This window comes from Sulfurovum sp. MH2-6 (genome assembly GCF_058374785.1).
Map to the genome: position 1 here is coordinate 2,147,844 of NZ_CM178170.1, position 57,671 is coordinate 2,205,514.

Sequence of the window (57,671 nt, forward strand, 5' to 3'; positions counted from 1 at the left end):
TCTTTCATTGTCTCCTAGACAAAAAATTACCCTCATTTCATCACTCTTGAGAATACAAACAAGCGGCAGATGATCACCTCCGATATCTGTAGGTCGGGGATACCCTTATCCCGACACCTACCTTTTATGAAGGCACTATCAATGGTGTCGGGGTGAGGGCACCCCGACCTACACACTTCTTCTGTTTTACTCAAACAACACCTCGTTTCACGTGCTAACGAAGAAAAAACCGTTACCAACACGAGTGAAATTCAATCCATTATAAACGCTACAAAAAAAGAGATCATCAGGGGATCCACTCTTCCAGAAAAAAGACGTAATGAAAAAAAGAAAAAATAATTTTAAAACACTACTTTAGTGAAGTCACCACTTACAGCGTGAGTGGTTCCAACTTTGTTTCAATCTTTATAGACCTGCTTCATCATATCTTTTTGCAGCGCATTAGATACCAGTAATGACTTGAGCAACATTTCGTCTTGATTTTGCATCGCAAATAAATGAATACGTTCACTGTTTTCTAATACGAGGTTCAACTCAAAATTATAAAACTTCTCTCCCCTTTCATCATATGTCAAATACTGTATCGTTCTTATCTCATCAAAGGGGATACTCTTTAAAATCTCTACTTCTCCGGAAGCTGATATATCTTGATGATAAAAATATTTATTTTTATCATCAAATATTAATCTTTCATGGTTATTCCAGCTGTTTATAAACTTAAATAATATCACTATACCTATCACGGTTATCATCAATGCTTCTATTCTCATAGGTTCCGGGGTTAAAAGTTTTTGACTTTTGATCTCATGAAATATTGTAGAAATTGACGGGCTGAGTATTTTGTTATCCCGTGTTGTATCAACTTTTGCAAACCCGATAAATTTAAGAGAGAGGCTCAATCCTAAAAATAACACCATCATAGCCCACCAAAAATAACTATTCTCTTTTTCAAATATCAAACTATTGGATTTGTCACTCTCAATTACTGTATGATAACCTGAATAATCACTATATGAGTTACTTAACGGTGTTGTATCGATGAAGGTATCATCAATGACCAAAGAATCTGCAGTAAGCATCAGTGTCACGAGTAAAATAAGATTAAAAAGTTTAATGAACAAACGCTTCCCCTCTTTTTTTGTCTATCTTTGTGAGCAAGAGTCACCCAAAAAATTATTTACTAAAGTGCTGATAATCCTTCACTCCGCTCCAGTCACCGCCCCACTTCCAACCGTACTTTTTAAAGATCCTTACCGCTTTGTCTGTAGGCAGCAGTACGGCTCTGTCGGCAGCACTCTTCTCTTTATGCACCCTTTTTCTATAGAGTAACGATGCTTTATGGCTGATGCGTCCGTTTCTGGAGATATAGGGGTTTTCTATCGGGTTGATATCGATCGCCTTGCCGTAGCTGTGTTTTGACCACTTCTTACTTCCCGTGGCCCTGCGGCAGTTAAACCCTGAGGTGTTATCTGCTTCGATGGAGTGCCAGTCGCTGCCCTTATAGTCACTCACCAGTCTCATCTGGTAGATGGGATAGTCAGCCTCATAGAGCGCTTCAAATATCATCATAACCTCATCTGCCACCTCTTTATGAACGATCAGCTCACCCCACTCCTCTTTGCCGGTAAAGTTTTTATGTTTGATACGCAGATACCGGAGATCATCCAAGCCTACGGGACACACTCTTCTATAAGAGTTTCCCTTGATCATACGCTGTTTGATCTCCGGCGTGATCGTCGAGATGCTTCCTTGATAGTCAGCCCATACACCTATCGTTAAAATGGTAAAAAATAAAATGATCTTCTGCATACGTTAATTATAGCAAAATGGATAAGCGGTTGATTGATTGTATTATTTTTTGTCAGTAAGAAGGTTAAGGCCGTTGGCCTTAAACACCTTAGTGCAGAGGGAGATAGGCATACCCCTCGTTTTGTGCATCGATCAGTGCAAGGCTTGCATTGGGGACCACGGTGACAAAGGGATAGAGACTTTGCTCTGAGATATCTCTTTTTTTCATACCCACTTTGCAGATCTCAAACTCCACGCCATAACTCTCATGCAGGGTTTTCAGTTTTTTCCCCAGCTCTGTCATCTGACTCTCTTTCTGGAAAAACTTGTAGCTGTCGCCATGTATCACCACTTTGACCTTAAGCTCCTGGAGCTTGTTTTGATAATAGACACTGTTTCTCATCACTCCTGAGACGAGTACACGCTCAAGTGTCTCTATATCTCCGGTTTTCAGATCATAGACAACCTTCTTTTCCATACCATTCTCTTCAGCCTGAAGGACAGAAGAGAAACCGAGCGTCATCACGATCAGGATAAAGTGTGCGATAGATCTAAACATCTCTTACTCCATCAGTCCGGAGAGGATCTTTTCCATTCTTTTCTGTGCATCGTTCAGCTCTTCAAGAGATGCCTTGTCATCGATCCCCATCGCACTGATCCAGTTATAGACAGAAGGGTAAGCGATATGCATCTTCTCTTCACCTTTTTTCATATAGAGATAGAGTGAACATGGTGCAAACGCTCCTGCCTCAGGTCTCGTTTTTGCCACCGTATAGATCACAGGCAGTTTACAGATCGAGTAGACATCATAAAAGTTGAATCCTTCGTAACCCTTCTCTTCAAAATCGTAGTTCAGATCACTGAACCCTGCCATGACAAATCCATTCGGTGCCAGTTCACCCTCAAAGAGCATCTGAAACTCATCTTTAACGTCTTCCCACTCATCCGGGTCTATCTCCATCTCAAAACGGGTCACACGCTCGCCTTTCAGTGGTTTCACTTCGTACGGCAGTTTCACGAACTTACCGTTCGGCATTGCAGTTTTCAATGCTTTTTTCAGCATCTCTCCTATTTTGATAAGTGTCTTATCCTCTTTTGGAATCTCAAGAATCGTTGCCAGAGCTTCTGTCGTAAGTGTAGAGACAGAGATGGTTTTTTCACCTTTTTTTGTATAGATTGACATACTGAGCGGTGCAAAAAGGCCGATCTGAGGATACTCTTTTGCCAATGTCAATGTATCTGGTTTGCTGTAGAAGGTAAAGAGATTATAGACATCAAAAGAGGTCTCTTTAAACTGTATCTTAAACGGAAAGTTCATATCCCTGTTTTCAGCTACAAAGAAACCTGCTTTTTTAAATGCCTCTTCTATCGTTTTAGGTGTAATTTTCCCGTCGCTGTTATCAGCCGTAAAGACCTGAATATCCTGGGCAAACCCCACTGTTCCTGCCATCACCATGATGGCCATCAATTTTTTCAATAAATTTTTCATATCTATCCTTTGCATTAAAATAAAATTATGGACGTATATAGATCCATCCGCCTATCTGACGCTCTATCAGTTCAACGATCCCAGCTGTGACCACATCTACGCCGTCCAAGAGCTCTTTTTTGTCGATGTTGTAGGTTTTCATCGTATTGCCGCAGGCAATAAACTCAACATCATAGGTCATCAGAGACTTCAACCGTTTCTGAAGTGTCTTGTCAAAAAAGTTTGCCTCCTTCATCACCGCTTTGATCCCTTTTGAGTAACAGACGATCGCCACTTCACACTTCTCCGGACCGTAAAACTTCATGACATTGCTGGCCGATGAGAGTACATGTGATATCTCATACTCATCATCACTGGTAATGGGGAAGACAAACTGTCTTGGATTTTCAATACTGGGTTTCGGGTCTGCAAACTCCGTATCTGAGATCAAAAAACTGACTGCCACAAGCAGTATCATCCAGATCTTTTTCATTACTCTGCTCCTTTCTTTAGCGTTTGGCTATACTTCTCTTTTGCTTCTCTGAGTATCTCCAGGAAATCCTCTTTTACCCAGGAACCGGGTACCCGGTAGAGCTGTTTTTGCTCCGGAGACAAAAAGAGGAAGGTCGGTGTCATCGTAGGCGTAAAATCCAGAGGATTCTTCTCCCTCTCCACATCTATCTTCACAGAGACGAACTCTTTTTCAAGTGCAGCGATAACATCACTGTCACTCAATACTTCTCTCTCCATCTTCTTGCAGTAACGGCAATGCGCTGCGGTGTAGAAGATCATGATCATTTTATCCTCGGCTAAAGCCTTGATGGAAGCCTCTTCAAATGCATCATAGTGAAGTACTTTTTCCTGATACGCTTTCGGGTCATAGTCATAGAGAAAGGAGACGATCGCTTCAAACTCCTCTTCACTTAACTGACCTTTCATACTCGGCATCGTCTCAAAATAGGTTAAAATATCGGGAAGACAGACACTTTTTTCTCTATCAGGGGTGTTAAAATACTCCGCTAAAAAACTCTCTATCTCCATACGGTGCATATCCTCATCACCGCTAGGATCCCCGATACGGGACTTGAGCCTATAGACGATTTGATTCATTGTCGGTGCTTTCAGCTGCAGCAGCCTGTTATCCATCTCCATAAAGTTTTTTTCCAATGTGCTCATCGGGATATAGAGTGCATGACAGGAAGCACACTTTTGTTCATAGACATGCTTCCCCTCAACCGCATATATCCATGACGACAGAAGAAGAAAAAAACTTATCACATTTTTCATGCTACTCATCCTCCTCTTCATACATTTCAAGTTCCGAGTAGGCATCAAGTACATTTCGTTTATGCAGTGCTTTATACATCGCGTCATTCTTGTACTTTTCCATCGGAACCGTTTCTGTGATCCTCTCCATCCCTACTCCTTCATCGATCGCTTCAAGCACTTTCTCTTTCATTTCACGCTGATACGCTTTCTGATGTACTGTCGCATCTCTGTCCGTACGTCTGCCGTGTCCCGTGATGATCGTATCCGCATCCAGTGCTTCAAGGATCTCTATCGCTTTGAGATTACCGATAATAGAGCCGTCCCTCATCGAGGTCAACCTGTCATTAAAGACCAGGTCTCCTGTAAAAACTGCTCTCTTTTGCGGCAAAAAGACGATCAGGTCGCTTGTGGTATGTGCTTTTGGTACCAGCTGTTTGATCTCGAAATCAACGCCGCCCTCTTTAAACTTGTAGAGGCTCTGCCCCACCAACTGATCAAGTGGCACAATCTCGGTACCTTTAAAAGCATCTTTGGAGACGATCTGTGAAATACGGGTCTGCTCAGGTTTCATACTGTAGGCTTTTCCAGCGATACTCTGCTCATACTCCCTTGGGCCTATGAGTAAAGCACCTTGTTGTTTATAAAAGCTGTTTCCCAGCCAGTGGTCATCATGTGTATGTGTCGTGATCACATATTTTACAGGCAGTGAAGCGATTTTCTGCATCGCTTCATATGCCTGCTTGGCATACTCATGGGTTGGACCGCTATCGACAACCACATAGCTCTCTTCTGTTTTTACAAAACAGGAGTTCACCATGTTCCCGCCATTCTCTTTGGTGATCATTTCAGGTTTACCAAAAAAGCAGTAGATATCTTCCGTTACTTTTTGGGGAATCAAGTGATAATCAAATGCCTCCAGAGAAACCAACGTCAATAAAAACAGTCCAAATCCTCTCATCTTATGCTCCTAGAATAGATAGTTAAACTCTAAACGGTACTCGTTGTACGATACGTCAGATTTACCCGAATCAGTATCGGCATCTACCAGACCGACACGCGTTTTCATATAGAAGTTCGGTGTGAACTTGTAGACGGTATCCAGGTGCCAAATAGTGCTGTCAGCCTGTACACCTGACTTATCATCATCAAAGTCCTGAACGGCATATCTCAAACTTGCGTTGAATTTCGGTGTGAAATTATAGGCTGCTCTGGCCATGTATGTTTTGGTATTTGCATACCAGTTATACTGTGCCATCGCTCTGGTAAACCCGCCGGTAGGGAATCCTCTCCATGGCGCCAGGATATCTGCTTCATCAGCGATCTGTGAATATCCGAGTCTGAAGAAACCTTTTTTCTCCGGCATCAACATATCAACTCTTGCGGCAAAAAGACTACTATCCAATGAGGTTTTGGCACCATCCGAGTATCCGTCCATCGATTTACCTGCAAGGTTGTAAGGTTCCGGATTCTCCAGGTTAACCGCACCTGCACCGTCATCCATCTGATAGAAGTATCTGAATCCCGGTCTCACCGCCCATCCGTTATCCATCGGTACGGTATAGTGTGCCTCTGCTACGATATCCTTCACCACACCCGGTACACTCAGGACAGAGAGCGTTGCATCCAGGTTAGGGATGATCTTTGTTTTGAGATCAGCAACGATCAGTTCATGATCCGGATCTTCACCTGCAGCGATAAATGCATCATAATTCAATCCTTTATGAATCGCGGAATCATCGTTGTTGTTCCATTTATCACCTTCTGCGGTATTAAACGTCACTACATCATGTGATGAAGTATGGTCTCTGAGTTTTTGTTTTGCGAAGTATGCAACTCTAGCCGTTGTTTTATCTGCAACTTTGGCTGCGACAGTTACACCGTCAAAGGTATTGGGGATCATTTTCGTATCGTTTGATGCGGTAAATACCGATTCGAAGAGCTGACGACCCGCTTTGATATCAAACATACTGTTTTTATACTCCAGATAGGCTTGCCCCAGTACATGCATACCGCCACCATAGCTTCCTGTTTTGGACACATTATATCGGCTAAAAGTATCTTTACCTGATTTTGCATACCCGACTTCATCTTCATCCATTCTCCAGAATCCAGGGTTCAATGAACCGTAGTACCCTGCAGTGAAGCTGAAACCGTTCAATACGGCTGATTTGAAGATCAAGCTTCCGCCGACCCCCATGTTTTTATTATCTTTTCTCTTACCGCCGGTATCATAATCTTCATCATCCCAGTCCCAGTAAAATGAGTTGGATCTTAGACGGCCATAGAAGATACCGTCCTGGAACATACCTGTGAGACTCTCCGTGCTTCCCGGCAATACATTGTATTCAACAACCATATTCCCTTTGAGCTTTCTTTTGACAACTTCACCCTTCTTCGCGCTTACCTCAGCCTTAGCCGGTTCTATATCCCCTCCGGCCATTGCCATAGTAGACGCCAATGCAGTTGCTGCTAAAATACTCATCCCGATTTTTTTCATTACTTTTCCTCGTGTTTTATGTAATAGCCTGTTCCCTCATCTGCTATACTACGATTTGTAATCTTTTGATTACACCTTTAGTGTGCCCCGGCTCTTCATTGTTTTTTGGACAGAAGAGACAACATGAATAGAGACGAGGCACGGGTTTTGTTTCACTCTAGCACTTGGCACCTTTTTGCGGACATCCGCATGCATAATCCAACACTTTCACATTGGACTCCATACTGATATCAATCACTTTTTGCTTTCTGATATAATCGCTCACCACGTCATATACAGCCGGTGTCTCTTTCGCGAGGTTCTCCCCTGCATTCTGCAGGTTTCCGCCCCATGAAGAGACACGGTAGGTTTTATTCAGATCAATCGGTTTACCGCCGATCATAAAGTCCGAAATCCTTTTCCCTGACTTTTCAGAGATCTTGATGGAGTAGCTTGCACCGGTCAAACGACTCATATCCCCACCCTGCTGCAGGAGCGGATTTGCATTGAAAACATTGTCAGCGATATCTTCCATCAGTTTTGCAATGACAGAACCTTTCAGGTCAAAGGTATAGACCTCCGGATAGGTGATCGCCGTCATCTCATAGACATTATCTTTCAGGATCTTGTCACCGGGGATCAGTGTGGTACCCCAACGGTATCCCGGAGTAAAGACGATATCACTTTTCATCTTCTCCTGGATCGCCTGACCGATCAATGCATCAAAGGTCGAGTAGAAGGTATCTCTCTTATAGAGTAGTCCTTTCGTCGTACCAAGCACTTCATTGAGTTCAGCTTCATACGGCTTATACCACTTCTCTACGAGTGCTTCACCCGCTTTGTCTGCCGGGATGATATTGGAAGCGACAGGGATCAACTTGAAGTTGTAGTCCACCACTTTTTTATCTTTTACCTCTATATCCAAACGTCCGACATATTTACCATGGCTACCTGCGATCAGGATCACCGTATCATTGATAATGATCGGTTCGGGACTAGGATCGTGAGTGTGTCCGCTCAGGATAAAGTCCACGCCGTTTACCTTCTTCGCCAGCTCCTGGTCCACAGAGAATCCGTCATGGCTGAGTACGACTACCGCATCTACTTTCTTCTCATTTTTCAGTTCATTCACGTACTCCTGGAGCGTCTCATGACGCAGCGCGAAACTCCACCCTTCGGTGAAACGTTTCGGATTCGCCGTTGATGTGAACGGGAATGACTGCCCGATGATACCGATCTTTGCTCCGCCGATCTCTTTGATCGTATAGGGAGGGAAGATCAGCTCTTCAAAGTTTTCGGAGAAAGGATCGTTATCGATCACGTTTTGAGAGATGAAATCAGCCTTGAGCATCTCGATCAGTTCCGCCACTCGCTCTTTACCGTACGTAAACTCCCAGTGACCTACCATCACATCAACACCCAGATAGTTCTGTGCATCAACGATCGCTTCACCGCCTGTCTTCAGTGCTACTGCCGTTCCCTGCCAGGTATCACCGCTGTCAAGCAGAAGTACATTCTCGTTACCTCTCTCTTTTCTCACATGGTCTATCACCGTTTTCATATGGGCGATACCACCCATCTTTCCGAATTTCTTAGCCAATGCTTCAAAGTTGCTGTGCGTATCAAAATACTGATCCAGTGTTCCGGGCTCAATACCGTAATACTTCTCAAATGACTCACCGCAGATGAAACCCGGTGTTCCCACAAGATTGTCCGCAGAGATCAGTGTAGATGGTTCTCTCCAGTAGAGCGGCTTGAGATGGGCATGCATATCACAGATATGCAGCAGTGTCGCCTTTCCTTTCGGCTCAAAAGAGACAATGTCCGAAAAGGTCATATTTTTAATACGCTCTTTCCCTGCTTCACCTGCAAAGAGGTTTGTCCCGCCGGCTGCTCCCAGGAGTCCCAGTGCAGCAGCAATTTGAAGAAAATCTCGTCTATTAATATCCATTACAACTGCTCCTTTATCGTTTTAGCCCTGGAATGGCAATGGCTTTTTGCTTATCTTGAGCCAGTTTAGAAATATATAGTTCCAATCCGACCATCTCCTTAGAACCGATCGGAAGCACAGCCAGAAGTGCATTCTTCATACATCCCTGAAATCTTCTCTGCAGTGTTCTAAGACTCGATTTTGTCATACGGTATGCCGGCCATGTTGCACCTGCTCCCGCTTCTCCAAGATCAGGGAGAGGCTGTGTTCTAAGCACCATACCTACGATATCTTTACTGTGACAGCTGTTACATGAGAGTCCTCTGCCGCCTCTTGCGGTCATAAAGGTCTTCTCACCAAGTGCATAAGAGGCTTTCATATGCGCATTGGCATTGATATCTATGTTGAACTGCTCATCGTTAGCCAAAGATTTCACATACGCAAGCAGAGAGAACATCTTCGCATCTTTCAGTTTGATCTTCTCTTTGCCTTGCTCTACCATCATCGCCTGCAGAACCTGGTCTACTCCGACAACATTTCCCAGCTTCTCTATATATCTTGGAAAACCTGCAATATATTTCGGCAATTCATTCTCTTTGATTCCAAGGAACTTTGCCAGTGCCGCTTCACCGCCAAGCTCCTCTTCAAAGATCTCTCCACCCTCTTCTACAAAGATATCAGCGGGATTGTTTTCAAGCATCTCCTCGTACATTGCCCTGTCTGCATCACTCATCGCAAACTGCTCGCCGGCAGTTGCCATCGTCAATGCAAGCGCTACGGATACTACTACTCTTTTCATCTCTTATCCTTTCGGCTTAAGTTTTTTACTCTTACTGCCTTTTTCACCTGTATTGTCTGTATATTCGACTGTGAGATTTCCTTTACCCGGTACTTTCAGATTTACAGAGAAGTAAGGGTTGGTTGAAACCGTTTCCCATACTTTCATTGTTGTGAAAGGTTTTCCATCCAGAAGGAAGGTAACATTGTCGATATATTTTTCAGGCTTGATCTTTCCTGTTTTTTTATCTTTCTGCATCCCTGTATCCATCGGGTGAATGATGATGAAGTCCACTTTGATGGTGTCTCCGACTTTATACTTTTTTGGTTTCATTTTAATCATTGATCTTCTTGTTTCTTCTGCCATTTTTTATCCTTTCTTTTTATACTATTTATCTGATGTTTTGTCTATTTTGTCGGGATCAACCACATCCGCCGATCGTTACTTTTACACTTTTGGCTGCACTGATGAAACTACCGTCACTCAACTCTACAAGTGCCACTACTTCCTGTGTTTTTGCCAGTTTAACACGTGTTGCGAAATATCCTTTTCCATTGAGAGGTGTAAGCATCACGTCTGCACATCTTGAGTTACCGTTCTCTTTCGCCAATACATGGATCGCTTTGACATAGTTGTTCTCTTCCATCGGGTGATCTACATTTACTTTGACAGGAACAACCGCACCGTTTTCAGCGATCTCCGGCACTACCAGGTCCACCTTTGCGCTCTCTGTTACCTTCTTACCTGAGGTGATCGCTTCAACCGCCATCGCATAGCTGAGTGCATTTGGACCTTGCGGTGTCGCATTTGCCCCCTCTTTGGCACTCAATAGTGCAGGGGTAATCGTTGCTGCTGCAGATACAGCACACAAACCTTTTAAAAAACTTCTTCTTTTCATCTTCTTTTATTCCTTTCTTGGTAATTTAATACGCTTTCAAAGCAAGCTCTCGCGACTAGTCGCTCTTAACTTATTTTATTTTTCAGACATCACATAGGCTGTAAGATCACAGATCTCTTGTTCATTGAAAAGATCTGTAGTCAGATTGACTGTCATGTGGGTCGTTGGATTATCGATTCTTGGATCTGCGATCTTCTGGTAGACAAATTGTGCATCTCTGATCTTTGTATCGATAAAGTAAGCCTTATAGTGGGAAAGATCCGGACCGATATTACCACCGCCTACAGCACCTTCGATGTTATGACATGCGACACAGTTTCCATACTGTTTAGGCGCTTTCTTTCCATTCTTCTCTATAGTCTTGGAAAGACCTTTTGGAGGTGTACCTTTGGCTTTGTCTCCGTTAAGGTTATGAAAGATATATTTCCCTCTTGCAATCGACTCCATATCATTAAGATTGCATGATTTAGGCAGGGTATAAGTTGTTGCAGGTTTTAAAAGATCTTTTTCAATGATCTTTGTTGCATCAGGCATCTCATACGCCTTTGTCAAATCCGATGCATTTGCAGCTGTGAATGCTGTCATCAACAGTGCAGTGCATGTTAAATATTTGACTTTTCTTTGCATTGATACTCCTTTAAATTTCTGGTTTCAAAAGGCATCTTAACAAAGAAGTGTAAAAAAAATATAAATATTTGTAAATAAAATAAATTTATTTTTTATTTGTAGAATTTATAAAGAAAGGTGGCACCTTGATTGAGCTCAGAAGAGACCTTAAGCGTGATACCTTCTTCGTCAATAATCTGTTTTACGATATTGAGTCCGATGCCGAATCCGCCTTTGGCTTCATTCTCTCTATAGTAGCGTGAGAAGATCTTATCGATATTTTCAATCCCTACCCCGTGATCCGTTACCGTAAAGACAATCACTGCATCGTTTTCGTTGACACTGATCTTTACTTCACTGTTATCATGACTGTATTTAATGGCATTGGAAATTGTATTATCTACAATACGTTGCAGCTTTGTAGCTGAGAAGTGATAGAGTATACCGGGAGAGATCTCTGTCTCTATTTTTATATTTTTCATATTGGCCACTTCCTGGAAATAATCCACCCTGTTTTGCACAAACTCACCAATATTAATCTCTTTGATCTTATGTTTCACTCTCCCCTGTTTGACAAGATAGTCCATATCGCTATAGATCGTTGCAAGTGTTTTGGAGGCTGCCTTGATACGCCACAGATATTTATTTTCACCATATTTTGCCCCAAACAGATCGGCATTGAGATTGATAATACTCAAAGGGGTATTGATCTCATGCATCGAATCTTTGATAAAGTTATCCAGATGCGTATTCATCGCTTCAAACGGCGCTGAAAAGTTTCGCAGTAAAAGGAGCGAGAAGATAAAGAGGACAACGATAATGGCGCTCAAAACACTAAAAGCCAGGAAATAGATATCGTTAGAGGTATGTTTTTTTGCTACAAGAAGATAGCTCGAACCAAAGTAGTAGTCATCTGCAAAGGGATAGATATAATAGTAGTTGTTCTTCTGACGGTGAAACCCTTCTGTAAAGCTTAGAGGCTCAAACTCCAGGGTACTGAACAGACTCTTGAAGTTTTCATCATAAAGTGCTGCACTATACTCCTGATAACGCGGGAAGTGGTAGACCTGATCACTGTTTTTATAGCGCTGCATAGAAACAATGATCTTTTTTGCCTGCTTTTCCAAAGAGAGCTCCACTTTTGCAGAATCGATCTGCAGAAGCAGCACAATATAGGTGATCAAAGGCACAATCAGCACTGCTGCGATCATTGCGGTATAGATCAAGGCATATTTACGGGAAAACTTTCTGGAATCAAAGATCAATGCTATATCCTACACCACGAATATTTTTGATCAGATCATGATCGAGTCTTTTTCTCAGGTTTCCTACCTGAACACGGATATTGGACGGATCGACCCATTCGCCCCATATCTCTTCCCAGAACATCTGATAAGTGACCACGCTTCCCCTGTATTTGACCAGAAGCTCCATGATCTTGGCTTCTGTTTTAGCCAACTGGATCGTCTTTCCTTCCCGTTCGAGCTTCATCTTTTTCAGATCATAACTGTATTCATAGGGAAGTATGATCTTCTCTTCCTCTGAGGTAAAACAGTGTAGTTTTATGACCTGTTCGATACGGAGTTTCAGCTCAAGAAGATCAAACGGCTTGCGTATATAATCACAGCAACCGCACTCATACCCGTAGGTAAGATCATCGATATCCGTTAACGAGGTGATGAAGATAGCGGGGATTTTAATATCCTCTTTGCGAAGTCCCTGAAGCATCTCAAAACCGTTTCTTTCTCCAAGTACCTTGACATCCAGCAACAGGAGATCGAACGTTTTTTCAAACACTGCATCATAGGCATCTTCAGAGCTGGAGTAGTGCTCCACTTCATATCCGGAATCCTCCAAAAACTCTTTGATACTCATAGCCAAGATCTTTTCATCTTCCAAAATTAATATTCTCACTGCACGACTCCTCTCTTCTTCTCTTGATGCTTATTGTCAAGAATAACATCGATTAACTCGTTTTTTTCATAAAGGTTCAAGATCTCTCTTGCTTCTTGTTCCAATTCACGCTTGTCCTCTTCATGCAGCTTGGGAAGCAACCCTACAAGATCACGGTCATATCCGCTTTTAAAACTGCCGTAGTTTTGCCCTTTCAGTTCCAGCGCCCGTTTGATATCTTCCTGGGAAAACTGCCTGAAACGTAAAAGATTCCGTGAATCTGTTTCAAAATTGTTGAGTGACTCTTTAGAGAGGACGAGCAGATATCCACCTATCTTATCCCCTTCCCCGTTGTACATCGGTTCCCACAGGAAAAGTCTCTCATCTTTCAGTAAAAACTGTTTTTCAAAAAGCTTATGCGTATCAACCTTTTCAATATGGCGTTTCAATGAGATGTTATAATTTTGATTTGCGATCACTTTACCAAAGAGTCTTGGAAAATCTCTCATCAGTGATGCATGTTCCAGATAGACCTCATCCATCAGGGCATAGAGTTCTATCCCTCTGCTTCGCAGTTTGACCGAAAACTCGTCAATAAGCCTGATCACCTCCAGATACCCCAAAAGCGTTTTTTGACTTCTTATGGGGATAGTGGATTTAAACGTAAGCAGACGCCCGGTCTCCATACCTACTTTGGGCTGTTTGTTGTTTTTGAGTGTTTCGAGATCTTCTCTGAACCACCAGAGAGGCATCCCTGAAAAACCTTCATCCCAGCTTCTTGCAAAGATAAAAAAGTCAGGGGTAAGCACCTGCAGACGGAGAGACTTCATATGGGTATGTTTTTTAAAACGTTCGATGATATTACGAAGGATGATATATCCTTCAGTCTCATCATCTTTTTTTAATGCATCTTTCAGATCACCATTCTCTGCTAAGGCGAGAGAGAAGGAGAGGAGCTCTGCCATTTCACTTGAAAGTGCTGAACGAAACTCATGGATGATCGTGTCACTCAACTCTGCCACCCTGTCATTTTGTGAGCGGTTAAAAAAGAAAAGGCTTGAAGACAAGAGTATCAACAAGAGAAAAAACATTACGATAAGTATGGTTTTGTCGTATTTTTTCATACTATGCATTTTCCTGTTTTCATTTTTTGTATTTCTATAAATTATAAAAACTATTAATATAATTAATGATACTTTTATTTATCTGAAGAAATAATATCACACTATACTAAATTAATATATAGAGAGTAGAAAAAACTGTTTGAATAGAAAAGAAGATTTACTATCGATTTACTCTTATCTTATATTATAATGATAAAAACAATCACTATATACTAAAGGAACAGACAATCAATGGAACAGTTTAAAACCTACGCTCTGATGGTAGGGCTTACCTTACTCTTTATCTGGTTTGGCGGAATGATCGGCGGAAGGGCCGGAATGATCATCGCTTTCCTGATCGCAGCAGGGATGAACTTCTATGCCTACTACTACAGTGACACACAGGTACTCAAACACTACCATGCCATCCCGGTAGATCAGAACAATGCACCGGGACTCCATGAGATCGTCAGCAGGCTGACAAATCGTGCAGGACTTCCTATGCCTGCGCTCTATATCATACCGGATCAGCAGCCCAACGCCTTTGCCACCGGACGTAACTATGAAAATGCCGCCGTGGCTGTGACCGAGGGACTGCTCAACCTGCTCGATGAAAACGAAGTGGAAGCGGTGATCGCCCATGAGCTGAGCCACATCAAACACTACGATATGCTTATCGGTACGGTGGCTGCGACCATCGCCGGTGCGATCGGTATGCTGGCAAACTTCGGGATGTTCTTCGGCGGAGACCGTGACAGACCTGCCAATCCTCTCATTATGATCGCACTGATGATCCTTATGCCTCTGGCTGCGACAATCATACAGATGACGGTAAGCAGAAGCAGGGAGTTTATGGCCGATGAGGGCGCAGCAAGAATGACCGGGCACCCCGAATGGCTTCAAAGCGGTCTGGCAAAACTGGACAACTACGCCAGAGGGATTGCAATGCATGATGCGGATCCTCAGACAGCCCATATGTTTATCATCAACCCTTTTACGGGGAAAGACTTCTCCCTGCAAAACCTTTTCCGTACCCACCCGACGACACAAGAGAGGATAAACAGACTGGAGCAGTTGAAGTATTAAAACCGTCGGTCGGGGTGCCCTCACCCCGACTTAATAGTGTTAGAAGATCAAAAGAGTGTCGGGATAAGGGTATCCCGACCTACCGGATTCACCATTATAAGCTTCCAAAATTGTGTTATAATCATCTCAATAAAAAATCACCAAAAATATCACCATAGAAAGAAAAACATGACCCCATTTGCCATACAACTTATCAACGGTTGCCTTGAATCCGACATCGAGCAGGAGAACCAAAATGCTTTTCAAGCCCTGCAGAAGGCAGGAGCGATCGAAGAAATAGAGGGTTTGTGGAAACTGGGCTCCCTCTACCGTGCCGGACGTCTCTATATGGGCAAAGACGGACGCGGATATGTAGAGGCTGAGTTCAAAGAGCAGCGTGATCTGCTGGTAGAACCTGATTTTCTGGGTGATGCAAGACATGGCGACACCGTCGTGGTCAAACGTATCATCGCCAGACGCGGGCGAGCCAGCGGCAAGGTACTGATGGTCATCGACAAGGCCCACCTCTTTACTGTCGCCTATACGCACAGAGACGAGTCAGGCAACTTTATGATCCTGGATATCCGTACCAATGAACCGACCTATGCAAAAATGGAAGGGATGGATCTCAAAGCATTCAAGCTGGGTACGGTACTTAAAGTCGATATCGATACAGATAAAGTACTGGAGGTATTCGGTACACTGGATGATCCAAAGGTCGATGAGAAGATCTCACTGGCACTGTACGAGCGTGAAGATGCCTTCCCTGAAGTGTGTGTTACCGAAGCGATCGAAGTGGAGAGCGAAGTGACCAGGAGTGAACATCCTGAGCGTGTTGATCTCACACATCTTGACTTTTGTACCATTGACCCTGTCACTGCAAAAGACTTCGATGATGCGATCTACTTTGATCTCAAAAACTATACGCTCTATGTTGCAATCGCAGATGTAAGCCACTACGTCCCTTACTTTAGCGAGATTGACAAAGAGGCGAAAAAGCGCGGTTTTACCACCTATCTGCCGCACAAATCCTTCCCGATGCTTCCGCGTGAACTAAGTGAAAATATCTGTTCGCTAAAACCAAAGGTTGACCGTCTGGCTTTTGTCTCTAAGATCGAACTGGACAGAAACACGCTCAAACCTCTCAATGAGGAGTTCTTTGAAGCGATCATCCACTCCAAGCACCGTTTTAACTACGATCAGGTTGATGAGATCATCGCTACAGAGGGTCGTGAGGCAGAGGGGGTGGTAGAGAGACTGCTTACCTGGCTTCTTCCTTTGCAGAAGATCACGATGCGGTTGCGTAAAACCAGACTGCAAAACGGGTTTGACTTCAGAACCGATGAGACCAAACTCACGATCGATGCCAACCATCTTCTGGCAGGGACGCAGATAGAGACGGGAACACCTTCACACTCCCTCATCGAAGAGTGTATGCTTCAAGCCAACCAGGCGGCAGCAAAAAGGTTTTCCGGAGAGGGGGAGGAGGACCAGCCCGGTATCTTCCGTATCCATGAACCGCCGCAACTCTCCAAACTTGAAGAGCTGTTGGTACAGCTTGCCTCCATCGGTCTTTATGTAGAAGAGTACGAAGACTCCCCCTCACTGATCCGCGAGATACAGAAAGAGGCTGAAAAGATGGGACTGGCTGCCGAAGTGGATGCGATGCTGATCAAATCTCTGCGGCAGGCAAGCTACGCGGCACACAATGTCGGCCACTTCGGTCTGGGCTACAGGTACTACAGCCACTTTACTTCGCCGATCCGCCGTTATAGCGATCTGATCCTGCACAGACTCATCAAAGCCCAGCTGAGCAATGATGAACAGGAGACCGAGTACCTGCTGCGAAATATCGAGCCGCTTTGTGCCAGAGTGAGCGAACTGGAGCGTAAAGCCACCAAAGCAGAGTGGGACTTCAGGGACCGTAAATTCGCCAGATGGGCCGAGACGCAGGTGGGAGAGGTATTCGGTGCCGAAGTCGTAGAGATAGGGGAGAGCGGTGATGCCAAAGCGGTACTCCATGCCGATGTACAGGGAGTCACCGTACACCTCAGGGCCGACCAGGTGATGCTCTTTGACCGTATCAGGGTACGTATCAGCGAGGTCAGCATCCCGCAGGCCTTTATCCAGTGTGAATTTGTAGAAAAACTGAGCCGTGATGAAACGGAGCTGGCCTAATGTATCAAAAAGAGTTCAATCAGCGCCTCCAAAGCACACTCCCAAAAGCCCTGCTTCTATATGGAGAGAACGACTATCTGGTTGATTATTACATTCACTACTACATCAAAAAGCTTGATGCCAAGGAGAGTATGCTTTCTCTCTATCACGATGAGTGGAATTTTGAGCAGGCCAAAGCATTTCTGTCACAAAGTTCGCTCTTTGGAGGTACGAACCTGGTAGTCACGAAAAGAGACAAAAAGATACCCAAAAAAGAACTCGATCAGCTGGTGGAGCTTGCCAATAAAAATGAGGATAACTACTTTATCTACGGCTATGGCGGCGCAGCGAAAGATGCCAAAAGCATGCAGGCCTCTTTCAGTGATAAAAAGGGCGGGGTCTGGGTAAGATTCTTTGAACCCAATATCAGGGAGGGAGTAGCCACACTTCAGCAAAAAGCACAGCAGATAGGACTGGATATCGATCACTATGCCCTGCAGCACCTGATGCTGGTACTCAATAACAACCTTGCACTCTGCGCCAATGAGTTGGATAAACTTGCCATCCTGGATACAAAAGTCACCAGCAAGGATATCGACAGACTGGTCTACTCTACTGCACCTCTGGCGATCGAACAGCTCCTTATCGAACTGTTTCAAAAAAAGCCGATCACCGATACGATCACCAGACTCCTGGAGCTTGGAGAAGATGAGGCATCGATCCTGCGTGCAACACAGTACTTTGTCAACCAGATCTTTCTTTTCCATGCCTATATCAAACTCTATGGCCAGGTAGATTCAGCTGCCATCCTCGGATATAAACTGCCCAAAAATATTGAAGAGCAAAAAGCCTCTTTGGCTTTACGCGTCAAATCAGCTGCGCTGCTCAAGATCTTTGAACACCTGCTTGAAAGCGAGATAGAGATGAAAAAGGCTCCCGCGACACAAAGAGAAGTACTGCTCTACAGTATGCTGATCAAGATACAGGGATACCTTTAGGAGTTAGGAGTTAGGAGTTAGGAGTTAGGAGTTAGGAGTTAGGAGTTAGGAGTTAGGAGTTAGGAACTTTTCCCTGTTTCTCTCCAGATTTCAACTATTTTCTGTAAAAAATTGAGATTTTATCTCACTGTTTCCTATCGTTACACCCTCTCCCTCTACTCTAAACTCTTTATAAGATTTTTATAGTAAAATATTGCTTCCAAAATTCCTGCTCATTTTTTGGACAGATACTTTGTAACCAGGCTATTGAGATAGCGTATCTGAATATATGGGCTATAAAACCAAAAGGAAACACATGAATTGTTATGAAACACTCTTCGTAGTAAAACCTACACTAACAGAAGAAGAGACAGCAGCACAAGTTGCTAAGATCAAAGATGTACTCACTAAAGAAGGTGCAGAGATTGTTGCAACTGATGATATGGGTATGAGAAAACTTGCTTACCAAGTTCAGAAAAATGACAGAGGATACTACACTGTAGTTTACTTCAAAGCTGAAGGTTCTGTGATCACTGAGCTAGAGAGAAACCTTAGAATCAACGAAGACGTGATCAAGTTCCTCACAGTAAAATACACAAACAGCAAAGAGATGGCACAGTTCAACAAACTTGTTGAAGCAGCGAACAAAAGCGAAGCTAAAGAAGCATAAGCCTCACGCATATAACTAGGAGCAACCCTATGTACAACAAAGTCATTTTGGCAGGAAACCTGGCTAGAGATATTGAGATCCGTTATACACAAGGCGGAAGTGCTATTGGAAAAACTGCGATCGCGACCAATAGAAAATTCAAGTCTCAGACAGGGGAGCAGAAAGAAGAAGTGATGTTCATCGACCTTACATTCTTTGGAAGAACTGCTGAGATAGCAAACCAGTACTTACGCAAGGGAAGCAAAGTTTTAGTAGATGGTAGACTGACACTGGATCAGTGGACAGCACAAGACGGCAGCAAAAGAAGCAAACACTCTATCACCGTAGAGAATTTGCAGATGCTTGGAAGCAGAGATGAGATGGGTGCAGAGGGTTCTTACCAGAACAATACGATGCCTTCAGACAACTATAGACAGCCTGAACCATCATACAATGCCCCTTCCCAGCCGCAGAGTGCGCCACAGCAAAAACAGCAGTCAAATCATACCATCCCGGAAATAGACATCAGTGAAGATGAAATACCGTTTTAGGAGAACATAAACTATGGCAGAAAGAAGAAAATTCAAAAAAAGATATTGTAAATACTGTGAAGCAAAAGTAGACTTCATCGACTATAAAGACTTGGCACAACTTAAATTCTCACTCTCTGAGAGATTTAAGATCATGCCAAGAAGATTGACTGGTAACTGTAAAAGACACCAAGAGATGGTAACAGTTGCAATCAAAAGAGCAAGACAAACAGCTCTTATCCCATACATCGTTGACAGAAAGAACGTTGTAGAATCTCCATTTGAGATGATCAAATAGTTCTATTTTGAACTAAATGGTTCCCATTATACTAATGGGAACCAACCCTATATAATTCTTATCTTTATTTTCAAGTTCATAATTTAAATTATAAAAATACTAATATTATTCTCTCCAAAATGTAAATTGGTATACACGAATATCTCCAATTATATACTGCAAAAACCGTATTACCCTTTTATCAACTTATATCCAATTATGCTATAATTTATGACAAAATAAAATGGATACGCATGGTAATATTAGGCATTGGAAATGTACTTCAAAAAGATGATGGATTAGGAGTTTACGCTGCTACTTATTTGAATGAGAACTATATATTTTCAAAAGAAATTCAAATAATTAATGGTGGTGTAGAAGGTATTCATTTGGTCAATATTTTCATAGAAAATGATCATGTACTTATTTTGGATAGTATTAAATTAGAGGATGAGCCAGCCTCAATATATGCTATACCAGCTGAAGAGCTAAGTGGCTATGGACTAAATAGCGGTGGTGCACATGAGATAGGTGTATTGCAATGTTTAGATATGTTAGAACTTCAAGGAAAACCTATACCAAAAGCCCTGCTATTAGGGATTATCCCTTTTGAAGTGACATTTGACATTACATTAAGTGATACTATTGAAAAAGCTTTCATGGATTATATTGGTGTGGCGTTACGATATCTTGTAAAACATGGTATTACATATCAAGAAAAAGAAACAATCACTACGTTAGATGAAATCATAAACCGTGCAAAAGACCCATCAGGTGCTATGATTTAACCACACTTGTCTCCCAACCATCATAACTTGCTCCATGCTCTTCTAACAAGTCTATAAGATATAAAGTAAGTTCATCTATATCATGGTAGAAAGGTTTATCTATACGGTAGAATTTCAACCCTTTTATGCCTTCTTCACTCTCTATCTCTGGTTGAACTTTAAAACCTTGTGCCTCTAGCCTGGATATCAGTTCATCTTGTTTTTCATCTCCATTTGAGAAAAATAATTTATGTTCTATTGCACGTGCAAGATGCAAATTATCCTCTTTTGTTTTAAGGACATCACATACCTTGTGATTTTGGATAAGTTGCCATTCCTTTGGTGTGGGATACAATAGTTTTTTAAAATAGTTCCATTCACCATCATCCTGATATCCATTAGTTATTTCATAACTTTCAAATTCATCTAATGCAAATGCCAAAAAGTCTTGCCAATTGTAGGTAAATTGTAGATAATATAAAAAAGTAACAAATCCATTACTTATTATCCGACCTACATATTTTCCAATACGAAATTTTATCAGCGAGGCTTCCAACTTATCTTCCATAAAAAGGATCTCAGGCTCTTCATCTTTAGTAAGCATACCAAATTCACTTGGCTCTTTCAATTTTACTTTTACAAATGCTACAATAGGATAGATATATTTAAACTCTTCTATATCCATAGAAATACCTGCATTAAATTGTATAGAGGCAGGATGGCCCTCTAAATTTTTCATATACAATTCCCAATACTCTTGCATTAATACTCCTTCATGTTTAATATATAATGCTGGTGTCACCAAGTCAAACCAAACATCTCTTCAATAATAAATTTTTATCACCAATTAGTTCAGATATCTATCTCTTTTTTAATCCATCTCAAGACTCATAAGATACATATCTTCACCATCGAGCACCTTGACTTTCATACTCTGGCAATGAATACAATAATATCTCACCTCATCTATCTCAAATTCTTCCTGACACTCTTTACACTTCAGTTTTAGCTTTTGTGTATGGATAATAAACTCTGCACCATCACAAATGGTCCCTTCCTTAAAGGTATCGAACGCTGTTTGTAAAAGATGCGTTTCTATACCACTCATCACACCTATTTTGGTAATTACCTTTGTAACTCTTGTTGCATTGTTTTGCTCTGCTATCTCTTCGCACTGGTTTAAAAGTGCTTGTACGACACTGTATTCATGCATAGACGCTTTCCTTATTTGATCTTAATTTTAATCTTTCCGGTGTTTCCCTTGGACAAACTTTATAGACAAATTTATGGCGTAATGTATGAAAATCACTTGTTGCACTCCAAAACTCTGTATGCATAATTTCGAGTTCCTGTTCCTTAAAGGCTTCTATGTGTTCTTTGTATTTCTCGAGATAATCTTGTTTTTCCCAGATAAAGTCATCACTATACGTATTTTGAGCAAAGTTATGTAACGCCTCATCGTAGCTCTTTTCCTCATATATTTCATCTATCATGCCTAATACTTTAGCTTTTTCTACAGACAAAGGTAAACACTCATCCAGTAAAGTATCTGCTATCTCTTTACCTACACGTTTTGGTAAACTATATGTATGGTATTCACTCCCACTGAGACCCATTGTTTTATAATGAGGGTTTAATACTACCCCCTCTTTCCCTACCACATAATCACACGCCAGCCCCATAAAGACACCACCAGCTCCTGCATTACATCCAAAAGAGGCTATAGTGACCACTTCATCTGCATAGAGTATAGAATGGACTAAATCATTCATCGCATTAATATTTGCCCATCCGTCTTCACCTTGTTTCGCACTATCTTCCAATAGGTTTAAATGTATCCCGTTAGAGAAGAAATCTCTCCCCCCGAGCAATACCAATACTTCACACTCACTCTTCAAGTACTCTATTGCATACTTCAGTCGAATACATTGTTCCGCACTCATCGCACCATTATGAAAGTTAAAATAAAGATACGCTACATTATCCCGTTTTGCTACACTTACTTCATAAAAGGTTTCATAACTCTTATCAAATAAAAGAGGTAAACGATCTTCCTTAATACCTATCAACTTATCTTTTAAAACATAAGTTGCCGGAAGTTTAAAACCTCCTACTTCCTTAAGATGTGATATCCACACAGCACTATCTATCGTTCCTAAACAGATAGCTCCATTACGTTTGGCAAGAATCTCTTTGGGAGATCCTCTTAGTTTATCTTCTTTATGTACACCAAAAAGATAACATGATACACCCATTATTTCATCCAAAACACCAGGAAAACTATCTGAAATATGTATTTTTCTTATAATGGTATCCGTGTCATCTTTTAACCAGTCAATCGATCTTTTTAACTGATTAAAATGTTCATGTATAGGATTTAAAATCTGTGGTGTTACTTCATTGTTTTTTAAATTCGTAAAAAATGCTTCAAGTGCTTGTAATGTTGTTCTAACTATTTCTTGACGATAAAGTGATGCCTTGGATGTTTCTCGTACCTTAAAATTTTTCTGTGCATAGATATCTCCACCATCATAAAGTTTATTTGCTTTAACTATCACAACTCCCCACTCTTTCGTATGATTTTGAAGTGCATACTCCAAAGCATTGGGGCCTCTATCACCGATGGGGCCAGGATGGACAATGAAAGTAGGGTAATTATCATAAATACTCTCAGGTAAATAACGTTTTAAAAACGGGCACAGAATAAACTCTGGTTCGAAATCTTCTATCTCTGTCAACATCTGTACTTCACTTATTGCATAGGCTACTGAAACTTGATGCCCTTTATCTATTAACACTGTATAAACTGCCTGTGTCAGGGAATTAAACACACTACACATTAGAAGTATTTTCATCTATATACCTTAACAAATACGAGGCAATAACTCACCCGTTGGTACATCTAAAAACCTTTGTGTTCCCCATGAAGAGTTAAGTAATACTTTGCCGTTATGCAATGTAGTGACAGTACCGATAATCGCTGAAGTTCTATGCGTTTTTTGTAACACATCTAATGCCCGTAACTCGTCCTTTTTATCTACTGCTAAGACAAAAGTTCCTTCATTAGCAAGGTCGATCGCTTCAAAGCCAAGCATTTCACATATGCCTTTTACCTCTTCTTGTACAGGGATATTCTCCTCTTTTATTTCTATACAGACATCTGAACTTTGTGCCCATTCATTAAGTACAGCAGAAACACCTCCACGTGTAGCATCTCTTAATGCTATAATTTTTATATTCGCATCCATTAAAGCTCTTACTTGAGGGTATAGTGAAGCACAGTCGGTGTTTAACGAACTTTCAAGTTCAATTCCTTCACGCGCTGCAAATATCGTTGCCCCATGTGTTCCAACATCACGGCTTACTAAAATACTCATGCCCTCTTTTAAAGCCGAGGCAGAGATATTGTGATGTTCTATTTCTCCGATGCCTGTGGTATTAATGAAAAGCTTATCTACACTGCCTCTTGGAACAACCTTTGTATCACCACTTACAACAATGGCTCCATTAATCTCAAGCTCATTTTTCATACTCTTAACTATTTTTTCAAGATCACGTGTAGAAAAACCTTCTTCGATAATAACAGAACAAGTAATGTATTTAGGCTTGGCACCCATCATAGCCAGATCATTACATGTACCACATACAGCCAATTTTCCTATATCACCACCGGAGAAAAATAAAGGACTAACTGTAAAACTATCTGTAGTAAAAGCAAGTCTTCCATCTTCTATAACTGCTGCGTCTTCACTCTTAGACAAAATATCATTTGCAAAGTGTTTATAAAATATTTTTTGAATAAGTTCATTATTCTCAGCTCCACCGTTTCCTTGGGCAATAGTAATAGTTTTTGTCATAGTAAATTTCCATATTTATAATAAGCCGCACATGCACCTTCACTACTAACCATACAGCTTCCAATAGGTGTCGTAGGTTTACAAACAGTTCCAAATATTGTACATTCAGGCGGTTTTGCCATACCCCTCAGTATATCACCACAAATACAAAGTTTGTGGTCTTCTATTTCTGCAAGAGGAAGTACATTTTTATATACTACCTCGGCATCATAAGAGGCAAACGCGTCTTTAAGTTTGAGTCCACTTTCAGGTACATTTCCAAGTCCCCTCCACCTAAATAGATCTATTTTTTCAAAATAGGTATCTATAAGTTTTTGTGCATTTAAATTTCCCTCATGATTCACTACTCGTTTGTATTGAATTTCTAATTCACAGCGCTTTTCTATGAACTGTTTGACTATCATACTAATACCTTGCATTACATCAACGGGTTCAAACCCGGAGACTACCACAGGACGACCATAATCTTTTGGAAATTTATCGTATATTTTTGAGCCACTGATCACACTGACATGACTCGGGCCCAAAAATGCATCTATTCTATTGTTATAACTATCAACATGTACATCACGACTGTCTATGAGCTCTACCATTACTTCAGGTACGGTTACATGGTTGATATGAAATAAAATATTGGGGATTTTTTGCTTAATTACCTGCTCTACCAGTACCGCCGTCATCGGTGTAGTTGTTTCAAAACCTATGGCAAAGAAAATCACTTTTTTATCAAGATTTTCTTGTGCTATTTTAATACACTCCATAGGAGAATAAACAAATCGCACATCTGCGCCTTTGGCCCTTGCATCTTGTAGGCTTCCGTTGCTGCCAGGTACTTTTATCATATCACCAAGCGTAACTAAAATAACGTCAGGTTGCATAGCTAAAACGTAGGCATGGTCAATTCGTTCTTTAGGCATAATACATACAGGACAACCCGGGCCATGTATAAAGTTAATATTATCTGGCATGAGTTGGGGCAATCCATACTTCATGATAGTGTGAGTATGTCCACCACACACTTCCATAATATTAATCGGGTTTTTCAATTTTTTAGCATCTTTAGCAATTAGTTCAGCATAAGCTTTTATCGTCTCACCATCACGAAAATCATCATATAAATTTTTAAGTTCCAGTGCCATTATTCACCCCTATTAGGACATTCATCATCCTCGAGTATCGCTTTTCGCCTATCATCCTCATCCATGATCTCAAGAATCTCCTTGTACGTATCCAAAGAAGCCATTGCTTCTTTTTCATCAATCTTATTCATTACAAAACCAATGTGAAGAAGTACATAGTCACCCACTTGTACCTCATCATCACCCATCATCATAAGATTAGCATCACGTTGTACACCCATCGTATCTACAGTACACATCGTTCGATCATCTGAAATTTTGACTACTTTACTTGGTATGGACAAACACATGTCAAGCCCTCATTTTGCGTTTAAATTCTATCCAGTCTGAAACTGCTCTGACTGAATCTATATCGTTCACATTGACTTCCAGTATATCAACATTAGGTTTGATACGTCTAGCTTCTGCCTTTTCTGCTTCAATATCATATTTAAAATAAGGAAGTAAGTCTGTTTTTGTGATAAGAATAAGGTCAGCTTGACGAAACATTACAGGGTACTTGGCAATCTTATCCTCGCCTTCCGGGACAGAAACCAATACTATATTTAAGTGTGTACCTACATCGTATGAGGCGGGGCATACTAAATTTCCTACATTTTCCACAAAACAGACATCGATATCATCTAAAGGTATATCATGTAAGCCTTTATGCACCATAAAGGCATCAAGGTGACAAGCACTTCCAGTTTGAATTTGAGATGCAGGAATACCTTTAGCTTTTAATCTGTCGGCATCTCTATTAGTCTCAAGGTCACCTTCAACCACACCAAATTTAAAATCAGCGACATCGGCCATATATTCTAATAAAGTGGTTTTACCGCTACCTGGACTACTCATAAGGTTAATCCCTAAAATCCCTTTATTATTAAAGTGATCTCTATTATGCTCTGCTTCTTGATCATTTTTATCTAAAATTTTTTGAATAACAGATATCGTCTTTTTATCATTGAGCTGTGGATTATGATGCAAATGTTCATGAGCCTTTTGATGTTCATGAGAGTGTTCCTCATGTCCATGATGTTCATGTACGTGCTCCACTGTTATACTACATCCGCAATCTTTACACATATATTTCTCCTATAAAGTTTAATTCGTTTATCCAAATAATATATTGGTTCCTACAACCAGTGAAACTACACCGGCTATGGTAAAGGTTCTTCTTATATTTTGAAGACTACCTAAAAAGTTCTGGTTAAAATAAAGTATAAGCATCCCAAAGGATACAAAAACAAGTATGACTCCTAATGTAAATGCACCTACCATACTAAAATCTACGACTCCACCTTTTACCGCACCGAGTGTAACGAGCATCCCTCTTACTCCACCGATACCCATAAGTAAACCTAGGGTAAAAGATGATGTACTATCCGTATTTGTATGCTGGTGTGATTTACCAAACCAGATGTGCGTATGCTCTTGCCCCTCGTGCATATGTTTACGTAACTGTATACGGTTCGTAGCGACCATAAATAGTAAATAAAGCCCCATAGTTATGATAACTGTGGCAGAGATGATATCCCCGTACGCTAAAATTTCCTCGGAAATAGCCACTGATTGTAATACTTTTGCAAATATGAAAAGGCTCAATCCATGTCCTATAGCAAAAAGCAAAGTAATACGTAAAGTTTTACGTTTACTTTTTCCTATAGAAAAGTCAGCTATTGCAGTCAGATGATCAGGACCAAATGCATGAAGCAAACCATACCAAAAAACCACAAATAATGATAACTCCATTAGATATCCTTTTATATAAATGAATGACTATTCATTATAATAGTATTTAATTATTAAAGCTATATTAAAGATATACACTCTACTCTATTTTAAGGACTAAAAAGTATACTGATATATGAAATGTATCTATTGTGATCATCCTTATACCTATCTACTTAAAGATAATCAACGTAAATGTGGTAAGTGTAAACGAAAGTTCAGTCCACAAAAACTCGCAAGAGAACAAAAATTACGTTCACTCTTTATAGAAGGATATAATGCGAGAGAAACATCCAAAAAGACAGGAATGCACTTTGCAACCATACTAAAATATTATGAAAACTTCAGAATATCCATTGCGCTTCATGCAGATACACAATACCAACTACATACTAAAAACATTACAGGATATGATGAGTACCTCTATCTACCCAAAAGTCTGAAAATAGAAGATAATATAGACAAGCTTAAACACTTCCTCACCCTTTCATATGACAATAAGGTCTATAATCTTATGATGCCTTCCCTCCAGCGGTTCAACTTAGATAAAAATGACACGCAAGAACAAAAACTTCTCCTAAAATACCTACGTTTCAATAAAATTGCAAAACTTAGTAAAGCACAAAATACCATTACTCAGTTCTGGGAATTTTTTGAAGAATTTATATTGCAATACAAAGGAGTAAGTGATGAACAGTTTATTTTTTATTTAAAAGAAGCAGAGTGGAGGTTTAATTATTCAAGGAGTGAATTGATTCGCTCTTTAGAATTGTCCTAACAGATTTAAAATCGCAATGTTACTAAATATTAACTATTTTGAAGCCCAATTTTATCAGCGCTTCTACTTTTATATTCATCTATTTATTCGTACAAAATATTGAAGATAATAATAAACCTTACAACCTACACAATAATCAAAAGCAGCTTCAAGAAAAGCACAAATTATCAGGGCAATCAGTAATGCTATAGTCGCAACCAAAGTATATCCAAAGCTCAGAAAGAAAGTTAAAAAACCTACAATTCCCAAGCCTAAAAAGAGTGAAAAACGCTTAGATGCCTCATCACAAAACTTGGGTTGCATATCTAAACAGCGGATAATAAATTTTGCTATATTAGCAAAAGGACTTAATTTATTTATTTTTAAAGTACGCACTGCAAAATCAAATAGTAATAAAAAAGAAAAAAAGAGATACTCTGTTATGAAGAGAAGCAACCCAATAATTAAAACTTCGAATGCAACAAAACGTACAAAGTGTGTATCAATTCGATGAATTGAAATAGGAGATGATTTTGACATAATAAATCCTTTCATATTTATTTAGTGAATCAAATATTTTTCTAACTCTTGCAAAAAATCAACAACCTTACCAAAAACAATAATTGCTGGCCTTTTTGCCTTCAAAGAAAGTACATTTATATTATCAAGTGTTCCCACCTGAACCGATTGATTTTTTCTACTGGCATTTGAGATAATCGCACAAAGAGTATCCATATCAATATCTAGTTTCTTCGCTTGTCTAATAATATCAGGGATACGTGTCAGCCCCATAAGAACAATCACTGTATGGTTTTTGTTCTCTAACATTGGAACCCATTCAAGGTTTATAGAATTATCTTTTAAGTGTGCGGAAACAACAGTAAAAACATTACTATAATCTCTTGCCGTAATGGGAATATTTGCCATCAGTGGCCCAGAGACCGCTGAAGAAATACCTGGTATTACTTCTGTTGATATACCTTGTTTCGTTAAGGAAATTAACTCCTCGGCCCCAAGGCTATCAACCGCGAAGATAAATTCGGCAGTTTTTCGTAAAGTAACCTCAAACACCGTGCATAAATCCTATTTATTTTTTCGTTTTTTAGGCTCAAACGTATAAAGATCCGAGTCATTCATAGCTTCCTCCTTTTTCTCTTTTAATCTGTAAGAATCCCCAAGGATATTGATGACATGATAGTGGTGCAGTAGTCTGTCCAGTATAGCAGTGGTAACGACTTTGTCATTAGCAAATATTCCACTCCATTGCGAGAAGACAAGATTGGAAGTGACGATCACCGATCCTCTCTCATAGTATCTTGAAACCACTTGAAAGAAGTGATGGGCATCCTCTTTGCTCATGGGAAAGTAGTTGATCACAAGGAGTGCCGAAGCCATCACCGCTTGACGGATAAAAGCATCATAACGCCTCTCTTTCTTTGCCTGGCTCATCTGCATGATAAGATCAGCAGCAGTAAACCTGGCCTTTATACGGTGCTGTACCACTTGATAAGCAATAGCAATAGCAAGGTGTGTTTTGCCTAAACCTGACTGCCCCAGAAGAATGATGTTCTCTTTCTTCTTGACAAACTCCATAGTAGAGAGCTCCTCGATCTGTATTCTATTCACTCCTACGGTAAAATCAAAGCCAAACGCATCAAGGGTTTTGATGGTAGGGAAGCCTGCCATCTTGGTAAGGGTGCCTTGGATCTTTGTGCCTTGCCTTCTGATCCACTTTTAAAGGCTTCATAGAGATACTCACTATATTTACACCCTTCTTTTGCTGCTGTATTACTAAGTTCATGGTGTGTTATCAGTGTATCTACTTTCTCATCGGTCACATACTCGACATAGGAAGTCCTTGAATAGCCTATGGTGGCTACAAAGGCTGAGCACCCGTCTTTGGGGAACTCTACCCAGTCCACCTGCATATGGGCTCCAGGTTCGGTTTCAAACCCTACCAACGGTTCTTCATTCTCTACGCGTTCCCTTAGAGAATGACGCTGTATGATCTCCTGCATCCATCGAAGAGAGCATCTTCTTTATCTTTTCAAAGATTGGCATTGGATGGTATCTGCGCATCCAAATGGTGTGCTTTTTCAAGCATTCTGGCAATATGCAGAAGATAGGCATCTACAGTAGTTCAAGGAGGTTCTCTCTTGATTACAGGAACATATCCTTCCGGAAGTTTGGTATACTTGGCAACCGTATCTCTGCTGATCCCAATATTTCTGGCTATCGCACTTTTACTCAGCCCCCTCTTTGATCATCTTGTGTATCATTTTTACTTCACCCTTTTTAAGCATCGTCCTCCTTTAAATATCCATTTAAAAGAAAACTTTATCAAAATCGGTTCTACCTTTACGTGTAACCAATTTCTAGAGCTTAAGGTTGTAAAAACTACTCTCTTAGCAGTCTTTGATACTGCCAATTTTAGCACCGTGGTTGACAAGAAGTTTATCATTGTTGTTCAAAACAAATACAAACTGACTATTCTATGATGATTCACGAAAAAAAATTTGGAACCTAACAATAGGTTCCTGCAATTTGCCCTAACGCAATACCCCCATCATTGGGTGGGATATGATGAGAGATGATAGCTTCAGGTATTTTCTCTAAAACCAAGCCTAAAAGTATCCTGTTTTGAAATACTCCCCCACTTAAAACAAGCGGTAAATTATACTTTTGATATATTGTAAAGATGATCTCAACCAAAGTATGAAAAAATTTTGAGACTGATATGTTGATATGCTGCTCTGACAACATAGATTTAATTACGGGAAGTATGTCTATCTCTCCATCACTATATCCAAACGGGTAATATCCTTCTACCCTTTCATCATACAATTCTTCAAGCAACATTCCACTTTCACCTTCGTAACTTATAACTTGACATACATCAAGCAGAGATGCCACGGCATCAAAAAGTCTACCTACCGAAGAGCTTAATGGAGAATTTAAATTTTTTTTCCAAGCTTGAAAATATGTTTTCAACTCTAATGCTGAAAAAGCATCTATAGTAGGATTTTTCAGTGTTAAAGCTTCTTTGCCATAAAGATCAAATAAAAGACTAAGGGCAACCCGTTTCGGCTCTTTAATGGCTTTCGATCCACCTAAGAGCTTGAAATAGTTTAGATACGCCACTCTTTTATAACTTTTAAAATCACAGACAAAAAATTCTCCACCCCAAAGCTTACCATCATCTCCATAGCCTGTACCGTCAAAAGCTACACCAAGAACTTTACCTGTAAGCTGTTTTTCTGCCATAACCCCTAAAATATGTGCATAGTGATGTTGCACATCGCATACAGTTAGTAAGGAATTGTGTGAAATAAGTGATTTAGCATGTTTTGTCGACTCATAATTTGGGTGTTTATCATGAACTATCATATCAGGCTTAAAATGATAAATTCGTTCTAAGGTTTCAATGTTCTTTTTATAGTATTCGACTGAAGAGATACTATCAAGATCACCAATATGGGGAGAGAGTATGACCTCTTTTCCAAATCCTATGGCAATGGTACTTTTTTGATTTGCACCCAAAGCCAATGTATTTTTAGGAAGGTCAAAAGGAAGTTTTATGCTTACAGGTGCATATCCCCTAGCGCGTCTAAGTATCACTTGATCTCCTCTCACTACCATTACTACAGAGTCATCACAGCCATTGACTATGTCACGGTTATGATCTAAAACATAGTCATAGACACCATGTAATTTTTTTAAGTCTTTTAACTCTGTACAAATAGGCTCATCCGTTACATTGGCAGAAGTAGCAACTAAAGGACGATTAAATTTTTGTAGAAGTAACAAATGTAACGGTGTATAAGGTAAGAAAAGTCCTATCCTGGTTAGACAAGGGGCGATATGAGAGCTTAATGGGAGTATGCAAGCATTACTAGTAGATGATTTTAATAATACAATAGGCCGCTCTTTTGAAAGTAAAAGTTCTTTTTCCTCTGCATTGATCTGAGCAAACTCGTTAGCCGTTTCAATATCTTTTACCATAACAGCAAAAGGCTTACTTGGTCGTTGTTTCCTTTTTCTAAGAGTACACACAGCTGCATCATTGGTTGCATCACAAATGAGATGGTAGCCCCCGACTCCTTTCATTGCTATAATCATTCCGTCTTCTAAAAGTCGTACTACCTTATTTATCATATTTTTTTGAATTGTTTGTATAGGGTTATTACTCTTATCATACAAAGATAATGTAGGTCCACAATCCCAGCACCCTATGGGCTGAGCATGATAACGTCTATCCAGTGGGTTGTTGTACTCTTCTTCACATGCTTTACACATATCAAAAAATTTCATTGAAGTATATTTACGGTCATAGGGTAAATCATAAATAATAGAATAACGTACCCCACAATGTGTACAAGTAATGAATGGATATTCATATCGACGATTAGTAGGATCAAAAAGTTCTTCTTCACATGTTTTACAGATACTCACATCAGGTGGAATACCCACAGTGACACTACCTTGTTCATCTGTTGCAATAATTTGAAAGTCTGTAAAGCTCTGTGTATTTATGGGCATTGTTATCATCTTCTCAATAGAAGCCAATGATGGTAGTTCATCTTTTATAGCTTGAAGAAATATTTGTACAGTTTCAGGAGAAGCGTTAACAACGATTTCAACTCCCTGTGTACTATTAGAAACGGTTCCCAATAAAGCATATCGATTTGCAAGCGTATAAATAAACGGACGAAATCCTACACCTTGTACTGTACCATGAATAATAATCTTATATGTTTTGCACTGCATTAGTTTTCTTTACTTTGATAAAACATCTATAAAAAATTATATCATACTCAAAAAGTTCTATCATACTTTCTCCTTACATCTACAAACATTAATGATCATTTCTTTTGCGTGAAAAGAGTTTTCTTGTCATAAAAGACCCAACTCTGAAAACTCCGACTGTATCATCAAACGTTTCTATATATTCATCATACGTCACACCTCTAAAATTTAAATATTCGTTTAAATATTTTTCAGATGCTTCAATGCCACCTTTTTCTTCTTCCCGTAAAGAACCATACAAATTATCAATATGATATTTGGCTCTCATTGATACTAAAACCTTGATAAGAAAAATACTTGCATGTACCATTTGGCTCATTTGAATGGAGATAAGCTTTATTACTTAACCAACAATAATCACCACTCTTTGATTGATGTTTAATAAAACCTATAAATGTTTCACCATTGTTTAACTTATCCCACATTATTTTAAATATTATTTTTGGCATATCTAGGCGCCATACAATGTTATGTTGTTTATTCATCAACTCTTCTGTTGAATAGCCTAACAGGTTTGCAAATGCACTAGATGCTTTCGTAATAATACCAGTTTGGTCTACACATAATGAATAATTACTTCGTTTATCTAACTTTAATTCTTTTTTCATACATTACCTTATTATATTTTTACAGATATAATGCCCCATATACCGCATTCTCTTGACCTATATGAAGAGTCTTATTCATAAGTGGATTGTATTGTCCAAGTGTTCTTTTTATACGTCCATATAGTGACTGATTTGCAAAAGTTTCTCCTGTAAGCGTGATAATTTTTGCATTAGATTTATCGATAAGTTGAGGAACAATCTCACCAATATAATCTCCAAAAGACTCGTAAATACTGTAACACATGAAGTTATTCTCTACACCGCCCAGTTGATAACTCATAATACTCGTTAAAAACGCATAGTTATCAAAACGATTATCCTTGACTCTGGTGTCTATTTGTAGACCACCTTTTCCTAAAAAGCTTAATGCTTGTTCCGATATCCCTTCTAAACTTTCATTTTCAAGCCCTAGTACTATAGCGGTTACTTTGAAGACATCCATGTCTCCTGCAAGATTATCCAAACGTTCAAATACTTCAGGATAGGCTGTTTTGTAGTTTATGACTAACCTATCTGACCCCTCTCTAAGTGTAGAGATTTTATTCCAAAGGTTATCTGACTCAAAAGGTATGGAAGGAACGACATTTATAACTTCTTTACCGTTGTAGTAGAGAAAATTCAACGTACTATCGAAATGCACGCCTATAGCTTTTTGACCTACTTTGTCATGCTCTGCAATGACTGACATCATAGAAGCTTTCCACTGAGGAAAGCGATATCCATTACTGTAATTACCTTCAAATTGTTCATTCTCAAGTATATGTAATGCATCTGTTTGTATCGGCACAAAGAGATCTAAAGAATCTATGATACTCAAGTTATCAGACTTCACACAGGCTAAGCCATGTGCGACAGAAACTACATTTTGACTATTTTCTACCTCTGTAGGAAATACTATACGTTCACCAGAAACAAAAAGCTTTTCATCTTGGTTAATAAACAACTTCGTATCTTTTTGTTTATTGATAGGCAGATCAAAATCCACTAGAAAATCTGCTTCTGCATCTGCATCACATTCGATATATGCAATATATTGTAAGCCTGCATTCATTATCTCACGTGCTAGTAATATAGTCATACCATCATCTGGATACTTTACCTCTACAGATGATCCATAAATGGCTTTTAATTCATCACTTTTCGTTGCGATGCGAAGCAAGGGTCTTTCAATGCTTAAAAGCGCATTGAACTCTTGTGTTACCATCATAAGATGAGTATTGAATCCATTTGAATCTGCCATTAATAAAATACTTTCTGATGGAGCATACTCAACTGCTGGTCTAAAAAATTTTCTATAGCCATGTGCCGTTTTCATTAACACACTCTTTCCTGCTGCAATGGCTCTTCCTGATACTTCAAAAAGCTTTCTGTAGTCTCCCTTATTTAGCGCCAGATGTTCGCTCTTCTTGTCCAGCATTCGTATAGCAACGCCACACTCAATACATGAAATAAGAGGATAATCTAAACGCAAAATATTACTCTTGGCCTCTTCTTGACAATGGCTACATGGTATAAGAAACTTCATCATTGTATGGGCACGATCATAAGGATACCTATCTAAAAATGGATGTTGTGTACCACAGTGATTGCAAGATGTAAATGGGTAATAATAACGACGACTACTTACATCAAACATCTCTTTTTGACATGTAGGACAAGGTGCCAGGTTAACTGGTAAGTTTACTTTTTTAATAGGTAATAAGGATGGTTTTTCCTTTGAAAAATAATGTTTACCCTCACCTAAAAAGAGTGATGCAGGCAACACATCTTTCATCCCGTTTAAAAATCCTTCAATCTGTTCATCTTCCTGATCAAAAACCATTACTATTTTATCATTACCTTGTATGACGTCAATTTTCATTTGTTCTTGTTTAGCATAAGCACGTATCAGATTAGAAAGATAACTTTTATTAGAAAAAAATTCTATTTCATAAATAAAGTACATGTAAACTCCTAACGATTATTTACTACACAGCCAGATAAAAATAAGAAAAGAGCCATATACCAAGGATGACAAACGACTCTATATTTTAGGACAAGGTCAGGGATACAAACTCTGGTTCTTCCTGTCTTATCTGGCTGTGTACTAAACAATATTATTTTAAAAATAATACAACTATCATATCAATTTATGCACTACTCAACTGGTTCAGCATGAGTAATAGTTTACTGGGAGTTAAGGAAGTTATCTAAACATGGTTACCTGTAGAAAACCGGAAGATAAAATTTTTCTTATCCGGCTGAGTACTACATAATTTTATAATCATGTCATATTGTTATAATCTTCCATTTTTGGGTTCGCATACGCATCTATTATGCTCTCAAAAGAAACTCTTTTGTCAACAGTTCTTTTTAAACTAATACCGGAATCTTTCAACTCTTTCAATGTAGCATCTACAAGTTTAGGCATATTCCCCAGCACCGATGAAGTAAGTCCATTACATACATCGATAATGTCTTCTGGTACCATCGTTATAAGTTGTACCTCACCCATATCTTCATGAAAAGAACAAATCTCTAGCATCATAGTAATTTCTACCTCATTTGCTGTATTACGTATTATTGAACTATTATTTAGCACTTCTTCACTAGATTCAGAAAATATAGTTCCAACTGGGGCATTTTTCGATGCTGTACCAACAATAATAACTTTGTCATATTCTTGATAATAAGTCATTAGTGTAAAGCCTAATGTTCCCCCTTCAACAATAGTCAAGTTTTCTGGTATATGGTAATTTTCCTCTATATACTTTACAGCATAAGCTCCAAGACCTTCATCATGAAACATAATATTACCTATACCGATCAAAGCTATCTTTTCATATGCCAAGTTGTATCCTTTAAACAAAGAAGTACTAGACTTCTTTGTCACCCTCTTTTATTTTTACATATTTACCGCCACCCACAACGATATTAATGTCACCTTCTTTCCAGAAAATGCTACGCCATACTTGATAATAAATATGAAAAACTACCCATGCAATGATCCACCACATGGCATAATGATGCATAATTCTTACATCCATAATAGAAGCCGTAGGTCCAGCACCAATGATCCAACCACTTACTGGAACAGTCCAATCAGTCACAAAGTGCAACATCCATGGCCACCACTCCCCAATTGAGCTAAGACCTGAGCCTAGTCCATGTACATATAGCTGAAGCCCACTCAAAAGCATCCACAGAAGTAATAAGTGGAATATCGTGAAATAAACCGAATTAAAGCTATCTAAATAACTTGAGTCAAAATTTTTACGTCTATTCAGTGTCACAAGATTTAAAAATACCTCAATGAACTGTTTTACATTACTCTGGTTTGGAATATCTTTTTTATACGGCTTAACTTTTAGAAAACGTGTTGAAAATGCAAGATAAAAGATAACAATCGATGTAACATCAAAGATAATTGCAACTATAAAATGTCCCCAACGATTCCATGCCATGACATATTTATCCACTGCAGGATCTGCAATAAATGTTTGATAATAAGGATGAGCGATATAAAGCCCCGTTGCTATAGCAACAATCATCGAAAAGACATTGGTCCAGTGGATGATACGCGTAGTTGCGTTCATCCGTTCAATTTTTTTATATCCAGGTTTCATCATATACTCCTTAGAAGGCACAGGTAGGGTCAACTTTATATACGGCTAGCTCCTTACCTTTCGTGTCCACTACATGCACCGCACAAGCAATACAAGGGTCAAAACTGTGGACTGTTCTAATAATTTCTAACGGCTCCTCAGGATTAGCTACTTTTGTGCCTATCAGACTCGCTTCGTAAGCACCCAATTCACCATTTGGCCCTCTAGGTCCGGCATTCCATGTTGAAGGAACAACGGCTTGATAATTTTCAACTTTTCCATCTTTGATTTTTACCCAGTGTCCTAAAGATCCCCTTGGTGCTTCTGCAAGTCCTACACCTTTTGTATCAACACTTACGTTTTCAAAATCAAATTCCGTCCAAGTACGAAGGTCACCCATAGCTGCATTTTTTGCTAATTCATCAGCCCACTCCATCATAACATCACACATTAGTTCTGTCTCTATAGCACGTGCTGCTGTTCTACCAACAGTGGAAAAAAGAACTTCTACAGGCAACTTCGATCTTTTTAAGAAGTTTCCTACATATTTGGTGATTCTTTCATCCCCTTTGACATACCCAACTACCATACGTGCAAGAGGTCCAACTTCCACTTTTTTACCATCATATAACGGAGACTTGATCCAAGAGTATTTTTCATCTGTTTTCAAGTATGAATATCCATCATCTTTTTTCTCAAGTCCTGTATATTTAGGTATAGTTGATCCCTCATATGGATGTTCTGGAGCACCTGTTCCTTCATACCAGGAGTGTGTTACATCTTCAGTGATTTTCCTTTGATCAACTTCATATACCTTACTGATATCACCTTCAAGGACAAGTCCTTTCGGGAAAAGAGTTGCTGCATTATAGAATCCAGTATCATCTAGTCTAAAATCACCATAAGACATATAACTTAAGATACCACCACCTGTTCCACCTACACCTTTATAAGTGGCGTCCACATCAGTCGCCTCTTCAGCATACATTGTTCCCGCCATATAGATATCAGGAAGATAAGCTCTTTTTACAAAGTCTGTACCCTCTTTGAGTAACTGTTTAAAGAGTGCGATTCTTGCAGGGTTTTGAATGTCTTGAACACAGGTCACCCCACCAACAACAATAGATTGAGGATGCGGGTTTTTACCACCAAATATAGCTTGCATTTTAGCCAATTCTCTTTGGATGTCCAGTGCCTTAAGATAGTGTGCTACTGCAATAAGGTTTTGCTCTGGCGTAAGTTCATAGTGCTCATTACCCCAGTATCCATTACCGAAGATACCGAGTCTTCCCTCTTTAACAAATTTGATAATACGATCTTGTATGACCTTAAACTCTGAAGCATCAGAAAGGTAGGCAGAAACACCGGCCACATTGGCCCATTTAGCTGCTTCTTCAGCTGTTTGATAAGGGTCAGCTTTTGTTGCGGATACAACATCAACGAAATCAAGTGCATGTAGATGATAGAAATGTACAAGGTGATCATGCACGTATAGTGCACCTTGAATTAGGTTTCTAACCAATCGTGCATTTTTAGGAATAGTAATATCAAATGCATCTTCTACTGCTTCAATACTTCTTTGGTAATGTGTACCCGTACAGACACCACAAATACGCATTGCCATCAATCCACAATCTCTAGGGTCTCTTCCTTGAAGAATTGTTTCAATCCCTCTAAACATTGTTGATGAACTAAATGCATCTACAATTTGATTATTCTCATCTATTACTGCTTCAATACGAAGATGTCCTTCAATTCTTGTAATAGGATCTACGATTATATGTTTCTTTGACATTAGTCTTCTCCTTCTTCTACTCTTTTACCGGCAATTGCACTCGCAGCTGCATGAATACCTATTCCAATACCCGCAGCTGTAAGTAATCCCAAACCAAACTCATCAACCGTTTTTTCAACACCACCTGTAGGAGCTTTAATTTTTGCATCTGACATTGGCCTTTCGTATGCATACTTATCCCAAAAATCTGGTTCAGAACAACCAATACATCCACGACCAACACCGATAGGCCAGTTTACACCTTCGTTATATCTTATAATTGAACAGTTATTGAAAGTCATTGGGCCTTTACACCCAACTTTATAAAGACAGAAATTATTTTTTGCACCTTCATCACCCCACTCTTCTACATACTCACCAGCATCAAAGTGTGCACGTCTTTCACAGTTATCATGGATACGATATCCAAATGCAAACTTTGGTCTGAGTAGAGAGTCGAGTTCAGGAATAGAACCAGTCAATACATAGTGTAAAATCACCCCTACCATATTTGAAGGGTTAGCAGGACATGCCGGTATATTTATGATTGGCTTGCCTTTTACCACATCCATTACACCGACTGCATCTGTAGGGTTTGGTGCAGCAGCAGGAATTCCTCCATAAGTGGCACATGAACCAACTGCTACAACAGCAGCGGCATCTGCTGAAACACGAAGTAAATGATCATAGAATGTTTCTGCTGTTGCGCCGATCGTACCATATTGACCATTCATACCCATAGGTATGGAACCTTCAACAAAGAGCAAGTATTTTCCTTTGAAGTGTTCTACAGCTTCTTCCATTTGCTTTTCAGCTTGATGTCCTGATGCAGCCTGTAATGTTTCATGAAATTCTAAAGAGATAATATTCAGAATTATTTCATCAATTTTCGGTCCATCACTTCTCAGTAATGCTTCAGAGTTACCTGCACAATCCTGCAATTCCAACCATATAACAGGTACACGGTTCATCATCACCGCTGCTTCAGCAACCAATGGTGTAAAGGATGCTGGTAACATTAACATCGCAGTTGTAGCAGAAGCCCATTTAAGAAAATCTCTTCTCCCAATGCCTTCTTCTTCAATACTTTCTCTAAAATCTAATCTATTGTTAAGGGGTTTCAACTTTTTTAACTCATCAAGTCTTGCTTGACATTTTAGATACAACTCATCGTAATATGCATCACCCTTATTTGTGTCAACTTTTGCACTTTGAGCAGTAAAAAGTTTTTTAACGGATTCTAGTCTATCCATACCCATTTTTTCTCCTTTTTTTGATGATTAACTGAATATTCATTTATTAATTCTCAATAATAAACAAATTAAACTTAAAAAAAAATGAATGATTATTCATTTTATGTAAAAAATAAAATATTTTTACATAAATTATTATTTTTTGAAAAAATAACTTTTACTTCTATATTTTATCATTCCATTCATTTATATGATACGCTTTCCCTTTAAGAGGAAGTATCCATATTTGATACATTGATGTTCCCCACATTATTGCAAAAGCCATCATATAACCAAAACCACCTATGATTGTGAATCATGCAATTCCAGGAAAAATAGATTTAATCCACCATGAAGGTATATCTATGATTAAAAAAGCAAATGGAATCGCAATGATCAAAGCCTTAAGTTTTTCATTAAACCCTACTGCCATAACAAGTAAATATCCTGTAAACAATGTTCTTACCGCAATACCTAATGAGGGAAGGTTCATTTGACTCATTATTTTATTACCCATCATATTTCTTTCTATAACTTGATTTTTTATACTATTATTTAAAAATGAATATTTATTCATTATAGTTTTAAGGGGTTTATGATTGTGAAGTGTTTTGGAATAAATATATGTTATTGTGTAGTACAAACAGAGCAGACATCAAATGTACGAAAAATAAACGTTGCTTCTTCTATACTTGATGAACCAATCATGCCTTCGATCGCTATGCCCTGTTCACCGTTTGTAGAATTACCAAGATTCCACTGAGTTGGTGTAATAATGGCATACTTTGTGATGATGCCATCGCGAACCGTTGTTTTATGTATGAGTGAACCTCTTGCAGCTTCTACGATACCTACACCATCAAAATCATGGACTCGAACATCTGCATTCAATACACAAGATACCTCATCTAGTTGTAAGTTATTGAGCAAACTTTTAGAGTAATCCAACAAAAGTGCTACTTCATGTATACGTGAAAATACCCGAGACAATACAGAATCTTTAAAGCGTTTATGTAAACTTCTAACCAGTGGTGTTTTAGCAACCATTCCTCTTGCTAACGGCCCTACTTCATAAAATTTATCTTTATAGGTTACAGCCTTTGCAACAGTACCTTCTTGTTCACTTTCTAGCACACGGGAGATATCAACATTTGTAACATTTGTAATCACAGACCTTCCCGGTTTAGAAAGGATGCAATCACCAAATACAATAAATCTGTCATGACTGTATCCTTTATCACCCATATGATTAGCTAACATAAGGTGTAATAGTTTGCCAAGATCACCTTGTATTTGATCGAGATTAGAGATTGATTCTATTGATAGATAGTCATCTAGAGAAAGTCCAACCACTACTTCTTCAAAAAATTTTATGCTTTCATCTACAAGGGTTTGTGCTTGCATCACATCAAGATGTGTTGGATCACAGGTCACTCCGCCAGGAATAGCATAAGAAGAATGTGGCCACTGCCCTGCAAAAACAGCTAATGCCTTAGTAATAGTAGAGGCAAGATATGTAGCCTTAATCGCATAATTTTCTTCACTAACAGCTCCTGCATGCTTTTCAAGCTGTGGGAGTATAGTCATATAAAGCCATTTAATATGGTTTTGTATGAGTTCACATGACAAGGTAAATTCTCGTATGGCTTTTGCTTTGGAAGTAAGATCTATCTTTAAGCCCGCATTTTCATATCCGTTTTCTATTGCACTCACCGCAGCTATGAGGTGTGCATGGTTACAAATACCACAAACTCTTGGTGTTATCACTAAAGCATCCCAAGCGTCGTGACCTCTAAGTATTTCTTCTATACCTCGGTAAAACCCAAAGTTTATCTTTACATCCTCTATTTTACCTTGGTTAAATGTGAAATCCAGTTCAGCTTCACCTTCTATCTTCTCTATAAGTGTTTTGACGGTTACATTAGTCATTAGTCATATTCCATAAGTCGTTCCGTGAAACGTTTAATTGTAAAACTCTTGGCAACACCGGTAAGCGTCAAATATGCTCGTTTAGATACACCTAGTGGAATCTTGTCGGGTATTCCCATGTTAGTTTTTGTTTTAAAAAGTGACTCTTGCGGATAGTTAGGTTCCGTGCAACCAAAGCAAGGGGTTCCTGCACGTGTTTTAGAATTGATATCATTCCATAGTATCTTGTTGCAACTTCCCCTAGTATAAGGCCCCCGGCATCCAGTCTCATAAAAAAGACAACCTTCCTTAAGTCCAAAAGTTTTGGTATCTATCTTCCATTCAAAATACTCGTTACGTGTACACCCCATATGTACTGTATATCCATAAAGTTCTACTGGACGATGTAAGTTGTCAATAGGAACTTTGTTCTTTCCTGATATCATCAAAAGGACATAAGAGAGCCACTTAGGGTGTATTGGACAACCCGGTAGTGATATAAGTTTGGAAGCGTACGTACTATAACGCTCCGTCTTCTCTTCCGCATTGAAACAAAATCCTGAAATTGTCTCAGGGTTTTTTTGTTTAAATATCCCTCCAAAAGTTGCACAGGTCCCAACAGATATAATATGTTGGGCTTTATTTGCATAATGTTTTATAATGGATGACACCTCCACACCACTTTTCAAAAACCCTTCTTTTTGAAAAGAACCTTCAAGTATGAGTATATCACAGGGGACAATCCCTGCTATTACATCTTCCATACTGTATGAACTATCAAGTACTGGATGATGTACAACTTCAAAATGTGAAAGTATAAAAAAGAGGTCTGGATGATTTAGAAAGGAATGTGTGTTCCCATTACAAGTGATAGACTGCAGCCAAAGCAATTTAGGTTTGTTTTGGCATCTCATATATTATGCCTTTAACGCATTATATATGTTAAAGGAAATATCATCTATATATTCATTAATAGGTTTAGGTAAAACCTCTTCTCCATTGAGAAAAACCATTCCACCCAAGTACCCCATGAACAATCCAAAAGCAGAAAAGAAGTCTTGATTTCGCAACTCTCCAGAAGAAACAGAATCGTCAAAGAAAATCATGATTTCAGTGATAAACCCGGAAACACAAACCATCCCTTCACAACCTTGATGAAAGACTTCACGGTTAGAAAGATATACACGTAAAAAATACTCAATCATCTCCGGCTTATCCTGCGCCATCATAAAATAAATTTCAACAATCTTCTCAATCTTTTCTTTAGCACTGACATCCATCATATTAACTTTATGTATCTCTTCTCCCAATGCTTTAGAAGTATACTTGATAATTTCCTGCGCCAAGATATCTTTAGATGAAAAGTAATTATAGACATTCCCCGCACTCATTTGAAGCTTTGCAGCAATATCGGGAATAGTGGTTTTATGAAAACCATTTACAGAAAAAAGTTGCAAAGCGGCTTTTATAATAGATTCTCGTTTTAATGCTTTCTTCTCGGCTTTCACGAATATCCTTTTTTTTTCATTGAATGTATTTTAACATAAATTATTATATACTATTGACTCTCACCCTTCATATACTTATCAAAAATTTCATTTTAAACCTGCCTGTACAATCCTATAAAGCCTCCTTCTAATAGAGTATACTAAGATTCTACAAAGATTTGGCACAACTTAAATTCTCACTCTGGGAGAGATCCTGAATCATACCAAGAGATGGTAACAGTTGCAATCAAAAGAGCAAGACAAACAGCTCTTATCCCATACATCGTTGACAGAAAGAACGTTGTAGAATCTCCATTTGAGATGATCAAGTAAGATCGCCTCTCATCTACTCCGCCGCTTCGGTGGAGTGATTACCTCCCCAAATTTATTCTATTATTCCTCAAAAATCATACAGAAGAGTTATTTTCCGCATAAGAAATCTATAGAAAGATATCTGTGTCAAAAGGTATGGATAGAACCGGTTCAGCTTCTTCCAGAGTGATTATTTTTGAAGTAAAATCAACCGCTTAAATGCTACAGAGCACGACGCTCCGGAAGGTGCATCAGACTTCAGTCTCACTGTGAAGGTTGTGACATTCTCATCTCCTCGGTTAACCCCAGCTCAACATTCAGTTTTGATGATGATTCCAGTTTCCCAAGCATCGTATCCCCTTCCTTAGCAACCACACTCAAATCAGAGGTGCTTGAGTGCACATTGAGACTATCAGACGCTATCGTATAGTGCAAAGAGACAAATCCATCATACGACCAACCATCAACACCGCTTGGAATCATATCTTCCAGTATACTTGACTGGGTGATAACATCTATAAAAAACTGGTTTTCTACACTTTCTCTCATTTCACATTGATTGAAAGTAAGCACGAAGGATCCTTTGCTTTTCTCCTTTTCTATCTCTGCCGAGTAGGTCCCGTTTATATCACATGGGATTATCTCACCCGTAACAATAGGCAGTTCACTTCCTGCCATAGCTACTTTTATCTTCCCTGTATCCTCTTCTAATGCATTGACCTTTTGTGCAATAGTGATCTCCAGTACATCATTCTCCGAATGAAATGCTTCTTCTGCTGTCGTTGAGTCTCCTCTGAGCACATAGGTTGTAAGCTCTGTAGCACTTCCGGCCTGCTTCACCTTATTTTCAGCTAAAGAAAGCGGACTTTTTATTTCTGCTATATCTGCAACGCTGCGCTTCTTTGAATCTTCACATCCATTGATCCCCATACCAATAACCGCAGCGGAACAAAACAAAACAAACAATTGATTTGATTTATGCATACTTCCCCTCCCCCGTATAGAATGTTATGCTATTACAGAACTATTATATAGAGCGAGTATTAAAATAGTGTTTATTGATAAAAAATAGCATACATTGTGAACTGTACAGAAGAGAAAACGGGTCCCTACCCTATATCCGGATAGCAACTTCAACCAACCAAGAGATTAAAGAAAACTTCAATCGAAACATACACTCATCTCAATGTTCAGACGAAAGATCTGATAGATGGATTATTTACCCAGATCAGCCTTTTTCATCATCTATCACGGCAATATAGGCAGATTGCCGGTATCTCTTACATTGAATGTTCAACTTCCTTTTCCCTTCTTATTTAACAAATTTTTATAATTGATTCTAAATTATTTGATATACTTTGTATAATAAATAAACGGGGTTTCCTAATGAAAATTTACTTAAGAGGCTTAATTTTATACAGTCTGTTCACACTTCCTTCACTCGCTGATACCTCAACGGTGATGCAGAATCTTAAAGATTCCATTCAGGTCAAATCGAAAGCGACCGATGCAGAGACTCCTCACAAGAGGAAGGTTCAGGTTATTGCTGTTTTCACAAGCAAAGATGCAAAAATGTCTTTTATGGAATCCATCGATCTAAACCACAGCAACTTCAAAATAAAAAAGAGTTTTCCCCTTATTGGGCCAAAAAAGAGAGAAGAAGCATCAAGTTCAGGTAAGACCTCCCCACGTAGACAGGTTCTGGTCATCTCCTCTTCTACATTAACTCTCGATGAACTGGTCGAAACGATAAAAAATATACCGGGTGTAGAGAGTGTAACCGAAGATCAGGTGGTTCATGCCTACGAGGTAGGGGATCCTGATGACCCAAAGTTCGGTGATCTGTGGGGGTTGGAAAATGACAATGAGCCTATCACAGATATCAATGCCACTTCAGCATGGGAGTTCAGCACAGGCTCTCATGACATTGTCATAGGTATCCTTGATACAGGAGTGGACTATACCCATAGCGATCTGAGTGCTAATATCTGGACAAATCCCAACGAGATAGCAGATAATAACCTTGATGATGACGGCAACGGTTATATCGATGATATCCATGGTATCGATACGGTCAATAACGACAGTGATCCGATGGATGACAATATGCATGGCACACATGTTGCCGGTACGATCGGTGCAGTAGGAGACAATGGCATAGGTATTGTGGGTGTCAACTGGAATGTCAAAATGATACCCTGCAAGTTTTTAGATGCTTCAGGAAGCGGATATACCAGTGCTGCAGTGGAGTGTATCAACTACTTTAATGCACTGAAACAACAGGGGGTCAATATCGTAGCCCTGAATAACTCCTGGGGTGCCGAGACAGAAAACACGTCGTTGAAAGAAGCGATAGAGGTGGCAAATGACCACAATATTCTTTTTACTGCATCTGCCGGAAATGAGGCACGCAATAATGACCTCATACCGGTTTATCCGGCCAGCTATGAGGTCGCCAATGTGATATCCGTTGCTGCATCAGATAAAAATGGAGACCTTGCCACTTTTTCCAACTACGGTCCTGACAGTGTCGACCTGGCTGCTCCCGGAGTCGATATATGGAGTACCGTACCAAGTACATGTACTCCTGACACCAGAGTCCAATACTTCACAGAAGATTTTGAAAACGGTACAGACAATTGGGAGTTTTTCACCTACGATACCGAAGATTCCGAAAAAAATGATATTCCCGATGAACATTGGAAATTGGATAGTTCCATCCCTCTTGTAGATGATCTACAGAACCACTCCTTGAGTGACAGCCCCGGAACAGACTATAAGAACTATAGGGCACAACTTGCCCTGATAAAAAGCCCTATTGACCTCTCTACAGCTGAAACAGGAGTCTGTCTGACGATGAAGGTCTACGGTAGGACTGAAGATACCTGGGATCCACTGACCATCCAACTTTCAAAAGACGGGGGAGAGACATGGCACCCACTCCAATCTATTTCCGGTGATTTCGGGGCAAATTGGAAAGCGTTCTCTCTGATCATACCCGAAGAATACATGGTCCCGGATCTGCATATCGCTTTTTTGAGACTCAGTGACAACCTGATAGTCTATGAGGGATACAATATCGATGATATCTCTATCACCAGCGGTACAGTAGAGCACAGTAACTACGCTACTGAACAAGGTACTTCAATGGCTACGCCTCATGTTACGGGAGCTATTGCGCTCTTAGCCTCAATCGATGATAATCTCAACGCCGGTGAAAGAAAACAGCTCCTCTTTGAAAGTGTCACCGATAAAAGCACCTATGAAAACAAAATAGCAACCTCCGGTCTCTTGAATGCCGGAACAATGCTCCTAATGACAAATCAGGCACCTGTCGGAGAAGAGGACGAAGCAGCAACAGATGAAGATACTCCGGTCATCATCGATGTACTCCTGAATGATACGGATATCAACCTTGATACCTTATCCATCAAATCCGGAAGCCTTACTGCCTTCTCAGAGGGAGGAAGTGCGATCATAAGTGACAACAGGGTACTCTATACCCCGGCCAAAGACTTCTTTGGTACAGAAACCTTTACCTATGTACCGACTGACGGAAAATCGGATGGCAACGCGACAACCGTCACCGTTACCGTCACAGGTATCAATGATGCACCCCAAGGTATCAATGATACAGCCAGAACAGATATCAATACCTCTGTTACGATCGATGTCCTCTCCAATGATAGTGATGCCGAGGATGATAGAATCTATATCAAACCGGAAAGTCTTACGCCATGTTCTCAAGGGGGAAGTGCAACAATCGTAGGAGATCAAATACGCTATACACCTGCTGAAACGTTCTCGGGTATAGAAACCTTTAGCTATGTCCCTACTGACGGCAATGCTGATGGTTCACCGACTACCGTTACGGTCACTGTCGGAGACAACAATACAGGCAGTGGCGGAGGCGGGGGTTGTACCTATAACCCAAACCTTAAAAAGTTTGATGCGATGTTCTTCGTGATCCTCATGCTCTCCTTACTCTATCCATGGAGACGGAAAATCATTAGGTAACCGTATGGGAAAAAGAGAACGCGACTACGGAGCTGCACTCATTGCTGCTCCCGTAGTTTGCCTTACCTATTATCTATGCTGCACAACAGATACCCCGGGAATTGAATCACTCTTTGATAAGAAGCAAATACTCCTATGGGGCGTGATCATTTTCCCTCTGGTCGAAGAGTTGGCATTTCGGGGAGTGATACAGGAGTTTATCGCCGCTAAAACGAAGAGACTCCACTTGTTGGGTTCTCTTTCAGCCGCCAATATACTTACCTCTCTGCTTTTTGCCGCGCTTCATCTCGTCTACCATCAAGCATTCTGGATCATACTGGTTTTTATCCCCTCTTTGGTGTTTGGTTACTTTAAAGAGCAGTACCAGGGGATACTCCCCAGCATCATCCTGCATGCATTTTATAATTTGAATTTTATACTGTTTGTAGGTAGTCTGCGTTAGATTTTTTGCAGAACAACAAAGAGTTTATCGGCATCATCCATTTCATAAAGCGCTATTTTGTCATAGCTGACAAGTTCAAGCGCTGTATGCGAAGAGAGTGCTTCAAGGGTATGATAGTACTGGGTGATCTCTTCCTGGGTCTTTACAAAAGTATCCTCTTCTTTTTCAAAGAGGGTAAGTTCCATCCGGTAGCTCCCCTCCTCGAAATCACTGTCGATGGCTAAAAAACGTGCTTCATCATCTACGATAAAGGCTCCCACGGCGACATTTTCAAAGCCATAAAGGGTATTGATATCAAAGACGAAATATCCGCCCTCATTGAGGTGATCAGCCATACATCCCAAAAATCTTTGCAATGCCTTGGCATCCAGATAGTTGACCATATCGAAGACTGCAGTAATCACATCATATTTGCCCTCAAGATCGCACAGGTCGATACACTCTGCATCCACCCCCTTCATTTTGGTTCGCTCAACCATCAGCGGGCTCAGGTCTATCCCTTTGGCCTCCTCAAGCTTCAATGCCTTCTGCATCTGCAGCAGGAAATCCCCGGATCCACAGCCCACATCAAGCAGTGTTTTGGGCTGAATAGATTGTAAAAAAAGGAGATAGTGGGCATAGAGACGAGGTGTCGCCTCCTCGATACCAAGAAGGTCTTCTACCTTGGCATAGAGATCAAGTGAATCTGATGTGTTAGTTGGCACGCTCTACCACTTCTTTGATCTTCTCATAAAGTGAAAGGATCTCATCTTTTTTCGCATAATAGCTGTTTTTGTTTGCGATAAGATGTGCAGAGGAGTCCATGATATCTTCTGCCACTTTCAATCCGTTCTCTCTCATCGTACTACCGGTCTCAACGATATCCACGATCGCATCCGCAAGACCAACCAGCGGTGCCAGTTCGATAGAACCGTAAAGTTTGATCACCTCTACCCCTACGGCTTTCTGTGCAAAGTAATCTTTGGTGATATTGACCATTTTTGTCGCCACTTTGATATTTGGACGGCTCCAGTCCAGTTCATCTTCATTTTTGATACCGATCGCCACTTTACACTTGCCAAGCTGCATATCCAGAAGCTGGATGATATCCAGCTCTTTTTCGGTGATCACATCCAAGCCTACGACACCGATATCTGCTGCACCATGCTCTACATAGGTCGGTACATCCTGGTTACGAACATTTAAAAAACGGAATTCACCCATATCCAGGATCAGCTCACGCCCCTCAAACTTAAACTCTCCGCCGAATATCTCTGCAAAGATTTCCAGCGTCTGCTCTGCTATTCTTCCTTTTGGAAGTGCTACTGTCAACATACAGTCTGTCCTTAACTTTTAATTTGCACCCAGTGCCTTGTCCATCCCGTCAAATACCAACCGTTCATCAAAGATCGCATCTTTAAAAAAGCGGCTTAAAAACCGTCCGTCACCTCCGGTAAAATAGAGGGTTTGATCATCCCTGTGCTGATCGATGAGTGCTTTTATAGACGCGATTATACCATAGCTTATCCCATCTTTGGTTGTAAGAGGAAGTTTATCAAGTGCTATCTCCTGATTGATCCGGATATCAAGTGCCGGAGATATCCTCCTATAGCCCTCAAGGTATGCCTTGATCCCAGGAAGGATAAACCCTCCCTTATAGATCCCCTCTTTCACGATATCAACGGTGATCGCCGAACCAGCATCGATAAAGATACCGTTGTTATGACTCAGACAGAGTGCTTTTCTGTCCACTCCCATCGTATCATACGCACCTTTCAGCACGATCTTCTCAGCGATATTTTCCCAGTTTTTGAGCGCTGTGATCTTCTGGTCGATTGCATGACTTACGGAGATATAGTAGAGTTTTCTCTCTTGATAACGGTTGAGTGCCTCCTCATGCTCCAGATGAACTATCTTTCCATGATCCAGGATATGCACATGTGTATTGCCTATATCGGCTAGAACCCTTTGCTCCAATGCGCTATACTCCTTTCTCCCAGACTACCCAGCCATGTGCTTCCAGAAGTGCTTTGGCTTTGGAACAGAGCGGGGCATCGATCAAGATATATTTTTGCGTGATCCTGGCCTCGATCCTCTTTTCAAGCCTCTCGTGCAACTCCATCAGCTCATGTGCCTCTTTTTGCACTACTCTGCTCTTTTTATCCAACTGCATCACCAGTGTATAGTAAGCTTTAAGATCAACGCCAAGATAGATCTCCACTCTCTTTCGTGAGCCTAGCTCTTTTGGCTTTATCTCTTTGAATGACTTGAAGATAAGGTGCTTTTTCCGTAAATACTCTGTGATCTCTTTCATATCTGTATCATACCCTATTTATCGCTTAACTCAACGGATGGTAACTTCGCATCGTCTCAGCCAGGTTCTGCTTTTGGATATGTGTATAGATCTGTGTAGTCTCCAAGGAACTGTGACCAAGCAGCTCCTGTACAACGCGCAGGTCTGCTCCTCCTATGATGAGCGAGGAGGCAAAGGAGTGACGCAATACATGCGGTGAGACCCCCAGATACTTTTTGACGATCTTAAAGGCCGAAATACGGCTCAATACCTCTCCGCGGTAATTCAGCCACAGATAGGGGCTGTGCATCTGCTGATGCTGAAGGTAGCTTTCCAGTGCTGTGATCGCAATAGGAGCAAGCGGCACGACACGCTCTTTTTCCCCTTTGGCAAAACGTATCTTCAGCCAGCCGTCGACGATATCTTCCCTTTGTACATTCAAGGCTTCTGAGATACGACAACCGCTTGCATACAAAAAGAGTATCAAGGCATAATCCCTCATCCCCATCAGCGTCGAACGGTCGATCAATGAGATGCTTTTCATGATCTCGTCGCTGCTCAGGTATTTTGGAAGGTTTTGGGGCACCTTTGCCATCGGTATTTTGACCTTCACTGCCGTAAAATCATGAATGTGGCAAAACTGGAAAAAGGCATTGATCGAAGAGAGCTTACGGTTGAGTGTACGTTTATTCTCAAATGCCGCCAAAAAACTTACAACATCATTGGTATCAAGTTTCGTTAATACTTTTTTAGAGGAGAGTTCAAGCTGTTCCAGATCGGAAATATATGAAGATATGGTCTGAGTACTCAGTGCTTTGGCCACACTGAGGTACTCTTCGAAGGCGGTAAGGATATCGCTCTTACTCATAACCTAATTTTGAAAGCTCTATGACATCACCGTCTTTGTAAAGCTTTGTCCCGGAGATAAATGCCGGGCGTTCCACTTCACCAATATCATAGATCCTGCTTTTACTGAGTGAAGCATCAAGGACGATGAGTGAACCTTTTTGATCAAGGGCATAGACTTTCCCTCCGGCTACTGTAGCCACAGAGTAGTGAGCAAACTTGAATTTCGTTTTGTTCATGACATCAAGTAGCATGTTCAGTTGAATGATCTCACCCTCTTTGGTAAAGAGATAGATCATTCCCTCTGCTACCACTACTTCAGAGATATTTGCCCTATACTCCTTCTCTCCGGCTCCCCCCAGGGTAATCACTGTTTTCGGTGTAGCCGCCACCATGGTGTTGCCTGTTCTTGAGAGGTAGATCACATTGTTAAATACCTTCTCACTGCTGAGATATACCACTTTTCCATTTGTGACTTCATACCCGTTCACGATAATCAGTTTTCCATCCAACATAGGGAAAATAGTAAGCGAGTCAATAAATATCGGCGTAGCCGTTCTGACATCTACCGCGTAGGTCTCATCTGCTTTCTCCTCCAGCATCTTTTTGTCGGCCTGCATACTGTAGAGACCGAAACTGTTGTTGTTGAGAATATAGGCGATTTTTTCATCTTCTATCGCTGCGATGACGACAGGAGAATCAAAAGAGATCTCACGTGCTACCTTATGGCTCTTTTTATCTATCACCTGAAGCGTACCTTTGATATCCGAAGCCAATAGATAGCGGGAGTTCTCACTTAAAAATCTGTACCCTTTCGCCAGACTTATCGATCGGATACCCTCTGTTTTACTGATATATCTGCTGTTTTCCAGCGTTGCACCGTCTCTGCTTACAGAGAGGATATTACTCTCATAGCTGCCTGTTACTTTAGACGCGCTAAAAGTCTCTTCCGGCTCAAAATATTTTTTACTGCTACACCCGGTAAAAAGTAAGGCAGCTGTAACTCCAACTAGTGCCAAATATCTCATTAGTTAGCCTTTATCGTAGAATGTTTCAGAAGCTGAGCAAGTGTAGCGACCGGTGAACGCGGGTCTATCATACCAAGAGTCTCCTGAGCTTTTTTTACCTCTCCGTTCTCAATCGCAAGGTACGCCTCTTCCAAAAGTGACATCTCTTTGTAAAGAACAGAGTCTGTAGTCTTGTTTTCCATGACTGCCAAGTTATATTTACTTGCATCCGAGATCACTGTATTGCTGCTTTGAGCCAAAGTTGTCAAAGTACTCTTGTCCCCTTTTTTTGCAGCCTGTGCATAACTGTAGAGTTCAAAAAGTGCCGGATTTTTTTCTTTCAGTGTAGTGAGTGCTGCCGTATCTTCAGGATGTTGCTGCAAGGTTAAAAATGCACTGTTAGCCTCAACCAACCTTGACTCTTCCATTGCAGTCATAACGTTTTTACCGACAAAGAAAAGTATCAATACCCCTATGATTCCCCAGATCACTACTTTATATTTCTTATAGAGCGTTTCCAGTTTAAAAGCACTCTCAAGTACTTTTTCATCACTACTCAACTCTTGTTTCACGTCTGCAATATTCACTGCAATCTCCTCAACTAAATTAATGGATTATATTATACCTTTTGCAGTTAAGATTTGGGTTATAGTTTATCTCAAGAAGCGATGAAGTGCACCCCCTCCATCTCCCTTCCAGATCAAACAACTCTATAAATCTCCTATTCTGCTTTTTGCCCTTTTGCGTGTTCCCACACTATTGTCACCGTCCGGATACCCCACTCTTTTGCCCGTTGAATCTCATCTCCCATATAGAGATCGATTCTTTTTTTCCATTTGGGGTGCATTCTGTCCAGTACCTGATACTCTCCTTCCAACCCCTCTATCCTTACCTTGGTTTGATAGCCCAAACCCATTTTTATCAGATCGTCAGAAACCGCAATAGCACGACATGAGGGGGTTAAAGCATCTCCCCATGCCCCGACAGGATACCTGGCATTTTCTCTTTTTAGCCGAGAAGTATATGCGGTGGCATGGACCTGCATCCTTTTCATCTCTTTTTTAGGTGGGTGCAGGGGAGAAGCGGATAACGGCTGCTGTATCGCACACCCCGTTGCAAAGAGGGTGACCGTAAAAAGCAGAGGAAGGTACCCCAGAGGGCCTTTTGTACTTCTGGACACAACGGCTCCTTCTTTCCTAGAGTTCCACCACTGTAATCCCCAGATTGCCGGGCATACGATAAAACTTTTTGATCTTGGGATGTTTTTTCAGATACTCGGTGACCAGTTTGGCCAGCACACCGCCTCCCGTACCGTGAATGATCTGTACCTCATTCAGGTTGTTGACCATCGCATCGGAGAGGAATTTATCGACGGTATCGATCGCTTCATCCGCATACATTCCAAGCAGCTTCACTGAAACAGCAGCCCCGCTTTTTTCCACCGCTACAGTGGCCTGTTTGGGCTTCTGCGGTGTTTTCACTTTCGGCTCTTCTCCCCTTTTTTTCAACTCTTTGAGCGGGACCCTCATCTTCAGTCCGTCTACCTCTATCGTCGCCTCTTTGCCACGGATAGAGAGAAGTTCCCCCTTGTGGGAGCGGTACTTGATCTTATCGCCCTCATTTAACGCCTCTTTCTCCTCTTTTTTCATCTCTTTAGGCGTGAAACTTTTGTGCTTGTGGGCTTCGTTGAGCAGTCTTCTCCCTTCACTGGACTCCTTGGCTTTCATCGCCTCTCTGGCTCTTTTTGTTGCTGCATTGTAACGGTTTTCCAGGGTTGCGACCGCTTTTCTATGGCTCTCCCGGAGTTTAAACTCCTGATCTTCAAGATGCTGTTTTTTCTTTTCTACAGCAGAGAGTTCCTCATCCACTTTTCTGATCTTCTCTCTCATCTCACGCTCAAGGGCAGTCGATCTTTCTATCAGCTCGTTCAGTTTCTCTTTATCCTCACCGTATACCTCTTTTGCACGTGCTACGATACGCTCGGGGATACCGTAACGTTCTGCTGTCTCAAAGGCATAACTCTTTCCGATACTTCCCTGTAAAAAAGTATAGGTAGGGAGCCGTTTCTCTTCATCATAGAGTGCCGCGATCAGCTCCACCTGATCATCACTTGCCATAAGCGAAGCGAGACGTTTATGGTGTGTCGTGACGATAAAGGTGATCCCTTTTTTTCGCAGTTCATCAAGAAGAACCCTAAAGAGACTTGCTGCTTCGTCACTGTCTGTTCCCAGTTCGATCTCATCGACCCCAACGATCGCATGCTCTTTGCCAAAGAGTTTTGCAAACTCCTGCATACGCCCGGCGAAGGTAGAGATATCGTTTTTCACCGACTGGGGATCATCAATGACCGCTTCGATACTTTTATAGTGCCCCACTTCGCTCTTGGCCGTATTACACTTGAACGGCAGGAGATATTTTGCCATATAGACCGCGCTGAGCAGAGATTTCAGAAGCATCGTTTTCCCCCCTGCATTCACTCCCGTGATCAACATCACCTGCTTATCCAGGTCGATTGAGACCGGTACAGGCTCTTCGATGGCAGGATGGGCAAACTCCTCGAGTTTGATACGCTTGGACTTGCTGGGGAGGATAAACTCGTACTCTTTGCTTCTTGCGAACTGTACACGCGCCTGGTAGTGGTCAAACCTGTCATACTCTTTGTTGATGAAGGCCAGAAAACGTTCCCATTTGGTAAATTTGGCAGAGATCTCTTTGCAGTAGCGGTAGATCACCTCCTCTTTGTGGCTGAGCAGTGCAGACTCTTTCTCTTTGAGATGGGAGATGCTTTGGGGGATGATATAGAAGTGTCCTGCTGAACTTCTGGCAACTACCGTCGCTTTGATCGTGTTGTTGAAACCACCCCTGACAAGCAGCGTCTCTTCCCCGCCGTTGAAGTGTACCTGTGTATCCACCAGGTACTCTCTGAGCTTTGCAGAGTGTGTCAGTTTATAAAGTGTCTCTTTGATATCGATCTTGTTCTGTTTGATGGATTTTTCAAGACTGAAGAGTTCGGGGTCACGCTCGGGATTGATCTGCCCTTCAGCCGTGAAGTAGTCGATAATCTCAACGATCTCATCAGGGATCTCTATACCGTGCAGCCATGAAGAGAGCGGCTCTTGTAAACTTTGTGATTTAAGACGGTTGAAATAGGAGATCATCGTGACGAATGCATAGATCTCTTCAAGTCCGAGTACCGCCTGTTTTTTGATCAGATTGAGCTCTAGATCAAGGTTTTTGACCTCTTTTGGCGGAGGGAACTCTACGGAGGAGAGTGCTTTGATATAGCGGAAGTGCTGGTTGATATCCCCCTGCATCACCACAGATTTCTCTCTGGCAAAAAAGTGTTTGAACTGTGTGATATAGCCGTCCAGGTCAAGCTTTTGGATGATAGATTTTTGTTTTGTCTCTTCTTGTTTCACGCGATAAATTCCCAAAATGTTTATTGGTAGAATTATATCACGTTTGCTCCATTTTCCAATATCCTACAGTAGCTACAAGGTACCATCCAAGGATAAAGAAAGCCCTTTCATCACTTCAGGAGTTCTCTTTGGTGGGCACCTTGAACGTAAGCCTTACGCTTCACCCCTGATCTGATAGGTGATGTCCCCTGCACCGAATGCCGTGATGAGCCCCTGGCTGTACTCCCGTATGACACGCCCCTCTTTCAGGACTTTGACAATGCCGTCCTCCTGGGTGACCGCATCTGCCATCAAAAGATTATAACGGCTGAAGGCTCCCTTCAGATCGATATCCACCTCGATCTCACCTGCAGCCCAGATAGGGAGGATGACCAGTTCATCCGCACCTTCAAAACACTCGACGAAGCCCGGGAGGTTATCCATCGTACGGCTATACTTGTGCGGCTGCCAGATGACATTGAGCTCTCCAAACCCTCTAAGGTTTTGATAGGTCTTCAGTGCCTCCATCGTGGCCCTGATCTCGGTAGGATGATGGCCGTAGTCATCGATCACTACACACGCCTCTCTGTCCTGGATAATGTCAAAGCGCTTCTTGATCCCCTGATAGCAAGAGAGATGCTTTCTGATATCCTCAATCGACTCACCAAGCTCCAGTGCTGCCAGTATCGCCAGTGCTGCATCCAAAGCGATATGTTCCCCCAGTCCGAATACCTCAAATGTCCCCAGATCACGTAGTTCAAACTTTGTATGCGGTTTACCCTCTACCAGTGTAAATTCGATATTTTTGATCTCTCTGCTCGGATAGAGCTTGACGCTCTCCATCTCCAATGAAGCGAGAAATTCATCTTCAGCATTGATCACGCGTATCTTTGCCAGGGAGAGAAAGTTCGTGTAGGCGTTGTAAAAGAGTGTCTCATCGTAGTTGTAGTACTCCATATGTTCGGGTTCCACATTGGTAACGATCGCCAGATAAGGATTGGAGTTCAAAAAACTCTCATCACTCTCATCCGCCTCAAAGACCACTTTATTGTTCTCAGCATAGCGTACATTGGAGCCAAACTCTTTACTGATCGCACCGATCAATGCATTGGAGTCCGGGATCAAAGAAGAGAGCATCGCTGAAGTCGTACTTTTGCCGTGTGCTCCGCCTACGGCATAGACCTCTTTCCCGCCCAGTATGAACTTCAGGGCTTCTTTACGGGAAAGGAGTGTGATACCCAGCTCTTTTGCTTTTTGATACTCCACATTGGTCGGGCGTACAGCAGCAGAGTAGATGACGATATCCGCACCCTCGACAGCATCTTCATGGTGTGGTATGGTGATCTTGGCATGGAAGTTGGTTGCCAGATCATTGGTGATCTCGGTCTGTTTGATATCGGAACCGGAGATCTTATGCCCGTCATTTGCAAGAAATTTTGCCAGGGCAGAGAGTCCTATCCCCCCGATCCCGATAAAGTGAATTTTCTTCTGAGTAGTCATTTATTGATCTTTACTCTCATCAAGTACTTTTAGCTCCTCTTCACCCTGCTTGACATACTTGGCAAACATCGTAAGAAGGATATCGGTCGGTTGCGTAAAGTTCTGGATAAAAAATGCCAGAGGATCATTTACATCTATCCCCTCCATATCTACCATACTCTCGATAAAGTCCTCAAAACTCTTACCGGCCATCACTGCACAGGCATGGATCATCATCGCATCTTTTAGCGCTGCATGGTCTATCGTATAGTTGAGTACCAGGAACATCTCCTTGGCACCCTTCATATCATTTTCACTGTAACGCTGTATCGCATGTTCATAGATCGCACGTGCCGTTGCGATATCCTCTGCATCACTCATATCAAATGATTTCCCTGAAGT

At 40.7% G+C, this 57,671-nt stretch carries 62 protein-coding genes and 2 pseudogenes (1 of these 64 only partly in view); 12 read left to right on the forward strand and 52 right to left on the reverse strand.

From position 1 onward, the window contains the following. Positions 1-398 precede the first annotated feature (398 nt). From AC4JOV_RS10890 to AC4JOV_RS10965, 16 genes are all read right to left on the reverse strand, one after another. Entirely contained in the window at positions 399-1,121 is a 723-nt protein-coding gene (locus AC4JOV_RS10890) for a hypothetical protein (RefSeq protein WP_229937562.1), read from the reverse strand. Positions 1,122-1,173: 52 nt separating this feature from the next. Beyond that, complete coding sequence (locus AC4JOV_RS10895) at positions 1,174-1,809, reverse strand: M15 family metallopeptidase (protein WP_229937561.1); 636 nt, start codon at positions 1,807-1,809, stop codon at positions 1,174-1,176. 88 nt (positions 1,810-1,897) lie between these two features. Next, a complete protein-coding gene (locus AC4JOV_RS10900; RefSeq protein ID WP_229937560.1) occupies positions 1,898-2,347 on the reverse strand; it encodes a DsrE family protein in 450 nt (149 codons plus the stop codon). Between the two features lie 3 nt (positions 2,348-2,350). Then, entirely contained in the window at positions 2,351-3,277 is a 927-nt protein-coding gene (locus AC4JOV_RS10905; protein WP_229937559.1) for a DUF302 domain-containing protein, read from the reverse strand. Positions 3,278-3,302: 25 nt separating this feature from the next. After that, positions 3,303-3,749, reverse strand: coding sequence for a DsrE family protein (locus AC4JOV_RS10910; RefSeq protein ID WP_229937558.1), 447 nt, complete (start codon positions 3,747-3,749; stop codon positions 3,303-3,305). Continuing rightward, complete coding sequence (locus AC4JOV_RS10915) at positions 3,749-4,543, reverse strand: thioredoxin family protein (RefSeq protein ID WP_229937557.1); 795 nt, start codon at positions 4,541-4,543, stop codon at positions 3,749-3,751. Before AC4JOV_RS10915 ends, AC4JOV_RS10910 begins: the two co-directional genes overlap by 1 nt. A 1-nt stretch (position 4,544) precedes the next feature. Further along, complete coding sequence (locus tag AC4JOV_RS10920; protein WP_229937556.1) at positions 4,545-5,483, reverse strand: MBL fold metallo-hydrolase; 939 nt, start codon at positions 5,481-5,483, stop codon at positions 4,545-4,547. Positions 5,484-5,492: 9 nt separating this feature from the next. Continuing rightward, entirely contained in the window at positions 5,493-7,022 is a 1,530-nt protein-coding gene (locus tag AC4JOV_RS10925; RefSeq protein WP_229937555.1) for an OprD family porin, read from the reverse strand. 157 nt (positions 7,023-7,179) lie between these two features. Then, on the reverse strand, positions 7,180-8,952 hold the full coding sequence (soxB, locus tag AC4JOV_RS10930) for a thiosulfohydrolase SoxB (protein WP_229937554.1): 1,773 nt from the start codon (positions 8,950-8,952) through the stop codon (positions 7,180-7,182). A gap of 13 nt (positions 8,953-8,965) precedes the next feature. Further along, the gene (soxA, locus tag AC4JOV_RS10935; RefSeq protein ID WP_229937553.1) at positions 8,966-9,730 is read right to left on the reverse strand and encodes a sulfur oxidation c-type cytochrome SoxA; all 765 of its coding nucleotides are present in this window, start codon (positions 9,728-9,730) and stop codon (positions 8,966-8,968) included. 3 nt (positions 9,731-9,733) lie between these two features. After that, a complete protein-coding gene (gene soxZ, locus AC4JOV_RS10940; protein ID WP_229937552.1) occupies positions 9,734-10,075 on the reverse strand; it encodes a thiosulfate oxidation carrier complex protein SoxZ in 342 nt (113 codons plus the stop codon). Between the two features lie 55 nt (positions 10,076-10,130). Then, positions 10,131-10,607: a thiosulfate oxidation carrier protein SoxY gene (gene soxY / locus AC4JOV_RS10945; RefSeq protein ID WP_229937551.1), complete on the reverse strand. Its 477-nt coding sequence runs from the start codon at positions 10,605-10,607 to the stop codon at positions 10,131-10,133. Positions 10,608-10,682: 75 nt separating this feature from the next. Then, entirely contained in the window at positions 10,683-11,234 is a 552-nt protein-coding gene (soxX, locus tag AC4JOV_RS10950) for a sulfur oxidation c-type cytochrome SoxX (protein ID WP_229937550.1), read from the reverse strand. A 92-nt stretch (positions 11,235-11,326) separates the two neighbouring features. Then, on the reverse strand, positions 11,327-12,478 hold the full coding sequence (locus AC4JOV_RS10955; protein ID WP_229937549.1) for a sensor histidine kinase: 1,152 nt from the start codon (positions 12,476-12,478) through the stop codon (positions 11,327-11,329). Continuing rightward, positions 12,468-13,127, reverse strand: coding sequence for a response regulator transcription factor (locus tag AC4JOV_RS10960; RefSeq protein ID WP_229937548.1), 660 nt, complete (start codon positions 13,125-13,127; stop codon positions 12,468-12,470). The genes AC4JOV_RS10955 and AC4JOV_RS10960 overlap by 11 nt, the downstream gene beginning before the upstream one ends. Continuing rightward, the gene (locus AC4JOV_RS10965; protein ID WP_229937547.1) at positions 13,124-14,230 is read right to left on the reverse strand and encodes a cache domain-containing protein; all 1,107 of its coding nucleotides are present in this window, start codon (positions 14,228-14,230) and stop codon (positions 13,124-13,126) included. Before AC4JOV_RS10965 ends, AC4JOV_RS10960 begins: the two co-directional genes overlap by 4 nt. A gap of 231 nt (positions 14,231-14,461) precedes the next feature. Between AC4JOV_RS10965 and htpX the strand changes: the two genes are divergently transcribed. The 7 genes from htpX to AC4JOV_RS11000 all read left to right on the forward strand — a co-directional run bounded on the left by htpX (position 14,462) and on the right by AC4JOV_RS11000 (position 20,652). Then, the gene (gene htpX, locus AC4JOV_RS10970; RefSeq protein WP_229937546.1) at positions 14,462-15,295 is read left to right on the forward strand and encodes a zinc metalloprotease HtpX; all 834 of its coding nucleotides are present in this window, start codon (positions 14,462-14,464) and stop codon (positions 15,293-15,295) included. A gap of 168 nt (positions 15,296-15,463) precedes the next feature. Continuing rightward, the gene (locus AC4JOV_RS10975; RefSeq protein ID WP_229937545.1) at positions 15,464-17,452 is read left to right on the forward strand and encodes a VacB/RNase II family 3'-5' exoribonuclease; all 1,989 of its coding nucleotides are present in this window, start codon (positions 15,464-15,466) and stop codon (positions 17,450-17,452) included. Continuing rightward, positions 17,452-18,429 (forward strand): DNA polymerase III subunit delta, encoded by a 978-nt coding sequence (holA, locus tag AC4JOV_RS10980; protein ID WP_229937544.1) that lies wholly within the window; start codon positions 17,452-17,454, stop codon positions 18,427-18,429. Before AC4JOV_RS10975 ends, holA begins: the two co-directional genes overlap by 1 nt. 295 nt (positions 18,430-18,724) lie before the next feature. Further along, entirely contained in the window at positions 18,725-19,078 is a 354-nt protein-coding gene (gene rpsF, locus AC4JOV_RS10985) for a 30S ribosomal protein S6 (RefSeq protein WP_229937543.1), read from the forward strand. A gap of 29 nt (positions 19,079-19,107) precedes the next feature. Continuing rightward, positions 19,108-19,608 carry a single-stranded DNA-binding protein gene (locus AC4JOV_RS10990; protein WP_229937542.1) on the forward strand — a complete coding sequence of 167 codons (501 nt, stop codon included), beginning with the start codon at positions 19,108-19,110 and terminating at the stop codon, positions 19,606-19,608. Positions 19,609-19,621: 13 nt separating this feature from the next. After that, positions 19,622-19,885, forward strand: a complete 264-nt coding sequence (gene rpsR, locus AC4JOV_RS10995) for a 30S ribosomal protein S18 (RefSeq protein ID WP_229937541.1) — start codon at positions 19,622-19,624, stop codon at positions 19,883-19,885. A 233-nt stretch (positions 19,886-20,118) separates the two neighbouring features. Next, complete coding sequence (locus AC4JOV_RS11000; RefSeq protein WP_229937540.1) at positions 20,119-20,652, forward strand: HyaD/HybD family hydrogenase maturation endopeptidase; 534 nt, start codon at positions 20,119-20,121, stop codon at positions 20,650-20,652. On the opposite strand, the gene AC4JOV_RS11005 is transcribed toward AC4JOV_RS11000, so the two are convergent. The 8 genes from AC4JOV_RS11005 to AC4JOV_RS11040 all read right to left on the reverse strand — a co-directional run bounded on the left by AC4JOV_RS11005 (position 20,642) and on the right by AC4JOV_RS11040 (position 27,361). After that, positions 20,642-21,394, reverse strand: a complete 753-nt coding sequence (locus AC4JOV_RS11005) for a DUF695 domain-containing protein (protein ID WP_229937539.1) — start codon at positions 21,392-21,394, stop codon at positions 20,642-20,644. The two genes, AC4JOV_RS11000 and AC4JOV_RS11005, sit on opposite strands and share 11 nt — an antisense overlap. A 108-nt stretch (positions 21,395-21,502) precedes the next feature. Next, a complete protein-coding gene (gene hypA, locus AC4JOV_RS11010; protein ID WP_229937538.1) occupies positions 21,503-21,844 on the reverse strand; it encodes a hydrogenase maturation nickel metallochaperone HypA in 342 nt (113 codons plus the stop codon). Continuing rightward, positions 21,837-23,486, reverse strand: coding sequence for a hydrogenase maturation protein (locus tag AC4JOV_RS11015; protein ID WP_229937537.1), 1,650 nt, complete (start codon positions 23,484-23,486; stop codon positions 21,837-21,839). The genes hypA and AC4JOV_RS11015 overlap by 8 nt, the downstream gene beginning before the upstream one ends. 9 nt (positions 23,487-23,495) lie before the next feature. After that, positions 23,496-24,488 (reverse strand): hydrogenase expression/formation protein HypE, encoded by a 993-nt coding sequence (gene hypE / locus AC4JOV_RS11020; protein ID WP_229937536.1) that lies wholly within the window; start codon positions 24,486-24,488, stop codon positions 23,496-23,498. Next, entirely contained in the window at positions 24,485-25,627 is a 1,143-nt protein-coding gene (gene hypD / locus AC4JOV_RS11025) for a hydrogenase formation protein HypD (RefSeq protein ID WP_229937535.1), read from the reverse strand. The genes hypE and hypD overlap by 4 nt, the downstream gene beginning before the upstream one ends. After that, positions 25,627-25,917 carry a HypC/HybG/HupF family hydrogenase formation chaperone gene (locus AC4JOV_RS11030; RefSeq protein WP_229937534.1) on the reverse strand — a complete coding sequence of 97 codons (291 nt, stop codon included), beginning with the start codon at positions 25,915-25,917 and terminating at the stop codon, positions 25,627-25,629. The genes hypD and AC4JOV_RS11030 overlap by 1 nt, the downstream gene beginning before the upstream one ends. A gap of 1 nt (position 25,918) precedes the next feature. Then, positions 25,919-26,695 (reverse strand): hydrogenase nickel incorporation protein HypB, encoded by a 777-nt coding sequence (hypB, locus tag AC4JOV_RS11035; protein ID WP_229937533.1) that lies wholly within the window; start codon positions 26,693-26,695, stop codon positions 25,919-25,921. A 27-nt stretch (positions 26,696-26,722) separates the two neighbouring features. Further along, positions 26,723-27,361, reverse strand: a complete 639-nt coding sequence (locus AC4JOV_RS11040; RefSeq protein WP_229937532.1) for a hypothetical protein — start codon at positions 27,359-27,361, stop codon at positions 26,723-26,725. A 115-nt stretch (positions 27,362-27,476) separates the two neighbouring features. Here AC4JOV_RS11040 and AC4JOV_RS11045 point away from each other — a divergent pair, with 115 nt between their 5' ends. Beyond that, entirely contained in the window at positions 27,477-28,118 is a 642-nt protein-coding gene (locus AC4JOV_RS11045) for a transposase (protein ID WP_229937531.1), read from the forward strand. A 75-nt stretch (positions 28,119-28,193) separates the two neighbouring features. Here the strand turns inward: AC4JOV_RS11045 and AC4JOV_RS11050 are convergent, their stop codons facing one another. From AC4JOV_RS11050 to AC4JOV_RS11065, 4 genes and pseudogenes are all read right to left on the reverse strand, one after another. Then, a complete protein-coding gene (locus AC4JOV_RS11050) occupies positions 28,194-28,637 on the reverse strand; it encodes a DUF4395 domain-containing protein (protein WP_229937530.1) in 444 nt (147 codons plus the stop codon). A 21-nt stretch (positions 28,638-28,658) separates the two neighbouring features. Continuing rightward, positions 28,659-29,168, reverse strand: coding sequence for a uroporphyrinogen-III C-methyltransferase (locus AC4JOV_RS11055; protein WP_229937529.1), 510 nt, complete (start codon positions 29,166-29,168; stop codon positions 28,659-28,661). A 12-nt stretch (positions 29,169-29,180) separates the two neighbouring features. Then, a complete protein-coding gene (gene istB / locus AC4JOV_RS11060; RefSeq protein WP_229937528.1) occupies positions 29,181-29,783 on the reverse strand; it encodes an IS21-like element helper ATPase IstB in 603 nt (200 codons plus the stop codon). A gap of 110 nt (positions 29,784-29,893) precedes the next feature. Beyond that, positions 29,894-30,067, reverse strand: a pseudogene (locus AC4JOV_RS11065) (IS21 family transposase); the annotation flags it as partial. A gap of 186 nt (positions 30,068-30,253) precedes the next feature. Here AC4JOV_RS11065 and AC4JOV_RS11070 point away from each other — a divergent pair. Then, a complete protein-coding gene (locus tag AC4JOV_RS11070; protein WP_229937527.1) occupies positions 30,254-30,595 on the forward strand; it encodes a hypothetical protein in 342 nt (113 codons plus the stop codon). A gap of 25 nt (positions 30,596-30,620) precedes the next feature. Here the strand turns inward: AC4JOV_RS11070 and hypF are convergent, their stop codons facing one another. The 12 genes from hypF to AC4JOV_RS11130 form a co-directional block, all read right to left on the reverse strand. Next, positions 30,621-32,864 (reverse strand): carbamoyltransferase HypF, encoded by a 2,244-nt coding sequence (gene hypF / locus AC4JOV_RS11075; protein WP_229937526.1) that lies wholly within the window; start codon positions 32,862-32,864, stop codon positions 30,621-30,623. A gap of 88 nt (positions 32,865-32,952) precedes the next feature. Then, on the reverse strand, positions 32,953-33,171 hold the full coding sequence (locus tag AC4JOV_RS11080) for a hypothetical protein (RefSeq protein ID WP_229937525.1): 219 nt from the start codon (positions 33,169-33,171) through the stop codon (positions 32,953-32,955). After that, complete coding sequence (locus tag AC4JOV_RS11085) at positions 33,149-33,511, reverse strand: PAS domain-containing protein (RefSeq protein WP_229937524.1); 363 nt, start codon at positions 33,509-33,511, stop codon at positions 33,149-33,151. Before AC4JOV_RS11085 ends, AC4JOV_RS11080 begins: the two co-directional genes overlap by 23 nt. 19 nt (positions 33,512-33,530) lie before the next feature. Next, the gene (locus AC4JOV_RS11090; RefSeq protein WP_229937523.1) at positions 33,531-35,456 is read right to left on the reverse strand and encodes a hypothetical protein; all 1,926 of its coding nucleotides are present in this window, start codon (positions 35,454-35,456) and stop codon (positions 33,531-33,533) included. A gap of 318 nt (positions 35,457-35,774) precedes the next feature. Next, positions 35,775-36,341 carry a HyaD/HybD family hydrogenase maturation endopeptidase gene (locus AC4JOV_RS11095; protein ID WP_229937522.1) on the reverse strand — a complete coding sequence of 189 codons (567 nt, stop codon included), beginning with the start codon at positions 36,339-36,341 and terminating at the stop codon, positions 35,775-35,777. 25 nt (positions 36,342-36,366) lie between these two features. After that, positions 36,367-37,116 (reverse strand): cytochrome b/b6 domain-containing protein, encoded by a 750-nt coding sequence (locus AC4JOV_RS11100; protein ID WP_229937521.1) that lies wholly within the window; start codon positions 37,114-37,116, stop codon positions 36,367-36,369. A 10-nt stretch (positions 37,117-37,126) separates the two neighbouring features. Then, the gene (locus AC4JOV_RS11105; RefSeq protein WP_229937520.1) at positions 37,127-38,890 is read right to left on the reverse strand and encodes a nickel-dependent hydrogenase large subunit; all 1,764 of its coding nucleotides are present in this window, start codon (positions 38,888-38,890) and stop codon (positions 37,127-37,129) included. Then, complete coding sequence (locus tag AC4JOV_RS11110; protein WP_229937519.1) at positions 38,890-40,128, reverse strand: hydrogenase small subunit; 1,239 nt, start codon at positions 40,126-40,128, stop codon at positions 38,890-38,892. The genes AC4JOV_RS11105 and AC4JOV_RS11110 overlap by 1 nt, the downstream gene beginning before the upstream one ends. Positions 40,129-40,417: 289 nt before the next feature. Further along, positions 40,418-40,621 (reverse strand): hypothetical protein, encoded by a 204-nt coding sequence (locus AC4JOV_RS11115; RefSeq protein ID WP_491522153.1) that lies wholly within the window; start codon positions 40,619-40,621, stop codon positions 40,418-40,420. A 107-nt stretch (positions 40,622-40,728) separates the two neighbouring features. Beyond that, positions 40,729-42,030: a nickel-dependent hydrogenase large subunit gene (locus tag AC4JOV_RS11120; protein WP_229937517.1), complete on the reverse strand. Its 1,302-nt coding sequence runs from the start codon at positions 42,028-42,030 to the stop codon at positions 40,729-40,731. Continuing rightward, a complete protein-coding gene (locus AC4JOV_RS11125; RefSeq protein ID WP_229937516.1) occupies positions 42,030-42,923 on the reverse strand; it encodes an NADH-quinone oxidoreductase subunit B family protein in 894 nt (297 codons plus the stop codon). Before AC4JOV_RS11125 ends, AC4JOV_RS11120 begins: the two co-directional genes overlap by 1 nt. Positions 42,924-42,926: 3 nt before the next feature. Next, the gene (locus tag AC4JOV_RS11130; protein WP_229937515.1) at positions 42,927-43,517 is read right to left on the reverse strand and encodes a TetR/AcrR family transcriptional regulator; all 591 of its coding nucleotides are present in this window, start codon (positions 43,515-43,517) and stop codon (positions 42,927-42,929) included. A gap of 195 nt (positions 43,518-43,712) precedes the next feature. Here AC4JOV_RS11130 and AC4JOV_RS11135 point away from each other — a divergent pair. Next, positions 43,713-43,829: pseudogene (locus AC4JOV_RS11135) on the forward strand (30S ribosomal protein S18); the annotation flags it as partial. A 243-nt stretch (positions 43,830-44,072) separates the two neighbouring features. On the opposite strand, the gene AC4JOV_RS11140 reads toward AC4JOV_RS11135, so the two are convergent. After that, positions 44,073-44,792, reverse strand: coding sequence for a hypothetical protein (locus tag AC4JOV_RS11140; RefSeq protein WP_229937514.1), 720 nt, complete (start codon positions 44,790-44,792; stop codon positions 44,073-44,075). A 402-nt stretch (positions 44,793-45,194) separates the two neighbouring features. Here AC4JOV_RS11140 and AC4JOV_RS11145 point away from each other — a divergent pair, with 402 nt between their 5' ends. Both AC4JOV_RS11145 and mrtJ read left to right on the forward strand, forming a co-directional pair. Continuing rightward, positions 45,195-47,825, forward strand: coding sequence for a S8 family serine peptidase (locus AC4JOV_RS11145; protein WP_229937513.1), 2,631 nt, complete (start codon positions 45,195-45,197; stop codon positions 47,823-47,825). A 4-nt stretch (positions 47,826-47,829) separates the two neighbouring features. Then, a complete protein-coding gene (gene mrtJ / locus AC4JOV_RS11150; protein ID WP_229937512.1) occupies positions 47,830-48,267 on the forward strand; it encodes a JDVT-CTERM system glutamic-type intramembrane protease MrtJ in 438 nt (145 codons plus the stop codon). On the opposite strand, the gene AC4JOV_RS11155 is transcribed toward mrtJ, so the two are convergent. The 11 genes from AC4JOV_RS11155 to AC4JOV_RS11205 all read right to left on the reverse strand — a co-directional run. Further along, positions 48,264-48,971, reverse strand: coding sequence for a class I SAM-dependent DNA methyltransferase (locus AC4JOV_RS11155; RefSeq protein WP_229937511.1), 708 nt, complete (start codon positions 48,969-48,971; stop codon positions 48,264-48,266). The genes mrtJ and AC4JOV_RS11155 overlap by 4 nt on opposite strands. Continuing rightward, the gene (gene hisG / locus AC4JOV_RS11160) at positions 48,961-49,581 is read right to left on the reverse strand and encodes an ATP phosphoribosyltransferase (RefSeq protein ID WP_229937510.1); all 621 of its coding nucleotides are present in this window, start codon (positions 49,579-49,581) and stop codon (positions 48,961-48,963) included. Before hisG ends, AC4JOV_RS11155 begins: the two co-directional genes overlap by 11 nt. An 18-nt stretch (positions 49,582-49,599) precedes the next feature. Then, positions 49,600-50,223, reverse strand: a complete 624-nt coding sequence (locus tag AC4JOV_RS11165; protein WP_229937509.1) for a type III pantothenate kinase — start codon at positions 50,221-50,223, stop codon at positions 49,600-49,602. 4 nt (positions 50,224-50,227) lie between these two features. Continuing rightward, positions 50,228-50,560, reverse strand: a complete 333-nt coding sequence (locus tag AC4JOV_RS11170) for a hypothetical protein (RefSeq protein ID WP_229937508.1) — start codon at positions 50,558-50,560, stop codon at positions 50,228-50,230. Positions 50,561-50,585: 25 nt separating this feature from the next. Further along, the gene (locus AC4JOV_RS11175; protein ID WP_229937507.1) at positions 50,586-51,407 is read right to left on the reverse strand and encodes a tyrosine-type recombinase/integrase; all 822 of its coding nucleotides are present in this window, start codon (positions 51,405-51,407) and stop codon (positions 50,586-50,588) included. Further along, positions 51,400-52,413, reverse strand: coding sequence for a PQQ-binding-like beta-propeller repeat protein (locus AC4JOV_RS11180; protein ID WP_229937506.1), 1,014 nt, complete (start codon positions 52,411-52,413; stop codon positions 51,400-51,402). The genes AC4JOV_RS11175 and AC4JOV_RS11180 overlap by 8 nt, the downstream gene beginning before the upstream one ends. After that, positions 52,413-52,979, reverse strand: a complete 567-nt coding sequence (locus AC4JOV_RS11185; RefSeq protein WP_229937505.1) for a hypothetical protein — start codon at positions 52,977-52,979, stop codon at positions 52,413-52,415. Before AC4JOV_RS11185 ends, AC4JOV_RS11180 begins: the two co-directional genes overlap by 1 nt. Positions 52,980-53,113: 134 nt before the next feature. After that, positions 53,114-53,572, reverse strand: a complete 459-nt coding sequence (locus AC4JOV_RS11190) for a 3D domain-containing protein (RefSeq protein ID WP_229937504.1) — start codon at positions 53,570-53,572, stop codon at positions 53,114-53,116. Between the two features lie 16 nt (positions 53,573-53,588). Continuing rightward, positions 53,589-55,811 (reverse strand): endonuclease MutS2, encoded by a 2,223-nt coding sequence (locus AC4JOV_RS11195; RefSeq protein WP_229937503.1) that lies wholly within the window; start codon positions 55,809-55,811, stop codon positions 53,589-53,591. A 153-nt stretch (positions 55,812-55,964) separates the two neighbouring features. After that, entirely contained in the window at positions 55,965-57,290 is a 1,326-nt protein-coding gene (gene murC, locus AC4JOV_RS11200) for a UDP-N-acetylmuramate--L-alanine ligase (RefSeq protein ID WP_229937502.1), read from the reverse strand. Continuing rightward, on the reverse strand, positions 57,291-57,671 hold the 3' portion of the coding sequence (locus tag AC4JOV_RS11205) for a hypothetical protein (protein ID WP_229937501.1). Its footprint extends 225 nt past the window's final position; only the last 381 of its 606 coding nucleotides appear in the window; its start codon lies beyond the right edge, outside the window; it ends in the stop codon at positions 57,291-57,293.

Excerpts from the sequence above, each read along its gene's own strand:
- AC4JOV_RS10895 (WP_229937561.1), bottom strand. The coding sequence starts at position 1,809 with ATGCAGAAGATCATTTTATTTTTTACCATTTTAACGATAGGTGTATGG.
- AC4JOV_RS10900 (WP_229937560.1), bottom strand. The coding sequence starts at position 2,347 with ATGTTTAGATCTATCGCACACTTTATCCTGATCGTGATGACGCTCGGT.
- AC4JOV_RS10905 (WP_229937559.1), bottom strand. The coding sequence starts at position 3,277 with ATGAAAAATTTATTGAAAAAATTGATGGCCATCATGGTGATGGCAGGA.
- AC4JOV_RS10910 (WP_229937558.1), bottom strand. The coding sequence starts at position 3,749 with ATGAAAAAGATCTGGATGATACTGCTTGTGGCAGTCAGTTTTTTGATC.
- AC4JOV_RS10915 (WP_229937557.1), bottom strand. The coding sequence starts at position 4,543 with ATGAAAAATGTGATAAGTTTTTTTCTTCTTCTGTCGTCATGGATATAT.
- AC4JOV_RS10920 (WP_229937556.1), bottom strand. The coding sequence starts at position 5,483 with ATGAGAGGATTTGGACTGTTTTTATTGACGTTGGTTTCTCTGGAGGCA.
- AC4JOV_RS10925 (WP_229937555.1), bottom strand. The coding sequence starts at position 7,022 with ATGAAAAAAATCGGGATGAGTATTTTAGCAGCAACTGCATTGGCGTCT.
- soxB (WP_229937554.1), bottom strand. The coding sequence starts at position 8,952 with ATGGATATTAATAGACGAGATTTTCTTCAAATTGCTGCTGCACTGGGA.
- soxA (WP_229937553.1), bottom strand. The coding sequence starts at position 9,730 with ATGAAAAGAGTAGTAGTATCCGTAGCGCTTGCATTGACGATGGCAACT.
- soxZ (WP_229937552.1), bottom strand. The coding sequence starts at position 10,075 with ATGGCAGAAGAAACAAGAAGATCAATGATTAAAATGAAACCAAAAAAG.
- soxY (WP_229937551.1), bottom strand. The coding sequence starts at position 10,607 with ATGAAAAGAAGAAGTTTTTTAAAAGGTTTGTGTGCTGTATCTGCAGCA.
- soxX (WP_229937550.1), bottom strand. The coding sequence starts at position 11,234 with ATGCAAAGAAAAGTCAAATATTTAACATGCACTGCACTGTTGATGACA.
- AC4JOV_RS10965 (WP_229937547.1), bottom strand. The coding sequence starts at position 14,230 with ATGAAAAAATACGACAAAACCATACTTATCGTAATGTTTTTTCTCTTG.
- htpX (WP_229937546.1), top strand. The coding sequence starts at position 14,462 with ATGGAACAGTTTAAAACCTACGCTCTGATGGTAGGGCTTACCTTACTC.
- AC4JOV_RS10975 (WP_229937545.1), top strand. The coding sequence starts at position 15,464 with ATGACCCCATTTGCCATACAACTTATCAACGGTTGCCTTGAATCCGAC.
- holA (WP_229937544.1), top strand. The coding sequence starts at position 17,452 with ATGTATCAAAAAGAGTTCAATCAGCGCCTCCAAAGCACACTCCCAAAA.
- rpsF (WP_229937543.1), top strand. The coding sequence starts at position 18,725 with ATGAATTGTTATGAAACACTCTTCGTAGTAAAACCTACACTAACAGAA.
- AC4JOV_RS10990 (WP_229937542.1), top strand. The coding sequence starts at position 19,108 with ATGTACAACAAAGTCATTTTGGCAGGAAACCTGGCTAGAGATATTGAG.
- rpsR (WP_229937541.1), top strand. The coding sequence starts at position 19,622 with ATGGCAGAAAGAAGAAAATTCAAAAAAAGATATTGTAAATACTGTGAA.
- AC4JOV_RS11000 (WP_229937540.1), top strand. The coding sequence starts at position 20,119 with ATGGTAATATTAGGCATTGGAAATGTACTTCAAAAAGATGATGGATTA.
- AC4JOV_RS11005 (WP_229937539.1), bottom strand. The coding sequence starts at position 21,394 with ATGCAAGAGTATTGGGAATTGTATATGAAAAATTTAGAGGGCCATCCT.
- hypA (WP_229937538.1), bottom strand. The coding sequence starts at position 21,844 with ATGCATGAATACAGTGTCGTACAAGCACTTTTAAACCAGTGCGAAGAG.
- AC4JOV_RS11015 (WP_229937537.1), bottom strand. The coding sequence starts at position 23,486 with ATGAAAATACTTCTAATGTGTAGTGTGTTTAATTCCCTGACACAGGCA.
- hypE (WP_229937536.1), bottom strand. The coding sequence starts at position 24,488 with ATGACAAAAACTATTACTATTGCCCAAGGAAACGGTGGAGCTGAGAAT.
- hypD (WP_229937535.1), bottom strand. The coding sequence starts at position 25,627 with ATGGCACTGGAACTTAAAAATTTATATGATGATTTTCGTGATGGTGAG.
- AC4JOV_RS11030 (WP_229937534.1), bottom strand. The coding sequence starts at position 25,917 with ATGTGTTTGTCCATACCAAGTAAAGTAGTCAAAATTTCAGATGATCGA.
- hypB (WP_229937533.1), bottom strand. The coding sequence starts at position 26,695 with ATGTGTAAAGATTGCGGATGTAGTATAACAGTGGAGCACGTACATGAA.
- AC4JOV_RS11040 (WP_229937532.1), bottom strand. The coding sequence starts at position 27,361 with ATGGAGTTATCATTATTTGTGGTTTTTTGGTATGGTTTGCTTCATGCA.
- AC4JOV_RS11045 (WP_229937531.1), top strand. The coding sequence starts at position 27,477 with ATGAAATGTATCTATTGTGATCATCCTTATACCTATCTACTTAAAGAT.
- AC4JOV_RS11050 (WP_229937530.1), bottom strand. The coding sequence starts at position 28,637 with ATGTCAAAATCATCTCCTATTTCAATTCATCGAATTGATACACACTTT.
- istB (WP_229937528.1), bottom strand. The coding sequence starts at position 29,783 with ATGGCAGGCTTCCCTACCATCAAAACCCTTGATGCGTTTGGCTTTGAT.
- hypF (WP_229937526.1), bottom strand. The coding sequence starts at position 32,864 with ATGCAGTGCAAAACATATAAGATTATTATTCATGGTACAGTACAAGGT.
- AC4JOV_RS11080 (WP_229937525.1), bottom strand. The coding sequence starts at position 33,171 with ATGAGAGCCAAATATCATATTGATAATTTGTATGGTTCTTTACGGGAA.
- AC4JOV_RS11085 (WP_229937524.1), bottom strand. The coding sequence starts at position 33,511 with ATGAAAAAAGAATTAAAGTTAGATAAACGAAGTAATTATTCATTATGT.
- AC4JOV_RS11090 (WP_229937523.1), bottom strand. The coding sequence starts at position 35,456 with ATGTACTTTATTTATGAAATAGAATTTTTTTCTAATAAAAGTTATCTT.
- AC4JOV_RS11100 (WP_229937521.1), bottom strand. The coding sequence starts at position 37,116 with ATGAAACCTGGATATAAAAAAATTGAACGGATGAACGCAACTACGCGT.
- AC4JOV_RS11105 (WP_229937520.1), bottom strand. The coding sequence starts at position 38,890 with ATGTCAAAGAAACATATAATCGTAGATCCTATTACAAGAATTGAAGGA.
- AC4JOV_RS11110 (WP_229937519.1), bottom strand. The coding sequence starts at position 40,128 with ATGGGTATGGATAGACTAGAATCCGTTAAAAAACTTTTTACTGCTCAA.
- AC4JOV_RS11115 (WP_491522153.1), bottom strand. The coding sequence starts at position 40,621 with ATGATGGGTAATAAAATAATGAGTCAAATGAACCTTCCCTCATTAGGT.
- AC4JOV_RS11120 (WP_229937517.1), bottom strand. The coding sequence starts at position 42,030 with ATGACTAATGTAACCGTCAAAACACTTATAGAGAAGATAGAAGGTGAA.
- AC4JOV_RS11125 (WP_229937516.1), bottom strand. The coding sequence starts at position 42,923 with ATGAGATGCCAAAACAAACCTAAATTGCTTTGGCTGCAGTCTATCACT.
- AC4JOV_RS11140 (WP_229937514.1), bottom strand. The coding sequence starts at position 44,792 with ATGCATAAATCAAATCAATTGTTTGTTTTGTTTTGTTCCGCTGCGGTT.
- AC4JOV_RS11145 (WP_229937513.1), top strand. The coding sequence starts at position 45,195 with ATGAAAATTTACTTAAGAGGCTTAATTTTATACAGTCTGTTCACACTT.
- mrtJ (WP_229937512.1), top strand. The coding sequence starts at position 47,830 with ATGGGAAAAAGAGAACGCGACTACGGAGCTGCACTCATTGCTGCTCCC.
- hisG (WP_229937510.1), bottom strand. The coding sequence starts at position 49,581 with ATGTTGACAGTAGCACTTCCAAAAGGAAGAATAGCAGAGCAGACGCTG.
- AC4JOV_RS11170 (WP_229937508.1), bottom strand. The coding sequence starts at position 50,560 with ATGAAAGAGATCACAGAGTATTTACGGAAAAAGCACCTTATCTTCAAG.
- AC4JOV_RS11175 (WP_229937507.1), bottom strand. The coding sequence starts at position 51,407 with ATGAGTAAGAGCGATATCCTTACCGCCTTCGAAGAGTACCTCAGTGTG.
- AC4JOV_RS11180 (WP_229937506.1), bottom strand. The coding sequence starts at position 52,413 with ATGAGATATTTGGCACTAGTTGGAGTTACAGCTGCCTTACTTTTTACC.
- murC (WP_229937502.1), bottom strand. The coding sequence starts at position 57,290 with ATGACTACTCAGAAGAAAATTCACTTTATCGGGATCGGGGGGATAGGA.